The following is a 41,598-nucleotide window of genomic DNA, read 5'->3' as shown; positions in this document are numbered from 1 at the left end:
TGAAAATACCTTTTAAATAACTATTTTTGTACACGCTTTTATAGCGTTTGCTGCACGCCCCACGTCAGCTAATTGCCTGGTCAGTTTGGCCCGGAATCAGGTGGTCAACATCTCCATAACATACAGTCTGACAATTTTTGAAGATCATTTCTGTCAGTTAAATCAGCTATCATTATCTGATGACCCACGCCAGCCAAACTTGCTTTTGCATCATTCAATTTCGCCCCGTTGCGGGCTACCAGAGTTACCCGGTAATTTTGAGCCGCCAGCAGCCTGGCTGTTTCCAACCCGATGCCTCCGCTTGCTCCTGTGATCAATACTTTTTTCATGGTTATGTTTGATTACTTTTATTCCATTGCAAATGTATTGAACACCGTTCAATAAAACAAATTTATAAATCTTGATTTCAAAATCTGACATCACACTGATAATTGGATTACGTCAGCATTAAGCCAGCCCCCCACTTAGCTGTTACTCGTTTTTAATAATCCTCGGTCAGACCAGACAAACAAAACATTATCCCCTGACCGCCAATTTTAGACTCTTTTGTGTTAGCTGTTTAGCCTGAAAAGTGTTTCTTTTTTTGATTAACATCTCTGAGATTAATAGCATTATTAACAGGAATGAAACGCCCTAATCAACACCCTACTACGATTAAGTTTATTATTTTGATTGTGAATAATATAGACGTTAGGGATGGCATTCTGCCACCCCGACAAAAGCTTAAAACTACTGCGGATCCGATGATATTTGGTTGTCGCTCTTGCAAAGCGATTAATTACTGTTTTAGCTATCTAACTTAGCAGTTGTTATATCTCTTTAAAAACACCATTTTTAAACCTTTAAACAAATTTTTCGTACAAATCCTTATTGACCCCCCGACAATCTGAATGCATATTAAACGGCTGTTTTTTTTAATATCGATTATTCTATTCGCGAAAGCACACGTTTCTGCACAGGATATTGCTCAGCAACTCACCAACATTTACAGCGCTAACGGTATTTCGCAAAATTCTATACAATGTATTTACCAGGACAAGTATGGCTTTATGTGGTTCGGTACGCAGGATGGCCTAAACAAATACGATGGCTACGAGTTCACCACTTATAAGCACCTCCGTAATAATAACAAGAGTTTACCAGCCAATAACGTACTGGCCATTTGTGAAGATGCCGAAGGCAATATATGGGCGGCAACCCGTATAGGTGGGCTAAGCAAGTATAACCGCGCTGATGATTGCTTTATAAACTACAAACACGACAATAAAAACAACGCGTCAATAAGTAACAACAACATCAGCTACGTTTATAGCGACCGTAAAAATAATTTATGGGTAGGCACCGATAACGGGCTGAACTTATACGATAAAAAAACAAATAGCTTTAAACGATACTATCACAACAACCTGCCTAACAGTTTAAGCAGCTCTGCCATCTACACCATATTTGAGGATAGCAAAGGCCGGCTTTGGATAGGTACCGATAAAGGACTAAACCTGTTAAACACACGCACCAACGGCTTTACCCGCTTTGCACACAATAAGGCTGATAAAAAAAGCATCAGTGATAACATTATCACCTCCATAGCCGAAGATGAGCGCCATAATTTATGGTTTGCCACTTACAACGGGCTGAATTTATTAAATGCTGATTCAACTTTTACAGCGTATGCCAATGAGCGCGATAAATACACATTAAATGGCGATAACCCAATTTACAGCTTAGCGCCCAATTTTGCTGGCAAGCTATGGGTTGGCACAAACACCACATTGCAGTTGTTTGATATTAATAAAAAAGTGTTTATAAATATAAACAGCCTGCCCGCGGAGCAAGATAATATGCCAAACGATGGCGTTTACGCGTTGTGGATAGATAAGCAAAAAACCTTATGGATAGGCACTTCCAGCGAGGGTATTTTAAAGTACGATAACAACCTAAACCTGTTCCCGGCTTATAAAGCCTCGGCTAATACCAATCCATCTATCGCCAACATCATCCGGGGAATAGCGGCAGATAAAAACAGCAACCTATACCTGGCTACCGATGCGGGCATGGCCTATTATGACCGCGCCAGGGCAAAGTATACCCTTTATAGCCATAATGCCCGTGCTAAAAATGCTATCACAACAAATTACAGCTCATGTATATTTATCAATAAGGCCAATACCACCGTTTGGGTTGGGTTTTACAGCAACGGAGTTGACCGTTATGATATTAAAACCGGGCAATTTAAAAATTACACTATTGGCCAGGGCGCCCGCAATTTAAATAACGCCTCGGTATATGCTTTAGCAGAGGACGATAACGGCCAGATATGGATGGGTACGAACGCAGGCGGAGTAAATGTTTTTGACCCCAAAACCGAGACCTTTAAAAAATTCCTTCACGATGATAAAAACCCAAACTCGATAGCCGATAACGCTATTGAAGCCCTTTACTGCGATAAAAACGGTAATATGTGGGCCGGAGGTTATTCCAATGGTGTATCGGTATACGATGCGCGATCCAACAAATTCACACACATTAACAGCAAGAACACCGGTCTTAGCAGCGATGTGATCAGTTGTTTTTATGAGGATAACAAAGGCCATATGTGGATTGGCACTATGGAAGGCGGGCTTAATTGTTATGATTATAAAACAAAAAAAATAACAAATTATACCGAAGAAAACGGGTTGATCAACAACACCATAAATTACATCACATCCGATGCAAAGGGGTATTTATGGCTCAGTTCGCTAAAAGGCATCATCTGCTTTGACCCCGTTACCAAAACTTCGATAAAAAACTTCGACGTTCACAATGGCTTAAAAAGCCAGGAATTTAATTTGGGCAGCGGGGCCAAACTGCCCAACGGCCAAATCGCGCTGGGTTGTATAAACGGGTTCAATATCATCAGCCCCGATAAAATAACCTTCAATTCAAATAAACCCGATGTAGTACTGAGCGGTTTTGAATTATTTAATAAACCGGTACAAACGTATTCAAAAAACTCTCCGCTAAAACAAAGTATACTCACGGCGCAAGAGGCTACATTACATCACGATCAATCGGTATTTACTATAAAATTTTCCGCTTTAGATTATACCGTCCCTCAAAAAAACACCTATGCCTATAAACTGGAAGGTTTTGATCCCGAATGGCGTTATGTAGGCAACCAGCGTAGTGCCACATACACCAATCTCGACCCAGGCACCTACATTTTTTTAGTTAAGGCAGCTAATAACGATGGCATTTGGAACAACACGCCCACCAGGCTTAAGGTAATTATACTGCCCCCATTTTGGATGACCTGGTGGTTTAGAACGCTCGCAGTAATAATATTTATAGCGATCGCCTATATTTTATACATCCTGAGGTTTAATTTCTTCAGGAGGCAAAAACTGAGCCTGCAAAAACAGGTTGAAGACCGTACGGAACAAATAAGTCAGCAGGCGCTACATCTTAAAGCGCTTAACCTCGAGTTGCAGGAGCAAGCAAGTGAACTACAGGCACAGTCGGAAGAATTGCAATTACAATCAGAAGAATTACAAAAACAAAAAGAGCAGGAAGAAAAAGCCCGGTTGGAGGCCGATAAGGCAAATTTAGCTAAAAGTACATTTTTAGCTACCATGAGCCACGAGATTCGCACACCTATGAACGGTGTTTTGGGTATGGCCTCGCTTCTGTCGGAAACAGAATTAAACGATGAACAGCGGGAATATAACGATGCGATACTCAACAGTGGCGAATCATTACTAACGGTGATAAATGACATCCTGGATTTTTCAAAGATCGAATCTGGCAACCTTGGGTTGGACGACCATGATTTTGAGCTAAGAAAATGTATTGAGGATATTTTTGAACTTTTCGCTTCAAAGATGTCGCAGGCAGGTATCGATCTCGTTTATCACATAGCCGACAATATCCCTAATCAAATTCATTGCGATGGCTCGCGGCTGCGGCAGGTATTGGTGAACCTGGTGGGGAACGCTACAAAGTTTACGCATAGCGGCGAGGTGTATGTTGGCGTTACAAGTGTTAAGGTTGATGAAGAAAACTTACGGCTCTCATTTGCGGTACGGGACACCGGCATAGGTATCGCCGACGAACACTTCGAACACCTTTTTAAGGCTTTTAACCAGATAGATTCGTCGGTAACACGCAAATACGGTGGCAGCGGCCTTGGCTTGGTCATTAGCGACAGGCTTGTAAGGTTAATGGGCGGCACTATTGAGGTGATGAGCAAACCAGGCTTTGGCAGCACATTTTCTTTTGAGATAGATTGCAAAAAAGGCACCCCTATTGCTGTTGTGGAAGAAAGCGAGAATGAGAAGATTTGTTTTGGCAAGCGGGTGCTAATAATTGATGATAACAGCACCAACCTCCGCATTCTGAAAATACAGCTGGAGAAATTAAAAATGATCGTAATTGCGGTATCTTCGGGATACGATGCACTTAAAATACTTCAAACCGATAGTGGGATAGACCTCATCATTACCGATATGCAGATGCCCGATATGGATGGCATTACTTTAAGCGCTAAAATAAAAGCACTGCCAAGCTTACAACCTATCATATTGCTTAGTTCGATAGGGAATGAAAGTAAAAAATTGTTTCCGCATCTGTTTAACACTGTACTTACCAAACCCGTAAAGCAACAGGCTTTATATGATGTTGTACAGGCCGAATTAAGGAGGGATACCATAAAGAAGGTAGATAGTAAAAAGTCGCTGTTGTCAGAGCAATTCGCTGTGGATTACCCTTTCAGGATGCTGATAGCCGAAGACAATTTAATGAATCAAAAACTCATCATCAGGATATTAAACAAGTTAGGCTATCAGCCCGACCTGGCTAATGATGGACAGGAGGTGATGGATATGATGAGCAAAAAATACTATGATATTATACTGATGGATATCCAAATGCCGAACATAGACGGACTGGAAGCAACCCGCCTTATCCGTAAAACATACGGCCTTAAAACCACCATATTGGCCATGACGGCCAACGCCCTTACAGAAGATGAAAGCGATTGCTACAAGGCCGGCATGAATGGTTATCTATCCAAACCCATTAATCTCGAGCTGCTTATACAATCCTTAAAAAATCTTTACAACAGCGCCCATCATATTAAATAGTAGCGTTCATACAGATGTTGCTTTTCTTATAAAGAGAACGCGACATAACTATCACCAGACTTACTCCCTATTTTACCACCACCACAGGCTATAACAATATACTGTTTGCCGTCGATCTCATACGCGGCGGGTGTAGCGTACCCGGCAGCCGGCAATTTTGCTTCCCAAACCACCTTACCCGTTTTCTTATCAAATGCGCGGATCTTCTCGTCTTTAGTAGCAGCAATAAATACCAGCCCGCCCTTGGTAACCAGCGGGCCGCCGTAAGTTTCGGTACCGGTAACCGGGATGCCACGCTTGGTTAGCTCGGCGTATTCGCCCAGTGGTACTTTCCACAACAATTTACCGCTGGTAAGGTCTACCGCGTTAAGCGTACCCCATGGCGGTTTAATGCCGGGGTAGCCGTCCTTATCAACAAAGCGGTTGTAGCCGGCCATGGTGTATGGCGCGGCAGGTAGGGCACTTTTGGTTTCAGGCACCGCGGGTTGTGCCCCTCCCCTGCCGATTGGGCCGGTAGCTTCTTTCTCCGGTATTTTTAGCAGAAAGGTTAATATAGCCTTCTTCTCCCCTTCGGGAATTGCTTTAAACGATGGCATCATGTTGCGCCCGTTATCAATAATATTTTTGGCTTGGAGCTCGTTATACTTCTTCTCCAGGTTAAGCAAGGAAGGAATGGTGCTGCCGTTGCCTTTCAGATCGGCACCGTGGCAGGCAATGCAACGCTGGTTGTAAAACGCGTGCCCTGAACCCGCAAGGGTATGGTCGTTATTGTCGGTTTTAGGTACATCTATCATCACTTGCGCCCATGGTAGTTCGGTACTGTTGATGTACATTATTTTAGTTTGCTGGTCAACTGCTGCACCACCCCATTCGCCTCCTCCATCAAAACCAGGGAAGATCCATCCGCCATCTTTACTTGGCGGACTAAACATCGCCCTGTTCTTCACTTTCAGGTATTTCTCCATCATATCCTTGTGTGTTTCCGGCGAAATATCGGTTACATCCTCCGGGCCGAACTTTTGGCGGGCAAAAGGTTCAGGTAGGGTTGGTATGGGCTGCGTTGGCCACGGTTGTTCGCCGGGCAGGCCATTGGTAGGTACCGGTATTTCGTTTATTGGGAAAACAGGCTGCCCGTTCGTACGGTCAAACATAAAAATATAACCATTCTTGGTTATCTGAGCTACGGCATCAATATCTTTACCATCGTGTTTTATGGTTACTAAATTCGGCGTTGCAGGCAGGTCGCGGTCCCAAAGATCGTGGTGTACAAACTGGTAATGCCAAATATACTTGCCTGTGGCCGCATCCAGCGCTATCAGCGAGTTTGCATATAGGTTCTGACCCTTGCGGTTGCCTCCGTAAAAATCGCCCCCTATAGAGCCTGTAGGGATGTAAACGATTCCGCGTTTTTCGTCAAGAGACATCCCCGACCAGTTGTTTGCTCCGCCGAGGCTTTTCCAGGCGTCCTTGTTCTCCCAGGTCTCGTAACCTTTTTCGCCCGGGTGTGGTATGGTGTTAAAACTCCAGCGCAGTTTACCGGTTAGTACGTCATAAGCCCTTATTGGTGCCGGTGCGGCGTCTTCGCTCTCTGCTACACGTACACCCATTATCAATACATCTTTATAAATGATACCAGGAGTAGTTGATGCCACAAAAGAGTGGATCTCGCGGCCAACATTTTCGGTCATATCTAAATAACCGCCGTTTCCAAAATTAGCAACAGGGGCGCCTTTTTCGGCATCAATGCAATACACCTTGTTACCTACGTTATAAAACAGCCGCTTGTTGCCGCCAACGGCATCCTGCCAGTACACCACGCCACGGTTTACTTTGTAATAAAACATGGGGTTGAATTTGGCAGCCGTATCTACCGAAGCAGGATCGAAAATCCAGTTTTGCTTCCCGGTTACCGCGTTTAAGGAGAACAGTTTAAGCTTTGGTGTAGAACCGTACAGCACGCCATCAACCATAATAGGATTGCACTGATTTTGCGTACGGTTGGCCGTGTCCCGGTCGTTGGAGGTGTATACCCAAGCCTGTTTAAGACCTACTATGTTTTGCAGATTGATCACCTCGCTTGCAGAGTATCGCGCCGCATCTTTGGTACCTGCGTAGGCTCCCCATCCTTTATAGTCGTAACCAGGCGCAGAATTTGATTGTTTACAGGAATAAAGGGTAACCGATAAGGAAATGAAGGACAGGAATAGATAGGCTGGTCTCATGCTGCTATAATTGGTAAGGCAAGCTATGAAAAAATAAGGAAACGGAAAATTTAGCGCGCCCTGAAGCGCAATAGCCTTATCATTAGACAAATCATAAAACGTTCCGACGGAATTTAAAAATCAGGGTTAACAAAAGTTAACACAATTTCAAAAATTGTTTTGCAATCATCTCTTAATCAATCGATTGTATTTTAGCAGGGTTAACATATTTTAGACTTTTTTTTATCAGCATAAATGCTAAAACTTCTATTATAAAACCGTAAAGGAATTTAATAACATTATCTGCTGATGGGCAATTGCTCCCTGAAAGGGGAGGCAGATCTGATCAGCGATTTGGAGACAGCCCGATGTTGAGCCATCTCCCATTCCACTGCTTTAAACAACTAATCAATTAACTAATATAAAAAACCATCTTTATGCGATAGGTGTGTGCCGATCTGTCAGATTACTTTGAAGCTGATCTATGACCGGACACGGCGTAGTAAAAAATATAAACATAGCAGGGCACCATGCTGCATAAAAACGCTGACTGCGCCCCCATATTTTTTGCCAGCAGGGCATACACCTGCGGCAGTATAACACCACCTGCAATACCCGTAACCAGCAAAGCCGAACGAATTTTGGTGTACTTGCTTAAACCTTTAATGGCCAGCGGGAATATGGCTGGCCACATCAGCGAATTGGCAAGGCCCAACAATGCGATAAGCATGATGCTCAAATTATTTAGCGTGAATTTGCCGAAATATAGCTGCGTGTTAAACCGTGAGTAATGTGTTCATATCTGCTATGATCTGGTGCGTCAGTTTATCGGCATTTTCCATGGAATTTGCTTCCGAATAAATCCTGATCACCGGCTCGGTATTCGACTTACGCAAGTGCACCCACTGCTTGCCGAACTCAATTTTCAAACCATCAATAGTGCTGTAAGGTTGGTCGCTGTATTTGGCTTCTACTTCTTTTAGCAGACCGTCTATATCCATATGTGTAGGGAATAAGGCGATGTCCACCAGCGCGTCCCGACCGTAATGCAGTTCGGGGTAAATGATACCGCCATTGCCTTCGCCACCAATTACTGCATTTACGGCTTTCATTTGGGTACCACGTTCACGTCTCCTACTGCCGACGCTTCATAAACACCGCCCAGGTTTTCGGTAACATCACGCAAAGCCCGTGTTGATGATGTTGATATTATCCGGCGCGATGTCTACGTGATCGAACAAGTGCTTATTCATGAATACTTTGTAGCTTTGTGCAGCCGCAGCGCTCATGGGGTAATACTCATCCACGTTAACGGTGGTAACGTTTTTAAAGCTCAGCCCCTCCTGCTGATGCAGGCGAACCAGTTCTTTGTAAACCGCGACAGGTGTTGCGCCCGTGGCAAGGCCAAGCACGGCTTGTTCTCCTTTTGTGGCTTTTTGTTTAATGATACCGGCAATGCGTCGGGCTACAACTTTTAATGCTGTAAGCATATCGGGGTACACCGTTACAGGTAGTTTTTCAAACCTTGTTTCTTCTAAAAGATTTAAACGTGGCATTATATAATTTTTTGGTGTGATAATTAAAGGCGCTGAGTTTGCACTCCCGATGGGCGAATTGGCTGCATGGCTGCGGTGCGAGTGTTGTATGATCCAAACCATTCCCGCTCAATAATAGCGGTGAGTTTGTCTTTATTTAGTTCCAGCATTTTCAGCAATTGCATTTGGGCAAGCGTACGCTGCAGGTTGTGGCCGACAAACTGAATTTTGTAGTACGTATCACCATTAAGGTAATCTGTTAAAAAGCGTACCGCCTGCATATAAGGCAATAACAGCACGCCTTTTATAAGCGATTTCAATTCCTGCTCGCTTAAAAAAGATATGGTTTGGCTGAGGTAGCCGCGGGTAAACTCTTCAAACAAAGGGATATTTAATTGTATAGCGCCCAGGCTTGCCTCATCCTCGGCGGCGGTACTGATGATGCTGCGGATAGCATCGCCAAAATCATAAGCCGAATAACCGGGCATCACTGTGTCCAGGTCTATCACGCATTGGATATTGTCCTGCTCGTCAAGTAAAATATTGTTGAATTTGGTATCGTTATGTGTAATGCGCAATGGCAGTATACCCGCACGCCCCCATTGCAATATATCTTTCATGCTATCGGCACGGCTTAGCAAAAAGTCAAGCTCAGTTTGTACAGTATTTAGCTTGCCTGCAGCATCATTTTTAATGGCTTCGTTAAATTCTTCCAGCCTGAATTCGATGTTTAAAAAATCGGGGATGGTATCTATCAGTATATCGGCACCCATATCGCAGAGCAAATACTGAAACCGGCCAAATGCCACACCACCCTGGTAAGCTTGCTTTTCGGTAGTGACGAGGTCGTAGCTTTTGGTGTTATGCAAAAAGGTTGTCATCCGCCAATAACCACCTTGTTCATCCTGGCAATAGTAAAGGCCGTTATTGCATGGGATAAGAGTTAAAACCTCCTTATCCGGATCGCCGCCGGCCTTGGACACTTTTTGCTTGAGATGATTGGTAACGTACAGCATATTATTCATCAGCCCGTCCACATCCTTAAATACATAGTTGTTTATTTTTTGCAACAGAAACTCCCGCCCATCTGTCGGGGTTGTAACCCGGTAGGTATCATTGATATGGCCCGAACCGAACGGCTTTATCCCGAAAGAATCTGCCTGAATACTGAACTGCGCAATAATATCCGAAAAATTATATTTCATTCCTTTAGTATGCATTTATACTGCAATTTATCTAAACCTTTGTGTTATATACTATTAAGTACCAACTATTTAAAATGGTTTGGTATCCATTACCTTTACATCGTAAGGCGCAAGTTTTATTTTGAAGACGCGCCCCGCGAATACCTGTGTATGCTTAGCGCTTTTGGCATCGAAGAACCGGTAATTATCGGTCGCGCCCGCCGGCAGTGGATAGGTTATCCATATAATAACCTCGTAGCCGTTGTTCTGCAGTTCTACAACCGTATGAGAACCGATGTAGCCCGTGCCGCCGGTAACTAATATTTTCCCTTGTTTTAAAACGCTCATACTTTATGTGTATTGATCTGGTTATATTTTGATGAATATTTTATACTTGCGTCAGCGACTTATCCCATGTAACATTAAAGTGTTCGCGCACGCATCACAATTGCACACATTGACTATGTGGCATTATATATAGTTATCCAATCAAAAGCTTCTGTTTACAAATATCTAATTTTTATAGGCGTGTTCGAACACATCTATTAATATTTTGTTATTTTATGAATTAATCGGGTCGCAAACGCCTGCAATTACACTAAATTAATGGGGAGAATTGCTTAAACAAACACCACAGACCCAAACTGTTCCGGCAGGTGAAATTCAGGATATGGATGTTCAATGGGCACCCAGCTCAGGAAATGAGGCTCGGGTAAATCATCACCGCATTTATAAAAATTAACACGACAAGCCTGCTCCTTAAGATCGAGTTTGTTGTGGTGCACAAAAACGGAGAATGGAAAAAACAAGGTAAGCTCCCAATTATATAAGCCGGTTTCGGCATCCTGTGGTATGGTAGTACTTAAAGTATTTATGGTTGCCGCAATATCAACGGGCAGATCAAATCTATCAGTCTTACTTCCCCCATAGCCGCAAAGGGCGGTTCCTAAACTATTAAACTCAAAATTGTAGTAGTTCTTATCATCGCCAAAAGCAATAAAAAACTCAACACAACTATCTTTATAAACCGGATCGTTAATGTTTTTGTAACGTGTAAGTACGTGCTGTTCGCTCACCTTGTATTTTAAATAGATGCCTTGTTGATTATGCGCGAGTGAGAAAGAAGCCTGTGGTAAATGGCCGGCCTGATGCCAGGGAGCAGAATCAAGATCCTGTTGCTCCTCCCCGTCTAAAAAAAAAGCAATGCTTTTCATGCCATTATCGGCAATATGCGCGGGTAGCGTAGGGCTTTTAAACTGCTTCATATAATCGTGATCGACATTTGCGTGTACGCACACAAATATATAGAAAACAGTGGCTCTACAATTTATTTTATAAAAATTAAATTTCTACGAAGGTATCGTCCTTTTCGTCGCGGAAGTAATTTAAATTTTCGCTGGTCACCACGTCCAGCGGGAGGTATTTTAAAATAGGCACTTCCTTTTTAAACACCAGGTGTTCGGCCAATTGGTATATGCCCCAATAGCCCTGCCCTTTGGGGTTTTGATTGATCAGGAAGCTGATCTCACCCGTTTCGAGGTAGTAAAGGTTGGGCGTTATTAAATCATAGCCTATCAGCTTAATATTCTTCACATGCCTCTGTTTGAGGTATTTGGCAATATCGAACGCTTGGGACGTTGTCACGAAGATCTGTTTAAGGTCTAAAGTACTTTCCAATATCTCGTCCAGCTTTTTGATAAAGCCCGATTGGCTCGACCGGTTAAGCTCAACGCTGATGATATTGTAGTGATGCGTCAGGTCGTGCTGGATAAAGTAATTGCGAAAGCCCTGCTCCTTTTTTACCAAGTGTTGCGCATTATGGATTTCCTCATCAATATGCGCAATTAAGATAGAACACGGGTTCGGCTGCCCGTAGTGCACCAATTTAGCAGCCAACAAGCCGCTTTGGTACGAATCCTGACCGATATAACTTAACGGATCATACTCGGCTATCTGTGTGTTAAACAGCACGAAAGGTATTTTAGCTTCGTTCCATTTCTCGAAAAACGGCAACGTTTCGTTATAATAAATTGGAGATAACAAGATACCATCCGGCTGCCTTTTGGTAAGTTTTGTAGCCATCTTCACATAATCCTGCGGATCGTGCGGGTTAAAAACATACTGTTCAACCTGTACGCCATATTGCTTTAAGTCCTGCTCGGCTTTCTCTATTCCCAGTTTTGGTGCCATCCAAAACGCATCGTAAGTATGATCGGGCAGTAGAGCAGCAAATACGTACTGTTTTTTAGAGCCCAGCATCCTGGCCATGATATTTGGCTCATAGTTAAGCTCTTTCAGTATTTTTAACACACGTTCCTTAACATCTTCGGCTACCCTGCCGCGGTTATGAATAACCCGATCGACCGTACCTGTTGATACTTTGGCTTTTAAGGCAATATCTTTAATTCTTACAACTGTGTTTTTCTGGCCTGGCATTTTTAGTAGCTAATTGGTACCCTTGCAAATATATAGTAATTCGATATATAGCTGTGTATGTAAAACACTTTTACCGCCCGCGCAAATGGTGCAAATAAATTTGGTGGAGTTGCCATAAATGCCTCACCTCTTTTTTAATGCAAATATTAGAAAACGACGAAAATTTACAAAAAAATATCGAATGTGTGCGAACACACAATAAAATCTATACATTTGAAAAATGATCCTGTACGCCCCCACGATTATCAATCAGGGCGGCGCGGCATCGCCAAGAAACGAGATACCGATCCAAATTCAAAATAATTAGCATACATACAATTCATTATGGAAAGAAGAGAGTTTATCAAAAATAGCGCGATCGCCGCTGCGGGGCTCACTATTTTACCCTCTGGCAGTTTATTCGCTTCGGCTCCTGCCAAAGTAAGGCTTGGCTACATTGGTGTCGGTGCACGCGGAATGAGCCACATTGCCGAAGGTTTGCTGCGCGATGATGTAGAGGTTGTCGCGATCTGTGATACTCAGGAAAGCTCGCTGAAGATCTGCCGTGAATATATTGCGAAAAAAGGGCACGCGCCTGTAAAGGAATATACCGGCGGACTGGATGCCTACAAACGCCTTTTAGACCATAAAGGCATCGATGCGGTTATTATTGCTACCCCATGGGCCTTCCACTACCAACAATCTATTGATGCCATGAAAGCAGGCAAATACGTGGGTTGCGAAGTAATAGCAGGCTTAACCGTTGACGAGCATTGGGATATTGTACACACATCTGAGAAAACCGGGATGCCTTATATGACGCTGGAGAACGTATGTTACCGACGCGATGTGATGGCGGCCCTGAATATGGTAAGGCAGGAGCTATTTGGCGAGATCATTCACCTCGAAGGCGGCTATCAGCATAATTTAAGAGGCGTATTATTCAACAACGGCAAGCAATATTACGGCGGTGGCGTTGAATTTGGCCACAATGCCCTAAGCGAGGCACAATGGCGCACGCAATATAATATAGACCAGGATGGCGACATCTACCCTACCCACGGTGCAGGCCCATGCATGCATTACGCTAACATTAACGCCGGTAACCGTTTTACCAGCCTGGTTTCGTTCAGTTCGAAGGCACGCGGCCTGGCGGCTTACGTAGAAGAACAGTCACCCGGCCATAAAAACGCGAAGATCAATTATAAAAACGGCGACGTTACTACAACCATGATCAATTGTGCCAATGGCGAAACCATTTTGTTAAGCCACGATACACACTTGCCACGCCCATATTCATTAGGTTTTAGGGTACAGGGCACTAAAGGTATTTGGATGGACGTAAACAAAAGTGTTTATATTGAGCATCAATCAAAACAAGATGATGTTTGGGACCCCGCGCAGTTGTGGTTTGACAAGTACGACCACCCGCTTTGGAAGAAATACGCGAAAGAAGCCGAAGGCGCGGGCCACGGCGGTATGGACTGGTTTGTGTTTAATGCTTTTGTTGAAGCGGTAAAGCAGAAGAAACAAACGCCTATAGACGTTTATGATTCGGTTACCATGAGTGTGATCACACCGTTATCTACAAAATCTTTAAAAGAAGGCAATGCCTCAGTTGAGTTTCCTGATTTCACCAAGGGTAAATGGAAGGAACGTAAAAACAAGTTTGCATTAGATGACAGTGGCTTTTAATTAGCCGCCAAAAATCAGTTTCATCGAAAAGCCCTCTGAGCAATTGTGTTCAGAGGGCTTTTTCTATCGGCTTATGACCCACTTTTTGCGGTCGCACATATAACATTTATAAATTTTAAGGGGGAGCCACCACAACAAGGCTTTGAAAAGGGAAGGTCGTGGTGCCCTTAACCAGCTATCCGTTCCGCAAACACATGGCTTGCCGGATAATTTTTTGGGGAGATTATATTTATCCATAGCTTAAAGAATAAAGTGTGACTTTTCTTTCTCTTTAGGCATTAATTGGTAAACCAAATATAGCCAAAAGTTGTGATAATGCTACTTGGTTTCAACTTTTTAATAATTGCCGCGCACAATTCTATAACCCTGTTAAGGAGTACGGCTCCTTGTTATACCCGTGCATTTACCCAAAATATCGGCCAGACAATGCCAGCGTTCAAGATGGTCATTGTTATGCCGCTACAGCCTTGTACAAAGCTGATAACTTGTCTGCCGTATAATCAATTTCCTCAGCGGTATTAAATTTACTGAACGAGAAGCGGATGTTATTGCGCGAGGTATCGGCACCAATGGCTTTTAAAACATGAGAGACTGAACCGGTTGAGCAGGCGCTGCCACCAGATACCGAAATGTTATGTTGATCCAGATAAGCAAGCAGATCGCCGGTTGCGTAGCTAACAGGCAGGCTTGCATTGAGTACGGTGTAAAGGCTTTTATCTGCAATCGCTGAGTTTCCGTTGAACTGCACATCCCCTATTTGTTCCTGCAGTTTGGCTATCATCCTGTCTTTTAATTTTTGAATGTATACCCGGTGCCCGTCTATATCGCTGTAAGCAATTTCCAGGGCTTTTGCCAGGCCAATGATGCCATGGATATTTTCGGTGCCGGCACGCAGCTTACGTTCCTGCGCCCCACCATGTAGCAGCTGCGATAATTGCACCCCGTCGCGGCAGTATAAAAAACCCACACCTTTTGGCCCATGAAATTTATGGGCAGATGCCGCGATAAAATCTATTTTTAGATTCGACAGATCGTGACGGTAGTGGCCCATGGTCTGCACAGTGTCTGAATGAAAAAGTGCCCCCCTGCTTTTACAGACCTCACCAATAAGCTCAATATTGTTAAGATTGCCTATTTCGTTATTGGCGTGCATTACTGATACCAGGGAACGGGGAATGTCTCTCAACAGATCATCCAGATGGTTAATATCCAGGTTGCCGCGGCTATCGGTATTAATAAAACTTAGTTTTATTTTGCTGTTATTTTTTAAAACTTCGAGCATGTGCAGCACAGCATGATGCTCAAAAGGTGTGGTGATGACATGTTTTATATGATGAGAACGCACACTCGACAGGATAGCCATGTTATCGGCCTCGGTGCCACCGCTGGTAAATACAATTTCGTTTGGGGATGCCCTGAGCAGATCGGCAATAGAGGAACGCGCCCTTTCAATCGCATTCCTTACTTCGCGGCCATGCTCATGGTGCGATGATGGATTACCATAAAACTCCAGTAAGTAAGGAGTTATTGCTTTAAATACTTCACTATCCAATTGGGTGGTAGCCGCGTTATCCAGATAAATTCTCATTGCTTTATTTTTTTAATGTTACCAACGTTGATTTAGTAACTTATCTCAAAAAAAAGAAGACACAGTGATAAAGCGATACAGCTTTTAATTTGTTGTCATCTTATCTTTCTCCCAATTAAATGGAGCAGGAATTAGCACCTTTTACAAGCTTAAAGCCGGTACAGGTTGCTAAGACGTCTTCGGGCCTTTCCCTCTGTCTTTCTGGATAAGTTATTAAAAGAACGAACTAATGATGCAAAGATATAATTAATTCTATAATTCCTATAGATTTAATATAATTAAATAAAATTGATGCTTAAAGAGTCTAAGCCACCAAAAAAGAAGTTCACCGACTAATGGAAGACAATTTAATATTCCGTAAAAAACCGGTATGGACGATATGACAATTAAATTATATAACATCTATGGAATTAGTAGATATAATTCTATATTTGCAGCGTAATCGTTCTTAATAATTATCAAGAAAGACTGAGGGAAAGGCCCAATGATGTCTTAGCAACCTGTACGCCATAGGTATAAAGGTGCTAATTCCTATCTGTAGCAATACAGAAAAGATAATGTTCGCAAATTATTTGCAATGCCTGTAAAGGTGTTTCATTACATCATCCTCCCCTCTTTTTATTGCTGATTATTCAGGAACACTGAATAACAAAACTATGAATAGCAAACATTTACTTTTAGCAAGCTTTTTATTGCTTAACGGCCTTTTCGCCAGTGCGCAATCTACGCAAACAGCTACTGCGGTAGCAGATCCTGATCGTGGCTACATCGTAAAAACAGGCGATCAGGCTCCCGCTGATTTTGAGCTGCAACTTACCGACGGTACTAAAACATCGCTAAAGCAATTAGCAGGTAAGATCGTGATTCTGCAATTCACCGCCAGTTGGTGCAGTGTATGTCGTGAGGAAATGCCCCACCTGGAAAAAGAAGTATGGCAGGCATACAAAGATAAAGGCGTGGTGCTGATAGGTGTTGACCGCGACGAACCTTTACAAAAGGTCATCACCTTTCAAAAGGTTATAAATATCAGTTATCCGCTTGCATTGGATCCCGGTGCTGATATTTTTGGGCGCTTTGCTAACAAAAAAAGCGGCGTAACCCGTAATGTGGTGATCGGACGGGATGGCAAGATAGCTTACCTCACCCGCCTATACGATCAGCAGGAATTCGCAAACATGGTGAAAGCGATAGACGACCTTGTAGGTAAACCTATTGCCGCACTCAACTAACCACACATCAAATTAATTCAAATTATATGAAAACAACTCCTACCCAAGCCAACCGAAGTCCGCGAATTAATAATTCATTATCCTGCTACAAGAGCCACATGCTTACTTCCATGCCCATGTGTTGCTGCTGTTAATCTTACAGCAAATTTACCGGCATAAGCTATTCTGTTAAGCCGCGAAAATCGTTATTCATTCTTTACAATTCAATAAGCTCACTCGTTTAACACCTTTTTTTTAAACCAGGCATGTGCTACGAGTATTCGTATTGATTTTTTTTGACCCATATAGTACCAAACCATGTTTAAAAATTACAAATCGTTATTAGCAATTATATTGCTATTCTTAACCCTGCAGCAGGCAAATGCCCAGTCTGTAAAAATAAGCGGTGTGGTGACCGCCAAGTCCGACGGGCAACCACTCCCCGGCGTTAGCATCGCTGTTAAAGGCTCAACAACCGGCACCCAAACAGATGTCCAGGGTAAATTCACCATCAACGCAAACGCAAATGATGTGTTACGGGTATCATACCTTGGTTTTACCACATTGGAGATCCCGGTAAGCAACAATAATGGCGGGGTTGTGCAAATTGTATTACAGGAAGCCGCCAATTCACTAAACGAAGTGGTGGTTACGGCGCTCAACATATCAAAGGATAAAAAGTCGCTGGGCTATGCCGTACAGGGCCTCAAGTCAAAAGATATCTCCGAAGCTAAAGAGAGCAACCTGATCAACGCGCTATCGGGCAAAATAGCCGGTGTACAAGTTACCGGCAGCCAGGGCGATATGGGTTCCTCCCGTATTGTTATCCGCGGCGAAACATCGGTATCGGGTAATAACCAGCCCTTGTTTGTAGTTGATGGTGTTATTGTAGATAACTCCCAGTTCCAGGGCACCAACGGTTCAAGGGATTTTGCGAATGCGATCTCCGATCTTAATTCCGAAGACATCGAATCTATCAGTGTGTTGAAAGGCCCCAATGCGGCTGCCCTATATGGGTACCGCGCTGCAGGTGGTGTGATCCTTATCAAAACTAAAACAGGTAAGGGGGCAAAAGGCTTAGGCATTACCATTAACTCCAATACTTCATTTGCCACGCTTAAAGTATTCCCGGATTATCAAAACGATTTTGGGCAGGGTTCTAACGGCAAATTCAGCTATGTTGATGGCAAAGGCGGCGGTGTTAATGATGGCGTTGACGAAAGCTGGGGGCCCGCGCTGGATGGCCGGTTGATACCGCAGTTCTTTTCAAACGGACAGCCTGCACCATTCGTGGCGCATCCAAATAACGTGCGCGACTTTTTCAATACTGGCGTTTCACTTAACAATGGTGTAGCACTGGCAGGTAGCAGCGACAAATTCGACTACAGGTTATCTTATAACAACCTGCACCAAACCGGTGTTGTGCCAAACTCATCGCAGGGCCGTAATTCATTCCTCCTGAACACCACATTCCGCCCTACTCCGAAGCTTACTATTACCACCATTGCCAATTATATAAAAGACGATGCAGATAACCTGCCGGGTGCCTACGGCAGGCGCGCTACCAGTACCATGCTGCAATTTACCTGGTTTGGCCGCCAGGTGGATGTTAACCAGCTAAAAAACTATCGCGATGCTAACGGCAATACTTTTAACTGGAATAACAGCTATTACAGCAACCCTTATTTTATTGCTTATGAAAACACGGTAGGCCAGCATAAAAACCGCATCATCGGTAGTGTGGAATTGAACTACAAGATAGTTGATGGCTTATCTGCCAATTTCCGCAGCGGTACCGATTATTATAACGACAGGCGTAAAATTAAAGTAGCGTACGGCACTAATGGTACGCCTTTGGGCTCGTATGAAGAAGACGCTTATACTGTTAATGAAACCAATACCGAGGGCCGTTTACAATACACTAAAAAGCTGAACAAAGACTTTTCGTTCGATGGATTTGTTGGTGGTAACATCAGCACTATCCTCAACGAGCAAAACGATCAGATAGCGCCGAAACTTGCTGTGGCCGGCCTATATACGTTGAGCAATTCGCGCGACCCGCTGGTCTCATCCAATTACTACGGTAAATTAAAAACCTATAGCTATTTCGCCTCGGCGCAGATTGGTTTCAGAAACTATGCATTTTTGAATCTAACTGGCCGTAACGATTGGTCTTCTACCTTACCGGCAGCCAATCTATCTTATTTCTACCCGTCGATAAACGGTAGTTTGGTGCTTTCTGAAGCGCTTGATCTGAAAAGTGATGTATTAAGTTATTTGAAACTTCGTGGCGGCTGGTCAAAAGTGGGAAAAGCAACTACGCCATACCAACTGATCAACACCTACAATTTCACCGCGCCATTCGGTACCAACCCACAGCAAAGCGCAGGAAGCATCAGTTTAAACCCCAATCTTAAGCCGGAAACCACTACGTCTGGCGAAGCTGGCTTCGAGGCAGGCATTCTGAATGACCGGATCAGGTTAGACGTGAGTGTTTACAACACCAACAGCGTTAACCAGATCTTAAATGTAGATGTAAGCCAAACCACCGGTTACAGCCAAAAATTAATAAATGGTGGCCGTATCAATAACAAAGGGCTGGAAGTGCAATTGGGGTTAACGCCTATAAAATCAAAGGATTTCACCTGGGATGTTACCGTTAATTACTCGCGCAACAAGAGCAAAGTGATCTCGCTTGATGATGATGGGCAGTTACAAAGCTATATTCTGGGCACTAACCGCACCGTGCAGGTATTAGCCGCTGTTGGCCAGCCATACGGCACATTATTTGGCAACGCTTATACACGCGATGCAGCCGGGCAAATCGTTATCGGAGCAAACGGAACACCTGTTATTAATCCAGCTAAACAATACTTAGGTAAATACACACCAGACTGGCTTGGAAGCATTAACAATAGTTTCAGCTATAAAGGTATCAACCTGAGTTTTCTGGTGGATGCACGCATCGGCGGGTCTATCTACTCAAACACAAACCGAACCGGTACTTATACAGGTGTTTTAGCCTCTACCCTTCCGGGACGCGGAACTGCTAATGGCGGTTTAACTTATTATTACCCGCAAAATAAAACCACAAACCCGGCTGTACAGATAAATGCTGGCGCAAGCGCTCCGGCTGGTGAAACTGTTTACGATGACGGGGTAATTTTTAAAGGCGTAAAAACCGATGGAACAGCTAACACTACCATTTTACCGGCGCAATCTTACTACAAGGGATTCACCAATGTTGACGAAGCATTTGTGTACAGCGCCTCTTATGTAAAACTGCGTGAAGTAAAAATTGGCTACACTTTGCCATCGCAATGGGTTAAAGGTATCGGGCTGCAATCAGCCACCGTGTCGTTAGTTGGTCGTAATCTGTGGATCATCCATAAAAATGTGCCAAATATCGATCCTGAGACAGCCTTTAATACAGGCAACGGCCAGGGACTGGAAGACCTCACCTTGCCAACTGTACGCAACATCGGCTTTAATGTTAACCTTAAATTCTAATGATCATGAAACTTAAATATACAACAATACTACTATCCGGGGTCTTATTACTAACGGTAAGCTCCTGCAAAAAAGATCTGGAGAAGATCAATACAAACCCCAATGCATCTCAAATTGCACAGCCTGATTACCTTTTGACCGCAGCCACCAAAGCCACTGCCGATACCTATTGGGGCACAGCCAATAATATGGACGCCAGTTTGCTGTTTGTGCAACATTGGGCAAAGATCCAGTACACCGATCCAGACAGGTACATTTATACCAATACGTCGTTCCAGGAGTTGTGGAGCGTGGGCTATGCCAAAAGCATCGTAAACCTTAACCAGATCATTAAACTCGCCGATGCGCAGGCTAACCCTAATTACAAGGGGGTTGCCCTGGTATTGCGTGCGTGGGTATTTACCTTATTAACTGATAACTACGGAGATATTCCGTATACCCAGGCTACTAACATCAGCCAATACTTAACCCCAACCTATGACAAGCAAAAAGATGTGTATTTTGCCCTGCTGGAAGATCTTAAAACCGCGCAGGCAGCACTAAATACCTCCGGAAAAGCGATTGCGGGTGACGTCATCTACAATAACAACATCTCATTGTGGAAGAAATTCACTAATTCCTTACGCCTGAGAATAGCCCTGAGGATAGCCGATCGCGAGCCTGAAAAAGCAAAGCAGGTTTTGGCCGACATCCAAGCTGAAGGCAGCGGGTATATTAGCGCGAATAGCGAGACTGCACAGTTGGGTTACCTTGCCTCGCCAAACCAAAACCCGATAAGCAACTTGTTTGATACCCGCGATGACTACCGCATCAGTAAAACTATTGTTGACAAATTATTTGCGTTAAATGACCCGCGCCTGCCTGTATTTGCCAGCAAAACGCAGGATGCTACGCCAAACACTTATGTTGGTATTCCAAACGGATTGCTGGTTGGCGATGCCAGTAACCTGGGTTTTACCAAAACATCTAAACCCGGCACCTACTTTTTGACACCCAACGCACCGGCTGTGATCATCAGCTATGCCGAAGTATTATTTGACCGCGCGGAAGCTGCCGCCCGTGGTTTTACCGCCGAAAACGCCGCCGACCTTTACACCCAGGCCGTTACCGCTTCTTTAAAACAATATGGTGTTACCGATGCTGCTATAGCCACCTATACGGCGCTTCCTGCCGTACAATATGATGCGGTAAACTTTAAAAAATCAATAGGTGAACAGAAATGGATAGCCTTGTTTGGGCAGGGATTGGAGGCCTTTGCCGAATGGCGCAGGTTAGATTACCCTCAGTTACAACCGGCAGTAGCCGGTACACTCAGTGGCAAAATACCACTGAGATTTATTTATCCGGGGACGGAACAATCGCTAAACGGAGCGAGTTATAAAGCAGCCGTCGCCAATCAGGGGGCGGATGTGCTAACTACCAAACTCTGGTTCGATGTAAATTAATACCAAAGGCCATGTGCAGTGCGCATGGCCTTTCCTTTTATCAAATAAATACCTATTTATCCGCCTAACCTCTTGGTTAATTGATGGCATTGACGTAGTTGGCCGGGTACAACATTCGAAACATGGTATAGGTTACCGATACCATAATAAAAGCGACAATTGCATCTATGGTGGCAGGAAAACCAAACACCGCCACTTTAGATAAAAAAGCGAAAATGATCTCGAAGAATATCCCGGCAAACACCCATTCTTTCAATCTCAACAGTTTATTCGGTGTTAAAAGAACAAGGATGAAACCGCACTGTTGTGTGGCAAGGGAGGACAGATAAAAAGTAGCTTTTAAAACCTTATCCACCTCACGTTTCTTTTGTTATCTGTTATTGCAATCTTACTTACGTGATTATTGATAGCTATAAACCTTGCTGACTGGGACAGAAACGAGTCGCCATAGTAAAACTCCTGGCGGGTGATGCGCCCGTCTTTGTAAGTTATAACAGCGCTTTTGTCCTGCGGTGAAACTTTTATGAGTTTTAATTTCGTATTCAGCGCAAAAAGTTTCAGCGGGCCTGCATGTTCGCTGGCTGCAAGCATATAGCTATTATTTTTACCCTGAAGTTTGATCAGCGCTTTACCATCACCCGGAAGGTACATGCCACTTTGTGTTATTTTTAGCGGCCTAAACCCACCTTTACCATTGCCCTTTAAAAACATTCCATTTAAGGCATCTGATTGCCCAATTGATACATCGGTACCAAAATCGTTACCATTAACTACCAGATCTATATTCCCATCGCTGTCGAAGTCATCTGCTGCCATACCGTTTAATGCAGAGATCTGTGCCTGCTCTGGCAAAGGTATTGCTGTAAACTTACCATTACCATCATTTCTAAAGTAGCACGAGCGTAATTCGGTTGCTTTAAGCCGCAATGCGCCAGCAAACTGTTCATCGCTAAACAGATCTTTCAAGGTAGCTTCGGCATAGCTGTGATAGTTTGTGAATTTTATTCTCAGGCTTATCATTTGCTTAAACGCATCATCGCGCACATTTGCCGGGTACTCTTGCATAGTGCCATCTTTTCCGGGGAGGTAAAGCGAGGTGAAGGCATCAAATCTGTCGCGTTTATCAAAATCTTTTGCTGTAATATAAACAGGCTGCTCTGTGCTCGCATGGTAAAATGTGTTAAGTCCTGCGTTGCCTACAATATAATCTATACGCCCTGTATGCCTAAAATCACCTGCCACAATAGAATTCCACCAACCGGGAATACCTGCCACACCACTTGTTGCCGTAGTGTTGATATACCGCCCGTTTTGATATTTTAAAAAGGTAAGCGGCATCCACTCACCTGCCAGTAAAAGATCGGTATTACCGTCATTGTCAAAATCGGTAAATATAGCATCGCACACCAGACCAATATTTTTTAATGCTGGGGCAACTTCAGCCGTAACATCAGTAAATTTTGTTACTCCGCCACGGCTATCATTCCTAAATATAAAACTACTTACCGGCTTTGGATATCGCCACGGTTCTACCCTGCCCGACACGAAAAGGTCTAATTTCCCATCTTGATTATAATCAAATGCTCTTACACAAAGTTTACTCGTAAAATTTTTGGGCAATGCATTTTGCTGTAAAGTAAACAGAGCTTTACCGTTGTTTATATATAGTTTATCCTCGTAATTACCAGAATTGGGTGCGGCGGTATATCCACCGCGGGCAATATAAATATCGAGCGCATTATCTCCGTTTGCATCAAATAAAAGCACTCCGCCATCCTGGTAAAATGCACTATTTTGAGCGGCAGCAACCAATGGCCTTTGTATGAATTTGCCGTTTGCTTGCTGAAGCAATAACTGCGCAGGTTGAGTAGAATTCCCGCCAATCACAATATCATCCGTTCCGTCGCTGTTTAGATCGCCCGCTGCCAAAGCCGGGCTATAGCCCGATAGCTTATGCGGCAATAATTTTTGAATGTTAAAATCTATCCTATCCGAATCTTTTTGTAAATAGTTAATAGCGCTTGCCGAAGTAATGTTGGTGAATATCGGCTTTACTATTTTGGCTTTCTGCGTTGGCACCATATCGCGGGCATCTGCGATATTTACCGTTACGGTTTGGTCTGCTTTTAGTTTCGTGATGAGCTGTTTTGCGCCATTCGGCCAAACAACTACGGCAGAATCGATCAATGAAACGCTGCCCAAACCAAATTGCGCCACTGGTTGTAAACTGGATAAATAGCCCCTGTAGGGATTATTCTCATAAACCTGCGTTAATCCCTTGCCGTAGTAAATATGTATAAAAGCGCCTATTCCATTCAGGTTTTGGCTACTTCCCTTAAATTTCACATTAAAAAAATGAGCGTCGTTTTTTTTGTCTTCGCCGGACGAGTTATGGTATACAAAAGCCTCATCATTAATATTATTGGTTATCAGGTCCAGTTTGCCATCGTTATTTAAATCGGAGTAAACGGCACCATTTGAAAACGAAACCGCAGTTAGGCCCCAGTGGCTGCTTTCATCAGTAAATTTTAATCCCTTGCTGTTTTTAAAAGCGTAATTATGAATTTTAACTTCCGGTATCTGTTTGATGATCTCTTTCTTTGTCGCGGTGAGATAAGGCCGGGAACGATAGGTCATAAAATCGTGATCCGTTACGTCCCTTGGGTAACCATTGGTTACGATGATATCTTTATAGCTGTCGTTATCAAAGTCAGCGATCAGGGGTGTCCAGCTCCAATCTGTCTGCGCAACCCCGCTCATAAAGCCGATCTCACTAAACACCGGGCTCCCAATAGAATCCTGCTCATTTATTCTCGGCCCCTGGTTTAGTTGCAGCGTATTGCGTACATATTGGTATTGATAGCCGTAGTGTTGAAAGTTTTGGATAGTTTGATAGCTACTGGGCATGAGCATCATTTTTTTCCGGTAGTTATCAGGCGGATTCATATCGAGTTCGAATACGTCGGCCAAACCGTCGTTATTAATGTCCTGAATATCCTGCCCCATGGCATTAAACGAGGTATGTTTAAAATACTCTTTCGACCTGTCGGTGAAAGTTCCATCATGATTGTTGATGTATAAGATATTGCTGGAGAGAAAATCATTGGTTACATAAATATCCTTCCACCCATCGAGGTTAATATCAGCTATGGAAGCGCCGTGCCCGTAACCCTCTATAGTTACACCTGCAGCATCAGAGACATCTTTGTAAACCCCATGACCTAATTTTCCGTCCCAATCGTTCTTATAAAGTTTACCCGTGCTTCTGCCGGAGCCATCCCTGCTAACCGGCCTGAAACTGTTGGGGTATTCAGACGGTTCGGGCCTGTTCACAGTTAAGTACATATCCAGGTCGCCATCATTGTCATAGTCAAAAAAACTGGCCATGGTGGAATGATACTGCATATCCAACCCGTAAGCTTTAGCTTCTTCTTTAAAAACAGGCACGCCTGCCTTATCCAGCCCCTGGTTTACGTATAGCAGGTTTTGCCTTTTAGATGGCTCATTAGATAGTGAATTGCAGACATAAATATCTGCCAACCCATCGTTATTAATGTCCACTACCGCAACACCTCTCCCCCAACGCCCGGAGCCGGTTACGCCGGCCGGTATTGTTACATCTTCAAACTTAAAATCACCCTTGTTAAGATAGAGCTTGTTGGAAACCATGTTCCCGGTAAAATAGATGTCTGCTAACCCGTCATTATTAAAATCGCCTACGCCTAGGCCTCCTCCATTATATATGTAGGCATTGTCTATTGGGTTAATGGAGTCATTTTCAGTTATCAGATTATTAAAATGAATGCCGGATTGTGCAGATGGCACCTGCTTAAACATAGTAGCCTTTCTACACCCTAAAAACAGCGAAGACAATAGCAGGTATAGGTAAATTTTCTTCATAAATGAGCTCATTTCAGGATATAAAAAAAACCGGAGACCGCTTTGGCCTCCGGTTGTAATATTACAAAAATCAATTAATACCCAGGATTTTGATGCCCGTTTATCTCCGGATTATTATCCAGTTCTGCAGTAGGAATTGGCAATAATTCGTCTCTGTTCGCTTTGAAATATGTTAATGGGTCTGTAGTGAAATAACCTTTTTTCCTCCATCGTAATATGTCTACGTTTCTTACTTGTTCGTCGGCCATTTCAACCATTTTTTCATGCATAATAGCTTTAGTTACATCGGCCTTAGATCCAACAGGAAACTGAGCGGTTGGGTAAAGTGGCATCGCAACACTTGGCCGTGCCCTTATTTGGTTTAAGTAGGCTACGGCAGCTGCGGTATTACCCAGTTCATTCTCGCACTCAGCGAGGTTTATCAATACTTCGGCATAGCGTAAAATGCGCTGATTATTGCCACCTGGGTGGAATGATGCGGCCGGCAGGCCTTCTTTATAAATGATCATGAATTTGCGGAAGCCTACCTTTTTTGTTACCCCGTTTACCACAGACGATTCGTTATTTTGATCGCTGGCGGTTAACACAGATGCGCCGTTGTTATATGAATCCCCGGTTTGATAAAACGAAAAAGAATACCTCGGGTCGGTTTTAGCGGCACCGGTAGCTGTATTTTCAAATTCATTCAGCAACCTGTTCGATGGGATCAGGTTCCTCCAGGCAATTGGGTTATACTCCTGGTTCCGCACAGTTGATTGTGCTTCGGTTGGGCTATCCCCACCCCAGTTAAAGCCGTTGTCGCCTTTATCAACATAAACCATTTCGAAAATCGATTCCGCGTTAAACTCAGTTTCTTCTTCAAAATTATCAAGAAAACGACTGGTTAACGAGTAACCATCAGCCCCTGATGTCTGTATTTTTAGCAAAGCAGCTTTTGCAGCGCCATAATCGCCATTTTGCATCAGCACCCTGCCCAATAAGGCATTGGCTGCTGCATTGGTGGCCCTGCCTTTATCAGTACCCGATTTGCCTGGTAATACGGCTGCAGCATCCTGCAAGTCTTTGATGATTAATGCGTACACATCCGCCACACTGGCTCTGGGCTGAAAGCCGGTTGGGCTTTTAACGGTAGTTGTATAGATGGGTACTGCGCCCCATTGGCTTACCAGATCGAAATAGGCCCATGCACGCAGGAATTTCGCTTCGCCTACTCTTCTATCTTTGATTGCCACATCGTCTGTTACGCTCGGGGCGTTGTCTAAAACAATATTCGCCCGGAAAATAACCTGGAACCAGCCATTCCATACAGAGTTTAACACGCTGTTTGTTGGATCGAAAGTACCGGCTAACATTTGCGCCCTTGGCACCTCTAACTGGCTTCCACCCGGTGACACCTCATCGCTTCGGAGATCATGTATAAAGAACCACTCCCTGGCCACAAGGTTAAGGCCCTGCGCGGATTTATAGACGGCGTTTACGCCTTTAGTAAGTTCGGTTGCGTTTTTATAGTATTGATCGGTTGTTACCGCATTAACATTACTCGTATCAAGGTCGCTTTTCTTGCAGGAGTAAGTGGTGGCCATTACCAGAAGTATAGAGGATGCAGACCAGATATAAAATTTTTTATTTTTCATAATTTATAAAATTATTAGTGAATACTGATTAAAAAGTTGCCTGAATACCGAATTGGAATGATCTTGGCGACGGGTACTGTCCGTAATCTATTCCGTTAGTTAGTGTTCCGTTTTTAGATCCCACTTCAGGGTCGAGGCCAGAATACTTGGTGAACGTAAGCAGGTTTTGCGAAGAAACGTATAGCCTCAATTTGCTTAAGCCATTGCTGGTTTTTGATTTAAGCCATGATGAAGGCACGTTATAACCTATGATCGCATTTTTTAAGCGCAAGTAAGAACCGTCTTCAATCCAACGCGTAGATGGCCTAACGTTTCCATTAGGATCGCCTTTGGCAGCTCTTGGGATATCTGTACTGGTATTTGTCGGCGTCCAGGCGTTCAAAACATTTACACCTGCATTGAACAAACGTGGCATACCTTCCAAAATAATCCTTTCGGCATTAAAGATCTTATTGCCTTGTACGCCCTGGAAAAAGATGCTTAGATCGAAGTTTTTATAACTTGCCGCATAATTTAAAGAGTAGGTGAACTTAGGAAGATAGCTGCCGATGAAAGTACGGTCGCCATCATTAATGATGTGGTCACCATTGATGTCTTTAAATTTTATGTCGCCGGGTTGAGCGCCGGGTTGCGTTGCATGGGCACTTACTTCGCCCGCATTTTGAAAGATGCCTTCTACAACATAGCCATAGAATGATTGAATAGACTGACCTGCAATAGTATTGGTAATAGGGCCACCGCCACCAAAATCTGCATCGCCACCAGCAGTAATAGATGCAGTTGGGCTGTTAAGCTGAAGTACCTTATTCCTAACTACACTAAATAAACCGGTAACATCCCATTTAAAATCTCCTTTATTTTGATGATAACCGATAGTTAGCTCTAAACCTTTGTTTTCTAATGATGCCACGTTAGCAACCGTTCCCGCACCTCCAAAACCAAAGCTTAGCGGTGTTGGTACGTTTATTATTAACTTGTCCATCTTCCTTTTATATAACTCAGCAGATACGGTTACCTTGTTCTCAAAAAGCCCAAGGTCTACCCCAATGTTTGTTTGTTTGGTAGTTTCCCAAGCCAGCTGAAGATTGGTTAAGCCATTATAAAAGGAGGCATTCCCAAGATCTGAAAGCGAGTTGCCAAAAGGATAAGTTGCCTGGTTGCTGGATATAGCCTGTAAGTACGGATAAGGGCCTAATGCGGTACCGTTTACGCCGGTAACGCCATAACCACCGCGTAACTTTAATTCTGTTATAGCGGTAACATCTTTAAGGAAGCTTTCTCTGTCTACTTTCCATCCGGCAGAAACAGCGGGGAAATTTTGATACTTGTGGCCTGGGGCCCAAACAGATAAACCATCGCGACGCACAGATCCGGAAATGAAGTACTTGCCGTCAAAATCGTAAGCAAGCCTGCCAACCATCGAAACGAGCAAGGTTTTATCGGTTGTATAGTTGGTAAACAGGTTAGTGGCACCATTCAATGATTTAACCGCATTGGTTGACTGGTTGCCACTGGAAGACTGGTTTGAGTTATTTGTACCCTGGCTTTCATATACGGCTACGCCTGATACGTGGTGTTTGTCGAACGTTTTATCGAAGGCAAGTTGTTGCGAATACAACGTGGTTGTGCCAGATCCACGACTTTTATTAATTGTGGCAGTTGGCGAACTCAATGTTCCGCCATCGTTGTATATCGGGGTGTACTGTTCGTTAAGATTTGAGCCGTAATCCAAACCGTATGTAGAAGTAAATTTCAACCAATCGGTGAATTTCAATGTCATGAAAGCATTACCGCGGATGTTGAAGCCGTTGTTATAATTTTGGTTGATCAGCGCCGCCTCAACCGGGTTGGTAGGATCGGATCCATCAAAACTATTTAACGGCCCCTGGAAGCCTCCTGGGTTATTTGGATTATAAACCGGGATATATGGCAGCATCCGTATTACGTTGGTTAAAGCAGTACGGTTTCCCGCAGGTATATCAAAACGCTGATGAGAAACCGAAGCGTTAAATGTTTCTCCAAATGTTAAAAACGAGCGGATTTTATGGTCCGAGTTCATCCGGAAGTTTTTCCGGTTAAAATCTAACCCTTGCGCAATACCTTTTTGCGCGAAATAGCCAGCAGAGGTGTAAAAATGAGAGTTCTCATTTCCCCCGCTAATGGCAACAGAATGTTGTTGCAACAATTGGTTGTTTCTGAAATACTCGTCTTGCCAGTCGGTATTAGTTTGGGCAAAAGTTTGAGAAGCACCTGCATAAATTGGTTGATTGAAATTTGCCGACTCCAACCTTGGTGGCACTCCCGATCCGGCATTCAATGCACGCTCATACTGAAGGTACTGGCCTGTGTTTAACAAATCGAATCTTTTGATTACGCTTTGTACGCCTACATACGAATCAAAATCTATTTGCACCTTTCCGCTGGTGCCTTTTTTAGTTGTAACGATAATTACACCGTTGGTAGCCCTCGATCCATAAATTGCCGCCGCGCTCGCATCCTTCAATACGTCGATTGACTGGATGTCTTTAGGGTCGATACCTCCAATGCCACCAGGAAATCCGTCAACAATATAAAGTGGGTCTGAGCCGAAACTAATAGAGCTGTTACCGCGGATAGCCACAATTGGCGCACTACCCGGTGAGCCGTTATTGGTAACCGAAAGACCGGCAACCCTTCCTTGTAAAGCCTGGTCGAGACCACCTACCGGAAGTTGCGTAAGAGTTTTTCCGCTTACGGATGATATGGCACCGGTTACAGCTGCACGTTTCTGCGTTCCGTAACCAACTACTACAACTTCGTTAAGTGATTTGGTATCAGGCCTTAGCTGAACATTAATTACCGCCCGGCCGTTAATCTCAACATCAGTTGAAATATACCCAAGAAAACTAAAAACCAACGTGCCGCTTTCGTTTGGCACAACGATTTTGTAGTTACCGTTTGGGTCTGTTGCTATTCCGGTTGTGGTACCCTTAAGCCTTACTATTGCTCCTGGAATACCATTTCCTGATTCATCTGTAATGCGTCCGGTAATGGTAAACGCATTGTAGAATTTCACCGCCGCGCCAGCTGGTGAATTTTTGGAATTAGATAATGAAGCAAAAGCGCTCGTTAATGTAAAAATACCAAACAACGTTATTAATAACGTTGCCCGTATGCAGTGATTAAGTAAAAGTTTTCTTTTCATAATTTGGTTAAAATTTAAAATTGGATAAGTCATTTTTGGGATTGTTGGTAATGCATTTCCCAATTCTGAAGAATGATATCCCGGATCATCTTCAGTAGATCTTTAATAGTAACTGGTTTTTCTCATGTCGATTTTGTTAATGGTTATTTAAATTATATTGGTTTTCTTAATTGCAAATCGTTTTAAAGTACCGCGAGATCGCAACTCAGCTTTTAAGTTACATCCGTTGATTTTCTATACTCCAATCAATTAGTTTATGCCGCTCCTCACCTGTTAATTACCTTTCATTTTTAAAAAAGCAATCGATTGCAAGTTTATTGCCGCAAAACACTACTTGTTAAATTGACTATTCAGCTTTTGTTATTGATTAAGCAAATTGGTTTTACACTTCGTCGAACTTTCTGAGAAGCCGACCGATAGTAACAGTAAAATTACGTTGCCGCGAAAAGAGGAGGTGCAATTTTTTGCCACATTTAGACAACATTTGTTCAGTACTATGGTAAAATAGTATGGTTCCCTCTTCATATAACCAATGAGCAATACAGATCCGGTTTAATCTATATCATTCATTTACAAAATGTTGCGTTTTAATTTAAACTGTAACGCAACAAACTAACGCCTATTTAGGACATTACTTCCTAATACTTTTCAGGCATAGGACATCCCTGCGAAAACGGCTCCTTTAAAAAAGCTCATTTTTTGATTATATTGCTGTAGATGCAAAGGAACACCCGCATCCCGGCCATTGCATATAAACCAAAAAGGCATTTTATTAAATTTAGAGTAGTGATTTATATAGTGCCGATTGATGATCGGTTAATCCTGATATAGGAAATGAAAAAACAACAGTTCCGTTTATTGGTAATTGAAGACGATGATGACTTGCGCGCTTATATAGTAGATGGCCTGTGCCAAACCTACCAGGTATTTTATGCAGCTAATGGCCAGGAAGGTTGGGATAAGGTGCTGTCGTGCCAGCCAAATTTGATAATTACTGACGTCAAATTACCCTTGATAGACGGAATAAGGTTGACTAAAATGATAAAATCTGATAAAAGAACTCATCATTTACCGGTGATCTTATTAACCGCGCTCAATCGCGAGGAAGATCAAATTAAAGGGCTAAACTCGGGTGCCAATGATTATCTTATCAAGCCCTGTAACTTCGATATTCTGAATCTTAAGATAAGGAACTTACTGGCCCTGAACGACATGTTTAAAAACACTTACAGTAAACGGATAGTGGTTATACCGCGTGAGATAAACATAAAAACAAGCGGAGAAGAATTTCTTATCAGCGCAGCGAGCTATATTGAAACAAACATTAAAAGCCACAAACTAAGCGTAGCAGGGTTAAGCGCGCATTTTGGAAGAAGCCGCGTAGCGCTTTATAACCGCATCTTCGAGCTTACCGGTAAGCCCCCTGTTGAATTTATAAAATCGTATAAGCTGGAAAAGGCAGCCGGCCTGTTAACCAAAAGTAATATCGCCGTAGCGCAAGTTGCCTTAGAGGCCGGTTTTGCTACGGCTCATTATTTTTCAAAATCGTTTAAAATTAAATTTGGGATACTACCTTCAGAGTACCGGACTGCACATTTAAACCCGGCCAATAATAACGGAAGTCAAAATTAAAGCCTCTTATTTTATGCCGGTAATCGGATAGCCTAATAACGCAAGCATCTTTTCGCCATACCTTTTCCCTATCATCCTGTAACCTTCGGCGGTAAAATGCAGCTTATCAGCATTTGCGGGGCAACCACTCGAAGAAATAACATACGAATTGGGAAGCAAATTTGGCAGCCTGGCAATTATACTGTTCATACTAGCACATTTGCCACCCTGATCTGCATTAACCAATTCACCAACAAGCAAAGGCACCTTTTTTGCTTTCAGATGCAGGTCATGCAAAAGGTTGGTGTATACCCCCTTAACTTTCTGTGTCCACAAACTATCATTTGTGTTCGATTCTCCCTGGTGTAGCAAAACGCCTTTAATTACACCATATTTCTTAGCCAGGCTGGCCATCTCCACTAAATGTCCATACGGGTTTCCGTCATATTCCTTAATCATATTTGCCATCCACGAGGGTACCGTGGGAACATAAGTCTGGTAACTATCTTTTTCAAACAATTCTATTCGGCAGCCCGCTACCGAAACATTTATGATTCCAATTTTTATCTTCTCCGGTAAATTAGCAATCATCGTTCTGCCGAAATAATCTGCAGGTGTGAGGCCGGTGTTGCAGCGGGCCAGCGGCGGAACTGCCGTGTACCAGTTACCCTTGGTTCTACCCAGGACAGGGCAATCAACCGTTTCAAAAACATGGAACCGTTTGTCCACTGTTGTATCCTGCGGCTCAATCCTGGCATTTCCTTCCATATTGGACTGGCCGAAGCATAAAAAAATATAAAAATCCTTATCCTGCGCGAAACAGTTAAGGGTAGAGAGAACGAAGATACTACTGAGAATAAAACGAAAACTGATTTTCATATATAGCTCTTAACCTTTTAAAACCAATTGAGAATTAATTAACAACCACGTTAACAGGTCTTTACAAACACTGCAAAATCAAACTATATTGGCTTAAAAAGCTGCTGTGAAAACATATATAAGCCATTTTTCCAAACCTTAAAATCATGTACACCAGGCTCGATATAGTAAACATGCGGCACACCTTTTTCGGCCAGGTATTCGTGGGTGCGTTTGCTGAACGAAAGTAAGCCATCGCTTTCACCGCATGAGATCCAAAGTAATTTCAGCTGTTTTTTGGTGGCTTCCGGGTCGGGCACCAATTCTTCGGGCTTTTTAGTGTTTGGGGCAGCCGAGAAAGCTCCTACCCATGCAAATTTATCCAGGTTACCTAAACCAAAATTAAGGGATTGCCCTCCGCCCATCGATAGTCCCGCAATAGCACGATGCTCCCTGTCTTTCAACACCGGAAATTCACGCTCAACAAAGGGTATCAAATCATTTAACAAGTCCTTTTCGAAAGTTGCAAAGGCAGCTACTTTGTCGGGAGCCATAACATTACCGGTGGCACGGTCATCTTTCATCGCCCTGCCGTTAGGCAATACAACAATCATAGGAACTACCTTGCCCTGGCTGTAAAGGTTATCCAGTATAACTTGCGGCGTGCCCCCGTTGAGCCACTCTTTTTCATCGCCGCCAATGCCATGCAAAAGATATAACACAGGATATTTATTTTCTTTCGAGAAGCCCGGCGGCGTGTAGACCAGTGCCTTGCGGCTATTCCCAACGGTTTTTGAATTGTAGTTGATGGTGTCAATTTTCCCATGAGGGATATCGGCGCGCACAACATCAAAACCTGGCTGCGACTGTTTTACAATCTCCTGTTGAGCAAAAGTGGAAGACGCGAACAACAAGGCTGCCACAAAGCACAGCGCCCGTTTAATTAGTATTAACTTTTTCATATTCGTTTATTGTAATTCTTTTTTGAAGTGAATGGTTAGTTAATTTGCGGTTTTATAAGTTGATATTTTCCGCTGAGGTGCATCAGGCTGAAAACATACAGCAAGCCATCATAATATGGGTCAAAATACCCATCATCATAAGGCTCGAGTTTGGAGTTCCATAATGCATGCACAAAATCGAGGCTCGCTTTATCGTTATTCATTATGGAGGCAGAAGCGGCAGTAGCTACCAGGCCAAGAGAGTGCCTTAACTTCTCGACGCTCCCGGCCTTTAATATAAATTCCGGGCGCGAACCATCGAGGTTAAACTGGTCCTCAAAGGTATTGATGCCCTTTGATCTAAGAAAGCCTTGAAAGCGTTTGGAATATTGCTCCTGCCACTTTTTATCTTTCCCAAACCACACGTAATCCATGGTGATATTCATCGGCACCCGCCAGGAGTCGTACCTAAAACCGGGCGGCATCCAGGGGGTTGCATGTGGCTTACCACTAAATTCGGTATAATCTGAATTCAAAACGGTTACAGAGTCGCAGGCCCTATGAAAAAAGACCCTCGAGGTATCTGCGCAGTCCCTGTAAAACTGCTCGTGCCCGTCCCTGGCGTACAAGGCCCAGGCTTCATAAAACGCGGGGAGATGATAGGATGGATCGGTCCATTTGTAGTTATTTCCCTCTGGGACAAAGGTTATTTGCTTATGCTCAGTATTAATTAAGTTGTAAATGTTACCTGTGCCATCCTTTTTCCACATAGCATCCAATATCCGGCGCGCTTCCTGATAATAATTGATTCCGGTGTTATTCCCCCAACGGTTTGATGCAAACAAAAGGCTGGTGATGTAATATAACTCCCCATCTGAAGCAGAACCCGGAGAATTACGTTTCATCGTCGCCGTGTTTATGCTCCAGGCAAAGTAAGCTTCCCTTGGGCCGTCCTGATGTTGCAGGTACTTTTTAGACCACCGCCATATCCGGTCAAACACTTCTTTTTTATTTAGCTGCACGGCTATCATCATTCCATAAGAGAGCCCCTCTGTCCTGGCATCATGGTTTTTAATATCGGATACATAACCCATTGTGTCCCCTACTTTAAAAAAAACACGTTGGGGACCTTCAAATACGTCATAATAAGCCTTCGCAACTTTTTTATCGATATCGACCTGGCTATACCCAGCTTCGCGGAAAAGATTAACAGACACACCGGGACTCCTGCTTTTAATTCTATTAGCCTGCTTTTTATTTTGGCCAAGAACCAAACCCGGTAACAGGGCTATACAGAACAATAAAGTCAACAATTTTTTCATACTTATGGCTGCTATTTGGTTGAAAACTTAATACTCTTAATAAATGTGTTATTGGGCTGCCCCGGCGGGAGTTTTATGAATAGATCGTGCTGCCCGGTGGCGGCTTTTATGGATTTTGTAAACACCTTCCACTTGCTTGGACCGGTGGCAGTAAAAGGTATTTTCGCTACAAGCTTTCCTTTTAAATCATCCAGCCACACCTCTATATACCCGTTTTTAGTAGAAGAAACGGCTACGTCAACTGCTGATGGAGCTACGGCCCCTAATTCTACTCCTGAGATCATCATCCATCCCCCAGGGGCCGATGTATTGGTTACTACTTTGCCCGATTTAGAATCAACCAAGTTTACGCCAAAATAATTGCTATATCCTGCTGCCGGTAACGCAGATAACCCATCTTTACAAATAAAGAAGTCGAAATCTGCGGGTTTACCTTCGGCGAACAACCCAACACTGGTACCCACCCACGAATTAAAATTAGGCTGCGCCTTATCAAGGTTTACCGCGCTAATTGGCTGACCCACCTTCACCCATTTCTTTCCGTCGCTGCTGTAAAAGGCAGTTAGCAGGTGTTGTTCCCGTACCAGCTTTAACCATACGCTGTTCCCAGCCAGGTTTGCAACAGCGCGTGTCGCGGTGTCTAACTTAAATATGATCTTTTTTCCGTTTTCGTATCCGGAAGATAAGCTTGCAAATACTTTCTGATTGCCATTGGTTAAGTAAATCCCCGCCTTGGCATCTGGTGTAGCCGCGTTTGACGAAACTCTGGTAACTACGGAATAAAAATGGTCCGTTTCTTTTTGCATCAAGTGGGTTCGGTTAGTATCTGGCGTGAGCCTCACCCATCCTTTTTTCGCTGTTAAGGAATAGCTGTTGGATGCTTTTTTCGTCAGAAAATGCCACCATGGCCCGAGTTCATCGTCATTAAAGTAATCCGTCTTGACACTTCGCCACGGAATGCTGGATTTTGGCAGTGCTGGCATCAGGATAGGTTTAGAAGTTGGTGCCACTCCCCAGGGCCTGTCCCCCTCCCATATTACCTGGTATAAAGCGGTTTGACGGCCGGTGCCCGACCAGTCGTTACCATTGTATTTTTCGTAACTCTGCCCTATCGTCCACCACGTTCCGTCTGAAAGCTGAAATGGTGCTGCAATATGGTTGGGACGGCGAAAGCCCGCTAACGAGTCGGTTATCGGTTTAAAAAACTCACCAAGCCTTTCCCATTTAGTGGAATCTGCTGTTAACGCTGTGCCCCTCAGCACATATTGCCCGCCAGACACGTCGCCTGCTGGAAAATAATAGTAGTACCCATTACGTTTACCCATCACCGGGCCTTCGGCCCAACTGTATTGCAATTTGGCGTTTATCCAGTCCATGTTTATCACAGTCCCGATTAACTGGCCGTCTTCGCCCAAACCTTGGATACGGTTTACTTTTTGCCCGTCTTTAATAACCATGTAGGGCTTGCCATCGTCATCAACAAAAATGGAGTTATCGTAGCCCAGGTTGCCTGTGGTTGGGTTTGAATTTACCTTTACAGGAACAGACCATGGGCCAGCCGGCGAACTGGCCTTGCAAAACCACTGGCCACCGGCAGAAAAATAGATCCAGTACGAACCGTAGAAATAAGTAATAGCCCCCTGCCATATCCCGGCCGAGGGGCGATCTGTTACCCAAACCGCCTTTGATGATGGCAAAACCCTGCTGATCACTTCCCAGTGTACAAGGTCGGTTGAATGGTAGATAGGCAAGTACGGGTTAAAGTGAAAGGTTGAACCGCAATAATAAAAATCGTTACCTACCTTGAGTAAGGTGGGGTCCGGGTGATCACCGGGTAAAACAGGGTTAACGTAAGTTTTAACGGAGGAGAAAAAAGCGGAAGAATCGGCTGTTGCCCTATTTTGCGCCTGCAAATTTACGCTACAACTCAACAGCGCAATGGCGTAGAAAAAAAACTTATAGAGATGCCTCATATTGGGGTGTTAATCATTAATAGTTATCAAGAAAAGGGTTTCGAAAAAGATTAACCAGCGAAGCAGTACTACCCTTAAAACCACACTGGCGATGCCTTAACCAGATGTTCTATCATCAAATTTTCAAGCGTGACTATATAATGGCTTGCGCCAAAACATAACTGGTTCTCGCTTTTATTTGGATCTTTAATCGGGTTAAAATCTTCTTGAACTGTTCAAAATTATCCATAGCAATATGTTTTGAGTAACACTATTTACCATGTTAGTGCAAGGAATGTATAATTTGGACGTTACAACGGCTTTTAGGACCGTGTGAAGATTACGACAAGAGGTACGCAAACGGATGCTGCTTTAAATATGTAAGAGTTGGCCAGATGCACGTCCAAAGTTTACGGCGCCGGGCGGTATTAGGAATTTGCGGTGTTGTTGGTTAAAGCCTATTTATACAGCACTTTTGTCTAATGATGTCTCTTCTTTTAATTCCGTTTTCCGGTATTCCGACGGAAGGATATCAAACTTATTTTTAAACGACTTAGAAAAATAGTGAGGTGTGCCAAAACCCGCCTCGTAAGCGATCTGCGAAACGGTCATATCGCTTTTTAGCAATAAAAAAGCGGCTCTGTCAAGTTTATACGACCTGATAAACTCCACCGGAGGCTGGCCCGTGAGCGCGAAGATCTTATTATAAAGTGCCCCCCTGCTCATGCCGAGATGATCGCTTAGCTCCACCACAGAGAATTTAGGATTAGTGAGGTTTTTTTCGAGATAGGCGATCACGTTACTCAGAAACTTTTCTCCGCTCGACTCAACTTCCACGCCATCCGGTGTTACTTTAAGTTGCTTGGAATAAGTGGTTTTTAACAACGCATTCTGGATCAACAAATTTTTGATCTTTACGTTTAGTATCTCAAAATTGAGCGGTTTGGTGAGGTAATCGTTAGCGCCGGTCTCTAACCCCAACAACTGCTGCCTGTCGCCGGTAAGCGCAGTAAGTAAAATCACCGGTATGTGACAGGTTCTTTTGTCTGCCTTTATTTTGGTGGTTAACGAGATGCCATCCATATAGGGCATGCTGATATCGCTTACCACCAGATCCGGGTGGAATGACAGAACCTTTTCCCATCCTTCTTTACCATCTGCTGCCTGGTCTACTTTGAAGTTTCGTTTCAAATTATCGCGGATGTAAAATCGCAATTCCTCATTATCTTCAATAATAAGTACACGTAATTTTAAAACACCTTGCTTTTTTCTTTCGTCTGCTAAATCATCTTCCGGCCCATCAATGTTATCGAATTCTCCCACCGTTGGAATTACTTCTTCTGTAGATAACTGATGCTCGAACGTTTTTAAATTTAACGTTACCGTAAAAATGGAGCCGCTACCCGGCTTGCTATCAACCGCGATTGTTCCGTGGTGCATTTCTACAAATTCTTTGGCAATCGACAGCCCGATACCGCTTCCCTGGTTTAGGCCGCCCGACAAGTCACCGACCTGGAAAAAACGCTTAAAAATGAGGTTTACATTCTCTTTTTCAATTCCGATACCAGAGTCTGTTACTTTGATCATGAGCGACACTACTGGTTCAGAGCCTTCTGTAGCAGCTTGAAGCACCTCCACATTTACCTTTCCGCGCGGAGGCGTAAACTTAAACGCATTAGAAAGCAAGTTGAAAAGCATACGCTCAATTTTATCGCCGTCGAACTTCACGAAAAGCGGATGGGATAAACCCTCGTAACTCAATTGGATGTTTTTAGATTCGGAGAGGTCTTGAAAAGAATCAACTACGTCCTTTATAAAAGATGTGATCTCGCCATCACTGAGGCATAATTTCAATTCTTGCTCTTCCAGCTTGCGGAAGTCTAACATTTGATCCACAAGATTTAATAACCTGCGGCTGTTTCTTTTTATAACGGCCAGTTGTTTAGCGGTTTGATGGTCGTTTTGTTGCGCCAGTAGTTTATCCGTAGGTGCCATGATAAGCGAAATAGGTGTGCGAAATTCGTGACCAAGATTGGTCACAAACTTTACTTTCATCATATCTACTTCGTGCATATCCTCGGCAATCTTTCTCTCCTGTTCTATCGCGATTTGTCGTTTAACTTTTTTAATACCCAAATGGCGAATAAACAGCAAGCTCCCCAATATCACCATCAGGTAAGTAGCATAAGCATACCAGGTCATCCAGAAGGGTGCGCGGATAACGATGCGTATTTGCGCACCCTCATTGTTCCATACCCCGTTATTGTTAGCTGCTTTAACCATAAAGGTGTAGTCGCCAGGATTTAGATTTGTAAAATATGCTGTGGTGTTAGCTCCAACATAGTTCCAGTCTGCGTTAAATCCTACAAGTTTATAGGCATAGCTATTTTGTTGCGGAATGGTAAAGTTTATAGCGTTATAACTCAACGAGAAATCTTGCTTGTAATTAAGTCTGATCACTTTTGATACCGCGATACTGTTTTCAATCGGAGCATCTTTCCCCGGGCTTACATTTCTATTATCAGCCTGAAGCCCTGTTAAAAATACGGGGGGAGCATTTTTATTAAGTTTCACATCATGCGCGGGGTCAAAATAATTAAGCCCTTCTCCCCCGCCAAAAAACAGCCAGCCTTTTGAACTCCTCAATCCGGAGCCATTATAAAATGCAGCCCTCTGCAGCCCATTGCATTGCGAATAATTGGTGAACTTTTTTTCCCGCCTGTTAAAGCTCGAGATACCTTTGTTTGTGCTCACCCAAATGTTACCCTGCTCATCTTCCAGTATTTTATGGATCACGTTATTTGAGAGCCCCTCGCGGTCGCCATAAAAGCTTATTTTTTTTGTGGTTTTATCGTAACAAAATAAACCATCGCCCCCGGTCCCTATCCATATCCTTCCAAGGTGATCTTCCAACAAACTAAAAACCCGGTCTATCGCTACCCCCGTAGTGGCAAAATTCAACAAACTGAATTTTTGAGTTTTTTGATCTAATACGGCTATGCCGGTTCCGATAGACCCGATCCACAAATTCCCTTCACGGTCTTCTTCAATAACCCTGATATACCCATTTAGCGGCAGGCTTTTTTGGTCGGATCCGCTGGGTGAACTGCTATTGTTGTATTTTTGAAATTCCTTTGTTTCAGGGTTGAATTTATTTAGCCCGTTTCCGTTGGTTCCAACCCACATATTGCCACGGCTATCCTGTTTTAAAGCGAATATTTCGTTGCTGTTTATCTCTGATGCACTCTTACCTGCTTTTAACTGTTTGTAGCTACCTGTTTTAGTGTCGAAAACAAATATGCCATTTTGGAAAGTGCCAATCCAAAGCTGTTGCCGGCCATCCAGCGCCATACACAGGATGGGTAAGCCCGCAGAGTTTATTTTCTCTTTTGGCTTGATGTCAAAATGGGTAAATAATTTGCTTTTTATGTCGAATAAATTAAGCCCGCCGCCATCTGTACCAACATATATATTACCTCCATTACCTTCCACAATAGATGATACAACCGGAGCGCTCAAGCTTTTAGGATCGTACCCGTTATTTTGTTTCAGATTGAATAGCGTAAGGCTCTTATCGTATTTATTTATTCCTCCTTCATAAGTACCCAACCAATAAATACCATTCCTATCTAAATATAAACACCGGATGGATTTGCTGTTTATACTAAATAATTCGCGGTCGTCGTGTTTAAAGCGGCTTACATTGCCCGACTGCATATCCATAATATCCAATCCGCCTTCCGTCCCTATCCATAATTGGTTTCCATCGGCTACTGCGACACTATAGATCAAATTCCCGCTTAAGGTTTGATTATTTACGGGACTATATTTAAAGTTTTTAAACGTTTTCAAGTCCGGTGCCAGGCAACTTAATCCATTAGAAGTACCAATCCAAATTTTACCGTCATCAGCTTCGGTAACCGTATTAACTTTATCAAATGCAAGGCTATTGGGGTTACTGTTAGCATGCGTAAAAGTGGAGAGCTTGCCCGACCGGCTGTCGTATAAGTGCAGGCCGGTTCCTGTGCCTATCCAAATTCTGTTTGCTTTATCTTTATATAAACAGAAGATATTCCCGGAGACCTGGCCTCCCTTTGATTGTTTTGAGGGCAAAAATCGCGAGGCTTTTTTTGTTTCAAGATCCAGTATTGTAACTCCGTCGATAGTTCCAAGCCATAACCTTCCCAAAGAATCACTGCATATGGATAGGATGTATTGGTTAGCTACAGAGCCGGGGTTATTAAGGACGGAATAAGCTATAAACTGGTCTTTTAATTTATCATAAAAGTAAAGGC

General features: G+C 43.4%; 23 protein-coding genes, 2 pseudogenes and 2 riboswitches (1 of these 27 cut by a window edge). Of the genes and pseudogenes, 6 read left to right on the top strand and 19 right to left on the bottom strand.

The window, feature by feature from the left end:
* Positions 1 to 104: 104 nt before the first annotated feature.
* Positions 105 to 329 carry an SDR family NAD(P)-dependent oxidoreductase gene (locus ABIX36_RS13740; RefSeq protein ID WP_348082735.1) on the bottom strand — a complete coding sequence of 75 codons (225 nt, stop codon included), beginning with the start codon at positions 327 to 329 and terminating at the stop codon, positions 105 to 107.
* 561 nt (positions 330 to 890) lie between these two features.
* Here ABIX36_RS13740 and ABIX36_RS13735 point away from each other — a divergent pair.
* Complete coding sequence (locus tag ABIX36_RS13735) at positions 891 to 5,120, top strand: two-component regulator propeller domain-containing protein (RefSeq protein ID WP_348082734.1); 4,230 nt, start codon at positions 891 to 893, stop codon at positions 5,118 to 5,120.
* 26 nt (positions 5,121 to 5,146) lie between these two features.
* Here ABIX36_RS13735 and ABIX36_RS13730 read toward each other — a convergent pair whose 3' ends face one another.
* The 8 genes and pseudogenes from ABIX36_RS13730 to ABIX36_RS13695 all read right to left on the bottom strand — a co-directional run bounded on the left by ABIX36_RS13730 (position 5,147) and on the right by ABIX36_RS13695 (position 12,476).
* Entirely contained in the window at positions 5,147 to 7,342 is a 2,196-nt protein-coding gene (locus ABIX36_RS13730; protein ID WP_348082733.1) for a PQQ-binding-like beta-propeller repeat protein, read from the bottom strand.
* Positions 7,343 to 7,787: 445 nt separating this feature from the next.
* Complete coding sequence (locus ABIX36_RS13725) at positions 7,788 to 8,051, bottom strand: hypothetical protein (RefSeq protein WP_348082732.1); 264 nt, start codon at positions 8,049 to 8,051, stop codon at positions 7,788 to 7,790.
* 46 nt (positions 8,052 to 8,097) lie between these two features.
* Positions 8,098 to 8,528: pseudogene (locus ABIX36_RS13720) on the bottom strand (phosphoglucosamine mutase); the annotation flags it as partial.
* Positions 8,500 to 8,811, bottom strand: a complete 312-nt coding sequence (locus tag ABIX36_RS13715; RefSeq protein WP_348082736.1) for a 6-phosphogluconolactonase — start codon at positions 8,809 to 8,811, stop codon at positions 8,500 to 8,502. The gene ABIX36_RS13715 and the pseudogene ABIX36_RS13720, both read right to left, overlap by 29 nt.
* 89 nt (positions 8,812 to 8,900) lie before the next feature.
* Positions 8,901 to 10,061 carry an aminoglycoside phosphotransferase family protein gene (locus ABIX36_RS13710; RefSeq protein WP_348082731.1) on the bottom strand — a complete coding sequence of 387 codons (1,161 nt, stop codon included), beginning with the start codon at positions 10,059 to 10,061 and terminating at the stop codon, positions 8,901 to 8,903.
* A 222-nt stretch (positions 10,062 to 10,283) separates the two neighbouring features.
* Positions 10,284 to 10,388: pseudogene (locus tag ABIX36_RS13705) on the bottom strand (NAD-dependent epimerase/dehydratase family protein); the annotation flags it as partial.
* 272 nt (positions 10,389 to 10,660) lie between these two features.
* Positions 10,661 to 11,305, bottom strand: coding sequence for a carbohydrate-binding family 9-like protein (locus ABIX36_RS13700; protein ID WP_348082730.1), 645 nt, complete (start codon positions 11,303 to 11,305; stop codon positions 10,661 to 10,663).
* A 76-nt stretch (positions 11,306 to 11,381) separates the two neighbouring features.
* A complete protein-coding gene (locus tag ABIX36_RS13695; protein ID WP_348082729.1) occupies positions 11,382 to 12,476 on the bottom strand; it encodes a LacI family DNA-binding transcriptional regulator in 1,095 nt (364 codons plus the stop codon).
* A 324-nt stretch (positions 12,477 to 12,800) separates the two neighbouring features.
* Between ABIX36_RS13695 and ABIX36_RS13690 the strand changes: the two genes are divergently transcribed.
* On the top strand, positions 12,801 to 14,150 hold the full coding sequence (locus tag ABIX36_RS13690; RefSeq protein WP_348082728.1) for a Gfo/Idh/MocA family oxidoreductase: 1,350 nt from the start codon (positions 12,801 to 12,803) through the stop codon (positions 14,148 to 14,150).
* 451 nt (positions 14,151 to 14,601) lie between these two features.
* Here ABIX36_RS13690 and ABIX36_RS13685 read toward each other — a convergent pair whose 3' ends face one another.
* Positions 14,602 to 15,738 (bottom strand): cysteine desulfurase family protein, encoded by a 1,137-nt coding sequence (locus ABIX36_RS13685; protein ID WP_348082727.1) that lies wholly within the window; start codon positions 15,736 to 15,738, stop codon positions 14,602 to 14,604.
* Positions 15,739 to 15,835: 97 nt separating this feature from the next.
* Positions 15,836 to 15,950, bottom strand: a riboswitch (SAM riboswitch).
* Between the two features lie 240 nt (positions 15,951 to 16,190).
* Positions 16,191 to 16,299: riboswitch (SAM riboswitch) on the top strand.
* 95 nt (positions 16,300 to 16,394) lie between these two features.
* On the opposite strand from ABIX36_RS13685, the gene ABIX36_RS13680 reads away from it, so the two are divergent.
* From ABIX36_RS13680 to ABIX36_RS13670, 3 genes are all read left to right on the top strand, one after another.
* A complete protein-coding gene (locus tag ABIX36_RS13680; protein ID WP_348082726.1) occupies positions 16,395 to 16,967 on the top strand; it encodes a TlpA disulfide reductase family protein in 573 nt (190 codons plus the stop codon).
* Positions 16,968 to 17,264: 297 nt separating this feature from the next.
* Positions 17,265 to 20,456, top strand: coding sequence for a SusC/RagA family TonB-linked outer membrane protein (locus ABIX36_RS13675; protein WP_348082725.1), 3,192 nt, complete (start codon positions 17,265 to 17,267; stop codon positions 20,454 to 20,456).
* A 5-nt stretch (positions 20,457 to 20,461) separates the two neighbouring features.
* Positions 20,462 to 21,901, top strand: a complete 1,440-nt coding sequence (locus tag ABIX36_RS13670) for a SusD/RagB family nutrient-binding outer membrane lipoprotein (RefSeq protein WP_348082724.1) — start codon at positions 20,462 to 20,464, stop codon at positions 21,899 to 21,901.
* A 76-nt stretch (positions 21,902 to 21,977) separates the two neighbouring features.
* Here the strand turns inward: ABIX36_RS13670 and ABIX36_RS13665 are convergent, their stop codons facing one another.
* From ABIX36_RS13665 to ABIX36_RS13650, 4 genes are all read right to left on the bottom strand, one after another.
* A complete protein-coding gene (locus tag ABIX36_RS13665; protein WP_348082723.1) occupies positions 21,978 to 22,163 on the bottom strand; it encodes a hypothetical protein in 186 nt (61 codons plus the stop codon).
* 77 nt (positions 22,164 to 22,240) lie between these two features.
* Positions 22,241 to 25,801, bottom strand: coding sequence for a VCBS repeat-containing protein (locus ABIX36_RS13660; RefSeq protein WP_348082722.1), 3,561 nt, complete (start codon positions 25,799 to 25,801; stop codon positions 22,241 to 22,243).
* Between the two features lie 74 nt (positions 25,802 to 25,875).
* On the bottom strand, positions 25,876 to 27,435 hold the full coding sequence (locus tag ABIX36_RS13655) for a RagB/SusD family nutrient uptake outer membrane protein (protein ID WP_348082721.1): 1,560 nt from the start codon (positions 27,433 to 27,435) through the stop codon (positions 25,876 to 25,878).
* 28 nt (positions 27,436 to 27,463) lie between these two features.
* On the bottom strand, positions 27,464 to 30,619 hold the full coding sequence (locus ABIX36_RS13650; RefSeq protein WP_348082720.1) for a TonB-dependent receptor: 3,156 nt from the start codon (positions 30,617 to 30,619) through the stop codon (positions 27,464 to 27,466).
* Positions 30,620 to 31,453: 834 nt separating this feature from the next.
* Between ABIX36_RS13650 and ABIX36_RS13645 the strand changes: the two genes are divergently transcribed.
* Entirely contained in the window at positions 31,454 to 32,251 is a 798-nt protein-coding gene (locus tag ABIX36_RS13645) for a response regulator (RefSeq protein WP_348082719.1), read from the top strand.
* Between the two features lie 6 nt (positions 32,252 to 32,257).
* Here the strand turns inward: ABIX36_RS13645 and ABIX36_RS13640 are convergent, their stop codons facing one another.
* From ABIX36_RS13640 to ABIX36_RS13620, 5 genes are all read right to left on the bottom strand, one after another.
* Positions 32,258 to 33,109: a sialate O-acetylesterase gene (locus tag ABIX36_RS13640; protein WP_348082718.1), complete on the bottom strand. Its 852-nt coding sequence runs from the start codon at positions 33,107 to 33,109 to the stop codon at positions 32,258 to 32,260.
* A gap of 83 nt (positions 33,110 to 33,192) precedes the next feature.
* The gene (locus ABIX36_RS13635) at positions 33,193 to 34,050 is read right to left on the bottom strand and encodes an alpha/beta hydrolase-fold protein (protein WP_348082717.1); all 858 of its coding nucleotides are present in this window, start codon (positions 34,048 to 34,050) and stop codon (positions 33,193 to 33,195) included.
* Positions 34,051 to 34,085: 35 nt separating this feature from the next.
* On the bottom strand, positions 34,086 to 35,246 hold the full coding sequence (locus ABIX36_RS13630) for a glycosyl hydrolase family 8 (RefSeq protein ID WP_348082716.1): 1,161 nt from the start codon (positions 35,244 to 35,246) through the stop codon (positions 34,086 to 34,088).
* Positions 35,247 to 35,362: 116 nt separating this feature from the next.
* Positions 35,363 to 37,324 carry a family 43 glycosylhydrolase gene (locus ABIX36_RS13625; RefSeq protein WP_348082715.1) on the bottom strand — a complete coding sequence of 654 codons (1,962 nt, stop codon included), beginning with the start codon at positions 37,322 to 37,324 and terminating at the stop codon, positions 35,363 to 35,365.
* A gap of 441 nt (positions 37,325 to 37,765) precedes the next feature.
* A protein-coding gene (locus ABIX36_RS13620; protein ID WP_348082714.1) for a two-component regulator propeller domain-containing protein crosses the window boundary here: on the bottom strand, positions 37,766 to 41,598 show its 3' portion. 361 nt of this gene lie beyond the right edge of the window; only the last 3,833 of its 4,194 coding nucleotides appear in the window; the start codon falls outside the window, past its right edge; the stop codon is at positions 37,766 to 37,768.

This window comes from Mucilaginibacter sp., from assembly GCF_039925265.1.
In the GTDB taxonomy this organism is placed as follows: Bacteria; Bacteroidota; Bacteroidia; order Sphingobacteriales; family Sphingobacteriaceae; genus Mucilaginibacter.
The sequence above is the reverse complement of the archived record's forward strand: the minus strand, read 5'-3'. Positions and strand labels throughout refer to the sequence as shown.

Coding starts and splice junctions, on each gene's coding strand:
- ABIX36_RS13740 (WP_348082735.1), bottom strand. CDS start 329: ATGAAAAAAGTATTGATCACAGGAGCAAGCGGAGGCATCGGGTTGGAA.
- ABIX36_RS13735 (WP_348082734.1), top strand. CDS start 891: ATGCATATTAAACGGCTGTTTTTTTTAATATCGATTATTCTATTCGCG.
- ABIX36_RS13730 (WP_348082733.1), bottom strand. CDS start 7,342: ATGAGACCAGCCTATCTATTCCTGTCCTTCATTTCCTTATCGGTTACC.
- ABIX36_RS13725 (WP_348082732.1), bottom strand. CDS start 8,051: ATGCTTATCGCATTGTTGGGCCTTGCCAATTCGCTGATGTGGCCAGCC.
- ABIX36_RS13715 (WP_348082736.1), bottom strand. CDS start 8,811: ATGCTTACAGCATTAAAAGTTGTAGCCCGACGCATTGCCGGTATCATT.
- ABIX36_RS13710 (WP_348082731.1), bottom strand. CDS start 10,061: ATGAAATATAATTTTTCGGATATTATTGCGCAGTTCAGTATTCAGGCA.
- ABIX36_RS13700 (WP_348082730.1), bottom strand. CDS start 11,305: ATGAAGCAGTTTAAAAGCCCTACGCTACCCGCGCATATTGCCGATAAT.
- ABIX36_RS13695 (WP_348082729.1), bottom strand. CDS start 12,476: ATGCCAGGCCAGAAAAACACAGTTGTAAGAATTAAAGATATTGCCTTA.
- ABIX36_RS13690 (WP_348082728.1), top strand. CDS start 12,801: ATGGAAAGAAGAGAGTTTATCAAAAATAGCGCGATCGCCGCTGCGGGG.
- ABIX36_RS13685 (WP_348082727.1), bottom strand. CDS start 15,738: ATGAGAATTTATCTGGATAACGCGGCTACCACCCAATTGGATAGTGAA.
- ABIX36_RS13680 (WP_348082726.1), top strand. CDS start 16,395: ATGAATAGCAAACATTTACTTTTAGCAAGCTTTTTATTGCTTAACGGC.
- ABIX36_RS13675 (WP_348082725.1), top strand. CDS start 17,265: ATGTTTAAAAATTACAAATCGTTATTAGCAATTATATTGCTATTCTTA.
- ABIX36_RS13670 (WP_348082724.1), top strand. CDS start 20,462: ATGAAACTTAAATATACAACAATACTACTATCCGGGGTCTTATTACTA.
- ABIX36_RS13660 (WP_348082722.1), bottom strand. CDS start 25,801: ATGAAGAAAATTTACCTATACCTGCTATTGTCTTCGCTGTTTTTAGGG.
- ABIX36_RS13655 (WP_348082721.1), bottom strand. CDS start 27,435: ATGAAAAATAAAAAATTTTATATCTGGTCTGCATCCTCTATACTTCTG.
- ABIX36_RS13650 (WP_348082720.1), bottom strand. CDS start 30,619: ATGAAAAGAAAACTTTTACTTAATCACTGCATACGGGCAACGTTATTA.
- ABIX36_RS13645 (WP_348082719.1), top strand. CDS start 31,454: ATGAAAAAACAACAGTTCCGTTTATTGGTAATTGAAGACGATGATGAC.
- ABIX36_RS13640 (WP_348082718.1), bottom strand. CDS start 33,109: ATGAAAATCAGTTTTCGTTTTATTCTCAGTAGTATCTTCGTTCTCTCT.
- ABIX36_RS13635 (WP_348082717.1), bottom strand. CDS start 34,050: ATGAAAAAGTTAATACTAATTAAACGGGCGCTGTGCTTTGTGGCAGCC.
- ABIX36_RS13625 (WP_348082715.1), bottom strand. CDS start 37,324: ATGAGGCATCTCTATAAGTTTTTTTTCTACGCCATTGCGCTGTTGAGT.